Source organism: Snodgrassella sp. W8158 (assembly GCF_016100435.1).
Lineage (GTDB): Bacteria > Pseudomonadota > Gammaproteobacteria > Burkholderiales > Neisseriaceae > Snodgrassella > Snodgrassella alvi.
Genome location: NZ_JACFSM010000001.1, coordinates 230,687 through 288,357, shown reverse-complemented (window position 1 = coordinate 288,357; position 57,671 = coordinate 230,687). Strand labels below are relative to the sequence as shown.

Sequence of the window (57,671 nt, the reverse complement as noted above, 5' to 3'; positions counted from 1 at the left end):
TATGGTTATTCAGTAATATTAGTAAGGATAGGGCATGTATTTTGTTGATCGCAGTGCTGTTGTGCTGAAACCTGCTCAGGCTTTTCTCGACTGGCTGAAAAGTACCAGTGATGATTTGCCTGAGTTAACTTTGTCACAACTCCAGAGTAATTGTACTACATTGCTGGTACCGGAATTTGAAACCCCGGAACAGGTCATTGGTTATATTGGTGAACGTTTTAATCTGATTTTTGAGGCAGAGCTGTCTGCATGGGAAGTTGAGCGTAAGCTGTGGCCGGTATTGGATATTGATCAGTTCTGGAATTTTTTTACAGTAGAAGTGCATGATATGGTACTGGATCTGGTAGATACAGATATACATATATCTCCGGTATATGGTGAAGAACAGGTTTAGTATCTGATGATGGCATGTGTTGTGCGGCTGAAGCCATCCCGATGTGCTTTATATTTGGTTGTGATTATGCATGTACTGACACTAGTGGCTATTGTGTTCTACAGTACAGGCTGGTTATGTCTGATATGGCTGCTGGCATGGTTATTATCTGCACTATGGGCAGGTTATGGCTTGCGGCAAGGCAGAGTCAAAAAAATTGAAATCAGCTCACAGGGGCAGGCTTCACTGCTATTTGCACAGGGCAAAGCTGCTGTACCGGCTAAACTGTGTTGCAGAGGTATTGTTATCAGAGCAAATATGATGGCTTTACACTGGCAAACTTCGCGCGGCCGCGTATACCAGCTTTTGCTACCGGATATGACCGATGCGCAGGCATGGCGAAGATTACAAGTATGGGTACGCTGGTGTCAGCCAAACAATACACAATCGGTTTTGAGGCAATCAATCTTGAATAAGGTTATCCGCAGGCTCAGGCTGAAGGATAAAAATTAGGATAATGACAGAAAAATTTCATGCAACTGGTTTGTCCTCATGGCTGCAACATCTGGAAAATGGTGTGGCCGGCGGCGAAATTGAAATGGGGCTGGCTAGGGTAGGTGCTGTTCGTGACCGGATGGGTTTAAAGCCGGTATGTCCGCTGATTGTTGTTGGCGGAACCAATGGTAAGGGTTCGGTGTGCGCTTATCTGACACAGATTTATCATGAAGCCGGTTATCGGGTTGGTACCTTAACCAGTCCGCATTTGTTACGTTTTAATGAACGTATTGCAATTAATGGTGAAGCTGTTGCTGATGATCTGATTGTCAGTGCGTTTGAACATATACAGACAGCACGGGCTGAGATACCGTTAACCTATTTTGAGTTTAATACGCTGGCTGCCGTAGATGTATTTATACGTCAGCATGTAGACGTAATGATATTGGAAGTAGGGCTGGGCGGGCGGCTGGATGCTGTCAATATATTTGATGCCGATGTGGCAGTGATTACCAGTGTTGATTTGGATCATGAGGCATTTCTTGGTGATACAGTAGAAAAAGTGGCATTTGAAAAAGCAGGCATTATGCGTGCTGGAAAGCCTGTAATTTGTGCTCAGATTCCTGTACCGCACAGTCTGTCATCGCATGCGGCAGAGGTAGGAGCAGATTTACTTTTGTTTGGCCGAGATTTTGATTGCCATAAGATGGAAATGCAGCAGTGGTCGTATCGTTTTCATCCACAAGAAAGTAGTTTATATACAGGTGAACATGCCCGTCATGCTTTACCGATACCAGTATTGCGCGGTAATTTTCAGCTTAGTAACGCGGCTTGTGCATTAACTGTGCTGGAATGTTTGTCTGAACGTTTGCCTCTGGATATTGGTGCAATTAAACGCGGCTTGTTGCGCGTACGCCATCCGGGAAGATTTCAGGTGTTGCCCGGACGACCGGTTACGGTACTGGATGTGGGGCATAACCCTCATGCAGCAAGGGCATTGCGCAGCAGTTTAATTGCTTTACCCTATGCAGAAAAACGCATGGCTGTATTCAGTATGCTGGCTGATAAAGACATTGATGCGGTTTTGGAAATTATTAAAGATCAGTTTGATTGCTGGTTGATAGCTCCGCTTGCTTTGCCGCGTGGTATGACTGTACAGGCTTTACAAGAAAAATTTATTCAGCATAATATTACTGCTGTGACAGCTTATCCTGATGTTAAGAAAGCTTATCAGGCTGCTTTATCAGAGGCCGGTGAGAATGATAGAATTGTTGTATTTGGTTCGTTTCATACAGTAGCAGAAATAATAGATTTATCTTCAAGGTAAATTCTGAAAATAGAAACGATAAGGTCAGAGGAGTTAGTGATTAATGAATGCACAGGAAAATTATGAACAGCTGAAACGGCGCAACAGGCGCCGTTTGGTAGGTGCATTAATTATGGTAGTCATTGCTGCTATATTGCTGGTTATTATGCTGAGCCGTCGCACGCCTCAGTCTGTACCGGCACCACAGCTTGAAGTCAGAACTGCTTCGTCAGAAACAGCTTCCGGCACAGCAGGTATGGTGTCTCAGGCGAGTGTTGTGGCGCAGGCACAATCTGCTTCAGCTATAGTACTGGAACCGGTAACGGCGGCAAGGTCATCTTCGGTGAATACAACTGTCGGTTCGGGTAATGCATCTGCGGTATCTGAACATAAACAGGAAAACAGTATATCTAGACCTGTAATGCGTGAAGAAACAACACATCCTAAACCTGTCTTGCCAGCTAAAATAAATAATACACCAGTACCGCCAGAGCGGCGGCCAAATGATACTGATTCAGCAGGTATCAAACCGTCTTCTGAAAGAAAGTTTGTTGAAAAAAATAACAGACAACAAGTACATAGTGAAGCAGTACCAGTTGTTAAACCAAAACCGGTTATTAACAGAACTCCGGTAGAAACAACAGAAAAAACTAAACAGGTTCCTGTTAATACGGCAAGCAGTAACCGCCCTAAAACTGAACCTGTAACAGTAAAGCCGGCAAATAAAACACCAGCCAGTACAGTTGATACTACACCTGTAGTAAAAAACAGAAGTGAAGTTGCTAATACAGACAAAAAACCTGTGTCTGCAACACCTAAACCAATAAATAAAAATCCAGTACCCGTAAAACCGGCGGCGACAGCAAAACCGGCAAATAATACGGCAGGCGGTAAACTGACACCGCAGCAGATATTGGAAAATAAAGCAGCCGGTACGGTGTCTAAAAATTCTGCTTCCGGTCAGAATCGAGGCAATGCTACCAGTAGCAATAATAAACCGTCTGTGGAACGGACTGTAATTCAGATTGGTGCCTATACCACTGAGGCGCAGGCTAATCTGGTACAGCAAAGGCTGGCTGTTGCCGGTGTCACTACCAGTATCAGTAAAAGTCAGACTAGTAAAGGCACACTGTATCGGGTACGCAGCCAGGTTTATAATAATCGCAGTCAGGCTTTGCAAAATCTGGATAAAGTGCATGCTGCAGGACTGGACGGACTGGTAATTGGTTTATAGGAAGTTGGTATTGCATGACCCTTTTTGATGTGCTGGCTCTCGGTCTGATATTGTTAACAACCCTGGTTGCTATGATGCGCGGGCTGGTGGGCGAAATAGCTTCACTGTTATGCTGGGTGGTTGCATTTGTCGGAGCCAAGTTGCTGGCCGCACCTGTGGCTGATATGGCTTTTACGACTATGCAGCCACGGGCACTGGCTGTTTCATTATCATATGTGATGGTATTCGGTGTGTTATGGATTATTCAGCGTCTGATGCGCACAGTGATTACTTCAGCATTGAAATCGATCGGGCTTGGCGGAGTTAATCGTATGCTGGGCGCCTGTTTCGGTGCGATTAAAGGAATTATTATTGTCACTTTAGTGGTGCTGATATGTTCTTTTACTGATTTGCCGAAATCTCCTGTGTGGCGGGATTCATTTACAGCAGGCATGTTTGAAAGGCTGGCGATGGTGGCGGTGCCTTATCTGCCGTCTTTTCTTGCTGATAAGCTGAATTCATCATCGGTATAACAGCATGAACATAAGTAACCGAATACAACGCGCGTTTTTAATAACAAAAAACGCGCGTATTTATTTGTCTTGAATGGAGAAAGTAATGTGTGGTGTATTGGGTATTGTGGCACATGAACCGGTAAATCAACTTTTATATGATGGTTTACAGATGCTGCAACATCGCGGACAGGATGCTGCCGGAATTGTTACCGCTGAGGGTAATATGTTTCACATGCATAAAGGTCGCGGTATGGTACGTGATGTATTCCGTACCCGTAATATGCGTGAACTGATAGGTAATGTTGGTATTGCTCATGTCCGTTACCCGACAGCCGGAAATGCCAATTGCAGTGCTGAAGCGCAACCTTTTTATGTAAATTCCCCTTTCGGAATTGTGCTGGCACATAATGGTAATCTGACCAATACCGAGGAGTTATTTAAAAATGTCTGTTTTACTGAATTACGCCATGTAAATACCCGCTCTGATTCTGAAGTGCTACTTAATGTATTGGCACGAGAGCTGGAAAACCAGGTTGGGAATCGTACTGCACTGGCTTTATCGGATATTTTTGCTGCTGTGGCCGCACTGCATAAACGGGTACATGGTGCGTATGGTGTGGTGGCATTAATTGCCGGTTATGGTTTACTGGCTTTTCGTGATCCGCTTGGTATCCGGCCTCTGTGTCTGGGTAAAAGGGAAGAGAACGGTCATACAGATTATGTCGTTGCTTCTGAATCTGTGGTTTTCCCTAGTCTGGATTATGAGCTGGTAAAAGATGTGGCACCCGGTGAAGCTATTTTTATCAGTAATGAAGGCCAGTTATTTTCACAGCAGTGCGCACAGGAACCTCATTTGATGCCTTGTCTGTTTGAATATGTATACTTTGCCCGCCCGGACTCTGTGATCGATGGAGTATCGGTATATCAGGCTCGCCTGAATATGGGGGTAACTCTGGCAGAAAAGGTAAAACGGACACTGGATTTAGCAGACATTGATGTAATTATGCCTGTACCGGACACCAGCCGTCCCAGTGCTATGGAGCTGGCTTTGCATTTGAATAAGCCTTACCGGGAAGGACTATTTAAAAATCGTTATATCGGCCGGACATTTATTATGCCCGGGCAGGCTGTGCGTAAAAAATCTGTGCGGCAAAAGCTTAATCCGATGAATTATGAGTTTAGCGGTAAAAAAGTTCTGTTGGTAGATGATTCTATTGTACGTGGTACAACCAGCCGGGAAATTGTGGATATGGTGCGTGAAGCAGGAGCGATAAAAGTTTACTTTGCTTCCGCCGCACCGGCTGTATTGTTTCCGAATGTTTATGGTATCGATATGCCAACCCGGGAAGAATTGATTTCATACCGGCGTAATGCAGAGCAGGTGGCTGCGGAAATTGGTGCCGATGGTGTTGTATTTCAGGATTTGGATGATTTGAAAGAGGTAGTTTTAAAGCTGAATCCGCAAATTGAAGGTTTTGACAGTTCTTGCTTTGACGGCCGTTATATTACGGGTGATGTTGATGAAGCTTATCTGCAACATCTTTCTGAGAATAAAAATGCATTAGCCACTTCTTTTGTGGTTCCCAGTTTGATTGAACACAGTGTTAGCGTGCAGGAAGATGAGGATGAAGAAGAATAAATTGATATTTTAAATTCTACGGCGAATCGGATAAATAACAGAATTGCTGAATATTCGATTTTTCAGCGGATTTAAAGAGATAATCATTTTGTAAACAGACAGTAATCAATAAAGCAGCCTTAATGGCTGCTTTATTTAGTAGGGCTGATTTCATTAAAGCTTTTATCTGCTCGGCAGTATTTAATAATCAATAATAACTTTCATGGCTTTTTCATCTGCAGCATGCTTAAAGACATCATAAGCTTTTTCCAGTTCATTAAAGTGGAAGTGGTGAGTAGCCAGCTTTTCCATCGGCAGTTTGCCTGAGCAACAGGTTTTTAGCAACATGCCGGTAGTGTTGGCATTAACCAGACCTGTGGTAATGGTAAGATTTTTAATCCAGAGTTTTTCCAGCTCAAAGTTGACTGATTGCCCATGTACACCTACGTTAGCCAAGTGTCCCCCTTCTTTTACCACACGCTGACAGATATTCCATGTGGCTTCAAGCCCTACAGCTTCCATAGCGCAGTCTACTCCGCGGCCGCCGGTGTACTCCAGAACACGCGCCACCGCGTCTTCACTGGCAGAATTAATGATTTGCGTGGCACCCAGCTCTTTTGCCATATGCAGGCGGTTATCATCCATATCAATCATGATAATCTGGGAGGGAGAATATAATTGTGCGGTTAATAGGCAACTCATTCCTACCGGGCCGGCACCAACAATGGCTACTGTATCGCCGGGTTTAACATCACCATATTGCACGCCGATTTCATGTGCAGTAGGTAAGGCATCTGACAACAAAACGGCCACATCTTCATTTAAATTTGCCGGTAATCGGTAAAGTGAATTATCTGCAAAGGGAGTACGTACGTATTCAGCCTGAGTACCATCAATCATGTAGCCCATAATCCAGCCGCCACCACTCTGGCAATGTGCATAAAGCTGTTTCTGACAGTTTTCACAAGTACCGCAGCGGCTGACACAGGAAATAATGACTTTATCGCCTTTTTTAAAGTTTTTAACCGCACTGCCTGTTTCTTCAATAATACCAATCCCTTCATGCCCGAGAATGCGACCGTTGAATTGACCGTCTTTTTGAATGGCGGTTTGTTCAATTTCCGGATTTTTTCCTTTCCAGATACCCAGATCGGTACCGCAAATAGTTGTCCGGGTTAAACGAATGATTGCATCAGTTGGTTCGATAATAACTGGTTTAGCCCGTTCTTCAAAACGAATATCACCTGCTCCGTAGTACACCATTGCTTTCATGTTGTTTACTCCATAAACTATTGAAAAATAATCCAGATATCTTTCTGGAAACCTCTTGATATGATTGTAGTGCAAAGAGATTCATACCACAATTTACCTGAGTATTTTCTTTAAAAGGTTTGTCGGAATATTAATTTGCCTCAAGTTTGAGCGATTTATTGCTATAAAGATAAATAGAATTATGTCATAATAGATAGTTTGAAATAATAATAAATATAAAGTTCAAACATACACTACTGGCTGGAAAAGCAGTCTGAAAAAATCCGCAGACTAACTACGGATTTTTATGTTAAATCACTAAATTATTAAATTATTTTTTTCGATACGGGTTTGCCATCCAAACCTTCCATCATGTCGGATAATTCGTCTGCATGATCTTCTTCTTCAGCAAGAATATGTTCGAGTATGCGTTTAGTAGTGGTGTCATAATCGCTGACATACATAATGGCCTGCCGGTAAAGATCAATCACAATACGTTCTGCAATCAAATCTGACTCTACCATATCCCGTAAAGTTTCTCCCTCAATATATTCTGTCGGTGAACGCTGAATAAACACATCCGGATTCAAATCCGGTTCACCGCCAAGCTGGGTGATACGTTCAGCCAGCATAGCTGCATGTTTTTGTTCCTGCTCTGCATGTTCCATAAATTCTTCTTTAACAGCATCCATAAACAGGCCGGTTGCCATGTAGTAATGTCGCAGATAACGCAGTACACATACCCATTCTGAAGCCAAAGCTATATTAAGCAGTTCGATTACCCGTTCTACATCCAGCTCATAAGTAGAAGTAATCGGTCCGTCTTCATAATTTTTGCGTGCATTTTCCCTTAATTCTTCAGTGGTGCTGAATTTAATATCTCTTTTTAGCGGTTTGCGTTTGTTCATGCTTATCTCCTTATTTATCTAAACAAGTTACGGTTTGTTGCCTTGTGTTCCTTTTATAACGGTAACTGATTGTATAAGTTGTTGTCTATGAAAGTATTTTTAATATAAGTAATAATTAGCTGAATTTAATCGCATATTGTTTATTTAAATGTTTTCTTCTAAATATTTAATATATCAAGTCAAATATAATTAATTTATAAAGCATATATTTATGTTTTATGAGTAAAAAATTTAAAAAATATTATTCTTTATGCGTAAAAATTTTATTTTTTTTAATGAGATACTGCATTAATGCCTTTTAGTACCTATATTTCGCCGGTTTAAATCCATATTGTAAATAAAGCTATAAATTATTTATTTGGTATATTTATTTATAATTTACCAATCTGAAATTAAATACATAATAGTACGGAATATTAAAATAGATAAAAAAAATCTTATTTGGTTAATAAATATATAGACAAGTAAATCAGTAATTTAGACCATGTATCATGCCTGAATGCTAAACCCGAACTGAATAAGCAAATCAATGTTCATTAAGGTTATCAAGAAATATTAATAAAAATGAAATTTAAATTTTTATATTTATTTTTCAAATTAAGATAAAGGAACAGCCAGTATGAAACATTCAGCTTTAATGCTTAAATCAATAGTGATTGCTGTTTCATTTGCTTTAACGGCATGTGGTGGCGGTGGCAGTGGTGTTCATTCTAATTCTACGGAAACTGGCGGTAAACCGGGTGGAACCGATCCCGGTACCGGAAACCAGACACCGGGAGACGGAGAAAATACACCGAATGTGCCTTCACCAGTTACTCCTCCTCCGATTAATCCTCCTCCGGTGAATCCTTCACCAGTTAATCCTCCTCCAGTTAATCCAGATCCAGACAAACATGAGCCGGTTGATCCGACTCCGATAGATCCGGCTGATAATATTCCTGTTCCTTCATCCAATCCGTCGAGAATGGACAGTACCGAATCAGCAATAAAAGTTCCGTTGAGTAAAAACCAGTATCCTCGCAGTGTATACGGTGAGGATAATACACAAGCTAACCTACTAAATCTGAAAGATGCACGGGATCAGGGGCTGGATGGTAAGGGGGTGAAGGTCGGTATTGTTGATTTGCCAGTCGATGTTAATCATCCGGCTTTACCTGACAATGTTGTTGATTTGGGACAGTTCGGGACACCTTATAATGGTAAAGCTTACCCGCATGGTGATGCAGTAGCTTTAAATATCGCCGGTAAAGATGTCAGGGGTAAAAAAATTGGAATTGCTCCGGAGGTGCAAATTTATTCAGCCAGTGCAACAGATAGCCGCGGGCCGGGATTAATCAATTTACTGGCTACCATAGATTCGTTTAACGCGCTTGATAAGGCTGGCGTGAAAATCGTCAATAACAGTTATGGCGCTAATTATTATAGTAATAAGCAATGGTACACTAATGTAGCTAAAGCTTATTTAAATGCAAATAATCCTGCTGATAAATCTGCATCCTATATCGGTCGTTTTGTTTCTCTGCTTCGGGATGATATGCTGTTTATCTGGGCAGCTGCCAATGATGGGCAAAGTCAGCCCAGTATTGAATCGTTATTTCCTTTAATTGAACCTGAATTGCAGAAAGGCTGGATCGTTGTTGCTGGTGTAAATAGCGATAATACAATTCAAAAGTCTTCCAACAGATGCGGCGATACTAAAAATTGGTGTATGGTGGCTTATTATCAGTATGAGATTGCTAATTTATACGCAAAGCCCGGCGATGATATTAATGCATTGCCACTAACCTATATCACGGGCACTTCATTTTCTGCTCCGCAGGTTACTGCTGCTGCGGCACTGGTTAAACAAAAATATCCCTGGATGACCAATAATAATTTACGAACCACATTACTGACGACGGCCACTGACCTGGGCGCTAAAGGTGTAGATTCGGTATATGGCTGGGGACTGCTGAATATTGGTAAGGCGGTTAACGGACCGGCACAATTTGCCTTCGGTGATTTCTCAGCAAATGTAACCGACGGCAGCTATGTATTCAGTAATGATATCAGCGGGCAAGGCGGGCTAATCAAAGATGGTACCGGAACACTGATATTGCAGGGTAATCATACTTATCAGGGTAAAACGCAGATTAATTCCGGTACGCTGGCCGTAAATGGCAGTAGCCAGTCTGCAACGCAAATTGGTAAAGATGCTGCTTATCTGGTTAAAGGCTTCACTGGTTCAGTAGATAATTCAGGTACATTTATTAGTCGGGATGCCACTGTTAATGGTAGTTTTAACCAGACGAGGGCGGGTACTTTTCAGACCAGCCTTGGTAGTCGAACTACTGTCAATGGTACTGCCAGTCTAGCCGGTAGATTATATTTCGATGCGCTTAAAGCCGGTTTTGTGCCTCAGACAGGGATAAAAGTAGCTGTTATTAATGCACAGAAACGCTTGGGTGAATTTGACTCAACTGAATTTTCCGGTGGAATTCTGCTAGATGGTAAAACGGTTTACGATGACAATAATGTAGATTTTGATATTACCCGCATTTCTACACAAAAAGCTGTTATGGATAATGGTCTGTTAACCCGCAGTATTGCCGATCCGGCAATAGAGTCCGCTGCCAGAGCTGTGGATACGGCTTTCAGCCAGCTGGATGGTATACCCGCTGCAGACCAATATAGTGAACAGGATAAAGAATTATTCGATGGTGCGGCCAGAATTCAGAATGTACAGTCCGCTCAGCGTTTAAGGCGGTCGTTATATTCTTTATCCGGTGCGGTTTACAGTAACGCTAATATGGTCAGCACTCTGACATTAGGAAAACTGAATAGTGACTTTATGTCATCAATTCAGAATAACTCTGATGAGGTTAATGTGATTATGGAATTTAATCATTCACAGAATCGCTGGAATCCCACTGTTGTCAGAGGAAAACAGAATACTAATAGCGGTATATTCGGTATCAGTAAAAAATTTGGTAACGGATTATCTGCAGCGATGGCTTATACTTTTCAAAATACCGGCTGGAATGAACAATATGGCAATGCTGATATTAAAACCAATGGTTTAATTGCTGGTTCATTTTATGCGCCAAATCGATGGAACGGTGCCTACATATCCGGCAGCTTTGGATACAACCGTTTTTCCAATGATGTCAACCGGCGAATATGGCTGGGTGAGTCGTCAGAAGCAACAGGAGCAAAAGCCAAAGGTAACGTATGGCAACTGGCTTTTAAAGGAGGTAAAGCGTTTTATCTGAATCAATTGATTCTGACACCGCAGCTAGGTCTGAGATATGATTATTTGCAACAGAATCATTTTAGTGAAGACGGGGCAAACGGTTATGGTTTATATGCCCGAAAGCTTAATAAAGGTGTTGTAGCCGGTTCGGCCAGTATTCTTACTCAATATCGTTTTGGTATACGGGATACTGTGTTTGATATTTTCGGACTGCTGGGTATTGAGCATGATTTTCGCGACAGAGAATATGCAATGAGCGGAGGTTTTGCCGGAATACACGGAAATGAACGTTCCGGTAAATGGGCTTCAGCAAAAACACGCTGGAATGCTGCTGTAGGTGGAAATGTACAGATCAGCCATAATCTGAAAGCAGGTATTCAGTATCAGTATGAAAATGGCAGCCACTGGCACAGTAATTCAGGAATGGCAAACTTAAAAATCACTTTTTGATTATGATAAATGATAATGATAAGTAGTAAAACGGATAATTAACCGGATTTCAGGTTAACTAAAATTCTTTTTTTGAGAAATTAAAATTTTAATTTAACAGAATGCTGTCTGAATTGAGGATTTATTGTCGATGTTAAGTTAACAAATAAATGTATAATGCAATGGCTAAAATGAAAAAATCAGACGTTAAAAAAAATTTATATACTGGTATGTAAAAACATCAGTAATTATAAATTTATTTTTACCGGATTAATCCTATGATTATTAAAATAAATACTAAAGCCTTTTATGCTTTTATTATGACACTTCCAATATTGATTATAGTAATTGGTATTGATGCTTATAATATTTATATAAATAGAATAACAATTTCTCTGATAATTCTGAATATTATAACTATTTTCTATCCGATATTTAAAATCAAGGATGAATTTGAAAAAATAGGAGGATTTGGCAATTATATTATTGAAATTACTTCTGAGTGCCTGACAAAAGAAAAAAAAGGAAATAAGACATACTTTGAGTGGCAGGATTTTTATTCAGTGATTAAATTTCACAATAGAATTTATTTGTATTTAAAGAGAAAAAACTCTATCAGATCATATAGACGTTTAATATATTTGGATAGAAAAGACTTTAGCAGTAAAGATGAATTTGATGCCTGCTTCGAAAATTGTAATACCTATATAAAAAAGCAAAAGTATAAAAATTTGATTAATTTGTAAAAAAACCACAAATAATTTACTTAAAATTAACAGTTATTTATGAGGAAATTTTTTTATTCTGTTTTTTAATGAATTGAGAAGAATAGAATAGATAGAAAAAGAATAAAATTTTAGTAATGTAAAATAGATTTATGAATTTATATAAAAAAAGAACCCGTCATTAAAAATTTATAAGCCGGAATGTAGGAGAAAAGCTTATAAACAAAATGACCGGGTCAGGGAAATAAATAGCTTAGATATTCAGGTATTAATGATATCAGTCATATTAATCTATGTCTACAAATATTTTCTTATTATTACTGAAATATACAAAATATTTTAAATATGGTTTTGATATTTATATAAATATTTTTAAATCTGGGTTATGAATGATGTTAAATCAAAAATTAATGTAATGTTTAATATTGTAAATTACTGATTTTTAATTTAATTTTTTTATATAAGTTGACTTATCAATATGTGCTAGGAAATAGCTTTTAGTGTCAAGAAGCAGGTTGAAGCCGGAATCGAAAACTTTACCAGATATATCATTAGGTATTTATTTGCATAATAAGCTGAATGCCAGACATAAATTTATTTAAATAAGGTTGGCTATGCTTTTTTATTGCTGTTTTAATGAGTATGCAGCTATTTTTTATATTTTTTAATAGCTTAGGGTAATTGCAGCATATTGAGCATCTAAATTTATTTTGGCTATACTAATTGAGTTATGCAGTGTTGGTTTATAAGGGAATTTTGCGAATATGGCTATTTTATCTGGGGCCAGAACAGTCCGGAAGATGGCCTGTGATCATCGTCAGAGTATTCTGGCATTTAGCACAGGTAAGAATGCTGTTGCTGCGTATCTGGCAATTAGGGATAGTTTTACTGAGATTTATCCCTATTATTTGTATCTGGTGCCCGAGCTGGAATTTGTAGAAGAACAGCTTGATTTATATGAACGCCAGTTTAATTTCAAAATTACCCGTTTGCCGCATCCAGCACTGTATCAGATGCTCAGTGCACATGTTTTTCAGCCACCATCTAATATATCTGTGATTGATAAGGCAAATTTGGTGAATTTTGATTTTGCTGATATCCGCCGGATGATGTGCAGAAAATTTAATTTACCGTCCAATACCCCGGTAGCGAACGGTACCAGAGTGGAACATAGTTCCAAACAGCGCCTGAGTATGCAGAGACACGGATCGATTGTGAAGAGTCAGTGTCAGTATTATCCAGTATGGGACTGGAAAAAAGGGGATTTGCTCCGCTGTTTTAAGCAGCATAACATCAGGCTGGGAAGTGATTACAGGGTGTTTGGCTGCTCATTTGATAGTCTGGATTTACGTTTTTTGTTACCTGTTAAAGAACTCTATCCGAAGGATTACCGAAAAATTCTGGAGTATTTTCCGCTGTGTGATTTAGAAATTTATCGCTGGGAATGTGCTAATGGAAAAAGATAAAATAATGAAAATTAAAGTATCTGCACAATCTGTTTATAACAGGGGAAGGCAGAGAGGTAAATCCGAACCGGTTTCATGTTCAAAGCATGCTGACAGGAATACAGATGCAGATGCATTAGAGCAGATGAGAGGGCTGAAAGAAGAGTTTCAACAGGTTAAAAAAATGCCTGCGCAGCTCAGACAAAGAGTGACTGACAGTGAATATTGGTGTGCTGTCTGTTTTCAGTCCTATGAACAGTTGATGGTTTTTCTCGGTGAATTAACTGTACCGGTTTTTGAAAATAAGTATATTGACGGTCAGTTACTGGCACAGAAAATGAGTATTGATCTGCCCCCGGTCAAAGTGAGATTTCGTTTGCCTGGTTATATAGATAAAGATTTCCAGGAGTTAGCAGATGAAAAGTAATAGAAATCTGTGTCATAACTGCCGGTAAAACGGACGGGATAACAGCTCTGTTTTTCTGAACAGAGCTATTTTATTGAGTACATTTATAAAATAGCCGTGCGTTTATCCCATTCTTTGCTCAGGCGTTTTGCTGAAACCGGATAGGGTGTTTTCTGCTCCTGAGCAAACAGGGAGACGCGCAGTTCTTCCAGCATCCACCGGAATTCGGCAATGGCAGCAGGTACCGGCTGATTTTGTTGCCGGTATTGCTGTACTTTTTTTTGCCAGGTATCAGTAAGTTCCTGAATGTCGTTTTCCCGCGCATTATCACGTGCCGGATTACTGCCGTATTTATCCATACGCCTGAGCATGGCTTGCAGATAAACCGGCAGACGCGGCCACTGCTGCCATGGTGTAGCACTAGCAAAACCCGGATAAACCAGACTGTTCAGATGCTCACGCAGAAGCGGGGTTAACGGGTGTTTACCCAGATGGCTGCTGACTTCAGTATAAGCCTGCGCTGTTTGCAGGGCATATTGATTAACAGCTTCTTTAACTGCTGGTAAACGGCTGCGGGCACGTTTTATCTGTTCTTTAAAAGCTTTTTCATCACGCGGCAGTTCATCTTCACCTATCAGAGCCCGATCCAGAACGGCATGAGTCAGGTCTTCACGCAAAGTATCAGTACCCAGATGTTTAAGCAGCATGGCGATTTGGGTGAAGTCGGGCAGACCTTTATTCAGGTCTTTAACCTGTTCTTTCAGTTGCAGACTCATCAGAGCAAGTACGCCGCTGCGGTGTGCCTGTTCGGCAGCTGCCGCTGTATCAAACAGCCTCAGGGCAATACTACCGTTTTTTTGCAGTTGCAGACCGAGATAGCCGGTAAGCTGTTGCTGAGCACGGGCAAATTTGATGCTTTCCGGTAGTTTACCTATATCCCAGCTGGTAATGTTATCTCGCTCAAACTCATTGCTGTTGTCACGGAAAGTAACCGCAGCCGCCTGTCCGAGCTGTTGTTGCAGGCTGATAAGATCACGACCGCTGGCCAGTTCTGTGCCGCTGTCATCAATCACCTGAATATTGAAATAACAATGTGCCGGCAGTTGCTGGGTTTGCCAGTGTTCGACGTCTATCTGGTTAAGCAGACGCATGTCTCCGGCCTGACGGGCAATGGCCTGTGCCAGCTGAGGCAGTAAAGGCGCATTGATATCAGGATGACTGCTGAGAAATGTAGTGATGAAATCAGGTACCGGCACGCAGATACGGCGAATTTGTTTGGGTAAAGCTTTTATCAGTAACTGCAGCTTTTCTCGAATCATGCCGGGAACCAGCCATTCCAGTCTGGATGCATTGATGCGGTTAAGCAGTGGCAAAGGCACAGCTATAGTGACACCGTCAAACGGATGATGGGGTTCGAAACGGTAGCTGAGTGCACAGCGACCATCTTTAGTATCAAGATATTCCGGAAACTGGCTTTCAGTAACATTACTGGCTGCATGTTGCATCAGGTCGTCACGGCTCAGATACAATAGTTTCGGATTTTCTGCCTCAGCCTGTTTACGCCACATTTCAAAGGTACGGATATCGGCCAGCGGCAGAATACGGCCTTTGTTTTCTACATTTGCCGGCAGACGCTGGTCGTAGAAACTGAACAGTGCTTCTTCATCTACCAGTACATCCTGCCGGCGTGATTTATGTTCCAGTTCGGTGATTTCTTCGATCAGTTGATGGTTATGCCGGAAAAAAGCTGCTTTAAGATCGCATTCCTGCGCTACCAGTGCACTGCGAATAAAGATTTCGCGTGCTTCTTTGGCATTGATGCGCCCATAGGCGACCGGGCGGCGGGGCAAAACAGTGAGGCCGTAAAGAGTAATGCGTTCACTGGCCACCACTTCACCGCGTTTCTGTTCCCAGTGGGGTTCAAAATAATGATAGCGCAGAAGATGAGGTACTTCGCTTTCAATCCATTCCGGTTCAATCTTGCCGACATCACGGGCATAAAGTCGTGAGGTTTCGGTTAGCTCAGCAGCAATAATCCATTTAGGCTTACTTTTAAACAGAGCTGATGCCGGAAAAAGGTGAAAATGAATTCCTCGTGCACCGGTATAGTCGTGGCCTTCGGGGCTTTTCAGTCCGACATTGGCTATTAGTCCGGTTAGCAGGGCACGGTGAATTTGTTCGTAGCTGGCTTCTTTTACCTGTTGCCGTTGCTGACGCTGCTGCCGGCGGACGATTTGCTGCTGTTTGAGTTTTGCGGATAAGTCCTGATCACTGCTGTCAGTTATGGCTGGACGGGGATGATTGTCTGGTAATTGCCGGTAAGCACCGGCCTTATCGGTAAGTTCCATATCTATGGCAATCTGTGCCAGCTGGTGATGCAGCTCGCGCCATTCGCGCATACGCAGATGAGAAAGAAAATATTGATGACACCACTGCACCATCTGACGATTGGATAATCCTTTGTTACGTTCGCGCTGATAGGAGTCCCAGATATTCAGATAGGCGAGAAAATCCGACTGCTTATCGTTAAAACGTTCATGTGCTTTGGCAGCAGCTTCGCGAGCTTCGAGTGGTCGTTCACGCGGATCCTGAATCGACAGCGCAGCCACAATAACCAGCATTTCGGCAACGCACTGCAAGCGTTTCCCCGCCAGCAGCATGCGGCTGATACGCGGGTCTACCGGCAGACGTGCCATTTGTTCGCCAAGTTTGCTTAGCTGATTATGTTCATTTACTGCGCCCAGTTCGAGCAATACCTGATAGCCGTCATTGATATAGCGCTGGTCAGGTGCTTCGAGAAAGGGGAATGCACTAACATCGCCGAGTTTCAGGCTGATCATGCGCAGGATTACAGCCGCCAGATTACTGCGGATAATTTCCGGATCTGTAAAGGCAGGGCGCTGATTAAAATCCTGCTCGCTGTAGAGGCGTATACAGATACCGGCGGCAACGCGACCGCAACGGCCAGCGCGCTGACGTGCCGCAGCCTGACTGATAGGTTCGATATGCAGTTGTTCGACTTTAGCACGGGCTGAATAGCGTTTTACCCGCGCCAGTCCGGTATCGATAACATAACGGATACCGGGTACGGTGAGTGAGGTTTCGGCAACATTGGTAGCCAGTACGATACGCCGCTGACGACCATTGGGATGAAAGATTTTATGCTGTTCGGCTGCTGACAGGCGTGCAAATAGAGGCAGAATCTCATCATTGCGACGCAAAGGTGATTGCTGTAATGCATGTGCTGCTTCGCGAATTTCTCTTTCACCCGGCAGAAAAATCAGAATATCACCTTCACCTTCTCGTGCCAGTTCATCTGCGGCATCGACGATGGCATCATTGATTTCTATTTCAGCTTCGTCTGCATCTGTGGTGTGCAACGGACGGTAACGTACTTCTACCGGATAGGTACGTCCGGATACTTCAATCACCGGTGCTGCTACACCGTTCTGTGTGAAATGTTTACTAAAACGTTCGGCATCAATCGTAGCTGAGGTAATGATGACTTTCAGGTCCGGGCGCCGTGGCAGCAGTTGTTTGAGATAACCAAGCAGAAAATCAATGTTCAGGCTGCGTTCATGCGCTTCATCAATGATGATGGTATCGTAAGCACTGAGAAAGCGATCAGTCTGGCTTTCTGCCAGCAAAATGCCGTCAGTCATCAGCTTGATGTAGCTTTCGGGCGCAGTTTTGTCATTGAAGCGCACTTTATAGCCGACATGCTGTCCGATCCGGCTATGCAGTTCTTCAGCAATTCGTTCGGCTACTGAGCGTGCGGCTAGCCGCCTTGGCTGAGTGTGACCAATCAGTCCGGCTACACCACGGCCTAGCTCAAGACAGATTTTCGGTAACTGGGTGGTTTTACCGGAACCGGTTTCACCACAAACGATAACAACCTGATGCTGACTGATTGCCTGCTTGATTTCTTCGCGTCTTTCATGCACTGGCAAAGTGTTATCGTATTCGGGTACAGGCAGTCCGGCCAGACGTTGCAGATAAGCCTGATGAGAACGCTGGTAACGGCTGTTTACTTTTTCCTCGCCACCGAAACGGGCAGGATTTTTACAGGCTCGATACAGGTAATAGCGGTCTTTACTCAGGATTTGGTTAAGTTCGTATACAGACATGGCACAGAGATTGCCGGAAAATTAGTAGTATGTGTATTATACCAAATCTGCCAAAACTGCTTTTTTACAGGCATTCCATGGCAGATTTATTTCTTAGAATCAGATAAAGATATAGATGAACAACAAGATAATAAGAATACAGATTTTTAATTGTTATGCGGAATAATTATTAAGTCTGAGCCGGAAAGCAGCAGAAAAATTATTTTAATAAACACACTGGTACTAAGTTATGCGGATTAGCATAACTTTCAGTTTGGCTTTTGGCCTTGAATCTATGCTTTTTTAGTGATGCGGGTGTTGCCGGCGCCAGATTTTCGCGCCAATCATAATAAATACGCCAAACAGAAAAGTACACACCAGTCCCATAAAAATGAGCATAATCCGTGCCATTGACATTCGTACGGCTGCATCATCTCCCAAAAACAGCCAGATAAACCATGCAGCCAGTACGACAAACAAAGCAATCATGGCAGTAATCAGCCCCGTCATTTTGCGTGAACCGGGGGTATTATTGTTTTGCATAATAAAGCCTGCTAGAAGTGATGGATAACAAGAGGTTTCCCTTTATGGCTGACAACTTCTGTATCCAGATTAAATATGGTTTGAATATGATCTGCAGTAATAATATCTTCTGGTGTACCTTGCATAACAATCTGCCCGTCTTTAAGAGCAACAATATGGTCAGCATAGGCTGCTGCCATGTTGATGTCGTGAACCACCATAATGGTAGCCAGCCCCTGTTCACTGGTCAGCTGGTGTAATAAACGCATCAGCTCACGTGCATGATACATATCCAGATTGTTAAGCGGTTCATCAAGAATAACATGTTTGGTTTGCTGGCAGAAAGTCATGGCTACTAGTGCGCGCTGGCGCTGTCCGCCGGAAAGTGCACTAAGATAACGCTGTTGCAATGGTTCCAGCTCAAAGCGCTGTAAAGCCTGATCAACAATTTGCTGATCTTCTGCTGTGATGCGTCCCTGATTATGCGGATAGCGGCCAAACAGTAATAAGTCACGTACGGTAATACGGCTCTGTATGTTGTTCTCTTGCGACAATATAGCCAGTTTTCTGGCTATGGCAGTTGATTTGCTGTGGCTGACTTCAAGTTCATCAATATGGATATTGCCTTCCTGTAAAGGTTGCAGGCGGGCAATCAGCGAGAACAATGTAGATTTACCTGCACCATTGGGACCAATCAGCGCAGTAATGCTTTTATCCGGAATATCAAGATTAATATCGCGGAGAATGGGTGTACCGTTGATGTGGTGGTTAACATTTTTTATGGTAATCATAATGCTGTCAGGTTAAATCGGTGCAAAAAATGGTGATGATAAAAAAGTTACTGTTGCAGCTTAGCTTTTGCGTTTTAATACCAGCCACAGAAACACAATGCCGCCGCAAAATTCAATAACCGCACTCAGTACGCCCTGCATACCAAGCAGCTGCTCAAATATCAGCTGGCCGCTGACCAGTACCAGTGCTGCAACCAGAAATGCTGCCGGCAGCCGCAGCTGATGTTTCATATCGGGGGTGCAGGTATTAACCAGTGCACATATCAGTAAACCGAAAAAACTGACCGGACCGACCAGTGCAGTGGAAACCGAAACCAGCAGAGCAATCCATAACAAAATGCTGTGGCTCAGCCGTACATAGTTAATACCCAGTGCAATAGAGGCATTGCGTCCGAGCATTAGAACATCGAGCTGATAGCGCATCCGCCAGATCCAGACTGTACTGAACAGCATGATACTCATGCCGATAATCAGCATGGTGACATTGACGGAGGTAAACTGGGCAAAATAACTGGTTTGAGCAACCGTAAACAGAGTAGGGTCAATCAGGCGTTGCAACAGACTATTGAAACTGCGAAACATGACTCCGAAAATCATACCGGTAAGTATCAGTCGAGCCAAGTCACCGTTACTGTTCCGGGTTAAAGTGCGAAACAGCAGGAGCGAGGCAACCATCATTATGGGTGCTTCGATAACAAATTTGCTCAGCACACTCATACTGGTGAATCCTACTGCACCGAATACAAACAAAGTAATGGTTTGCAGCAACAGATAAAGCGAATCGTAGCCAAGTAATCCCGGTGTAAGAATAGGGTTATGGGTCAATGTCTGGAAAAGTAAAGTGGATACACCAACTGCGTAGGCAACAGTAAGCAGCATCAGCAGCTTTTTACCGCGCAGTTGCAACACAAAATCCCAGCTTCCTTTAACGCCATATGTCATAAACAGAATACTGGCAATAATTAACAGAATACCGAGCACACCGAAAAAACGTGCACCGGAGCGGTGTGACGGCATGGTGGAATTAAACTGCATGTACAGAAGGCTTTCTAAACAGCAAATACAGGAAAATCACAGTTCCGACGATACCGAAAATCAGAGACACCGGTATTTCATAAGGCGGGTCGATAGTGCGGCCGATAATGTCACAGATCAGCAGAGCGTTGGCACCCAGTAGTGCAACTGCGGGCAGATTCTGACGTAAACGGTCACCTGCCAGCCGGGAAATAATATTAGGCACTACCAGCCCGATAAAAGGAATCTGTCCGACTGTGACCACGACAATAGCAGTAATCATGGCCACGGTAATCAGGGAAATCCACATCATTTGTGCATAATTGATACCGAGGCTGGTGCTGATATTCTGTCCCAGTCCGGCAATGGTAAGCCGGTCAGCCAGAAAATAAATAACTAATGTCATCAGACCGGTAATCCACAGCAATTCGTAACGTCCGGCGAGTACTGCAGAAAAATCACCGGCAAACCACACCGCCAGCAATTGCAGGGTATTGGTTTCCACACCGATAAAATTCACCAGTGCTTCAATAATACTGCCATAGATTATGCCGATTAGCGGAATCATCAGTTGCCGGTGTGCAGGCAGACGCCGAAATAAAAATAAAAACAGCGTCATCCCCAGCAAAGCAGCCAGACTGGCGCAGCTCATTTTGGTCAGCTGACTGGCCTGCGGCAACCAGATGGAGACCAGTAATACCCCAAGTGCTGCACTTTGGGTAGCACCAACCATACTCGGTTCCAGAAAACGATTGCGCAATACTATCTGTAACACCATACCCGCTACGGCCAGTGTGGCACCGGTGAGAATAATCGCCAGAGATCGGGGTAAACGGCTATACAAGAGCAAAGAACGGGTATCACTACTGATAAATAGATCACCCCAATGAAAAGAAGCTGCACCAATACTAATGCTGATAATCAGTAAAATAGGTAACAGCAAAAAATTGATTGCATTAATCTGAGAGGAACGAAGCATATGACAGAAAAAAATACAGACAACAGGTTTACGCTAATACTGCATATTTATGCAGCATAGCGAAACCTGATTATCGTGAATAAAACTCCGGCTTAGTGTGACATTGCCGCTTTAATATTGGTCAGATCAGTTTTCATTTGCTGTACACCGCCTGCGGCCAGATAAGATGCGCTGCTCAGATAAATAACGTGACCTTCTTTCCATGCTTTAGACTGACGTACCAGATCATTATTCAGTACAGCCTGAGCGGTTTTACCTTCTTCGCCGATAGCAGCAGTACGGTCAATAACGAATAACCAGTCCGGATTGATTTTTTGCACGTATTCGAAAGAGACAGACTGACCGTGCGGAGAAGCCGGAATGCTGGTATCTGCAGCCGGTACGCCAACCTGAGTATGAATCCAGCCAAAGCGAGAGGAAGAACCAAATGCTGAAAGTTTGCCGGCATTAACCATCAGTATCAGACCAGTGCCTTTTCCTTTGGCTGCCTGCTGGGTTTCATTAAGCAGATTCTGGATATCATCATGCAATTTTTTCGCTTCAGCTTCTTTCTTAAACAGCTTACCGTAGCTATCAAGCATTTTCATGCCATCGCCAATTAAATCCTGTCCGCTGTCAGACATATCGATAGTGGGAGCAAGAGCCGCGAGTTCATCATATTTCGGAGCGGTACGACCGGCGATAATAATAAGCTGTGGTTTCAGCGCATTAAGTGCTTCCATATCCGGTTCAAATAAAGTACCGGTATTGTTTACCGTTTCCAGAGTTTGCTGCAGATACGGTACCAGCACTTTTTTCGGGGCACCGATAACCGGCACCTTCAATGCCTGTAAATCATCCAGTGTAGCCATATCAAATACCACGACTTTAGACGGATTCTCCGGTACGGTTATTTCTCCGCGGGCAGTATTTATTGTCACTGTTGGTCCGTTAACAGCAGTTGCAGCAGCAGACGAAGCATTACTGGCAGTGTGATTCTCATTGGTTTTTTCGCCACAGGCAGAAAGCAGAGACAAAGTTAAAACAGACAAAGCAAGAGGTTTCCAGCAAGATTTAATCATTTTTCAGTATTTCCTATCATTATCGTTTGCATTAATTATACCGCCTGAACAAGGCTAAAGTTAATTTTCTTGAGCAGGTATCTATTTATCAATAAATCTGTGCCGTGCTTCATGATAACTTTCTTCATTTTCTCCCTGACGCCAGTAGGGGACGGCATAATGGCGCTGAGGCGGTAATTGCCACTGTGTACGCAGCAATTCACGTAGTGGCTTAACCAGTGCCGCTTCGCCGGCAACCCAGGCAAAGTCATCATCATTCAACGGGGCAAAACTGCTTATATGCTCTACTACAGCAGGAATCTGGCTCAAATCACCAAAAAAGGTATGCAGATGCATTTTTTCAGGTAACGGGAGTGATGCAGGCAGATCTTCTGCCTGCGGTAATAACAGCACAACGTCACCGCTCGCATCTGCGGCAATATCTGCCAGCAGAGATTCAATTGCCGGCAGAGCTGTAATATCACCGGCAAATAAATAGCGTGACGCTGTTTTCAGCATCGGATTCGGCCCGCCGGGGGAAGAGATTCCAAGAATATCTCCTGTCTGAGCATGCTCGGCAAAAGATGAAGCAGGTCCGATGTCTCCGTGTTTGACAAAATCAATACTTACCGTACACGACTGTGCATCATAATTGCGAATGGTATAGGTACGCACAATCGGTTTATTATCCGGCTCAGTCCAGTTAAAACCATGACCGGAAAACTGGGGTAATTGCGGTGTTATCTGACCATCCGGTGCCAGAAATATTTTGATATGGGCACCATTGTACTGATGCGGATAATCGGTCAGCTCCGGACTATGCAAAACCAGCCGGCGTAAATTCGGGCTCAGATCGATAATATCCTGAACGCGTGTCAGATAAGCCTGATGTGGTGAACGTTTATTCATTTTATTGCCTGATTACTGGATAAAATAATGCCTGCTGCAGGCTTTTGCCAAACAGGCTGCCATGATTTTCCTGCGGATAATGCTCATATCTGATAGTTAAATCACTTTTTTGCTCTAATTCGTTAATGAGTTTGTTAATCAGACCGGCATATTTGGCTGTATGCTCATTGCGTATGCGGATACGTGCTGCCGCCTGAGGATTTTTCGGTAATTTACCGGCTTTGAGTTTGCTGCTTAAAACCCACAGACTGCTGCCAGAAAAAGCCACCTGACGTTTAAGCATGGTTTTAGCTTCCTGCTGTAACAGATCGCCGTGTAACCAGACGGACGGATCGGCAGCAATATAGTGCTGAAAAAGATTAGGCTGAGTAAACAAAGTATGCATAACCATCAGCCCGCCGTATGAATGCCCCCACAGAGTTTGTGCATTGGGATTAATCCGAACCTGTTGATTTACTGTCGGCATAATTTCATTCTGAATTAAATCTAGAAATATATCAGCCCCGCCGTTTATTCTGGTTGAATCAAGTGGATCGGTAGTGTCATTATCCGGCGCAATGGTGTAATCGTAGGCGCGTGCCTGCGCATCAAAGCGTTTATCTGTGGTATAGCCAATTAATACCAGCACCGGAGGCTGAGACTGTGCAGACAGTACCCGAATATTTTCCGGCGTAAGAAAATCCAGTGCAGCATTTCCGTCCAGAATATAGAAAGCAGGAAAACCCCCTGCAGGAACTTTACGGTCGGGAGCTGCTATATAAACCCGGTAATGACGCTGTCCGTCTGTAGAAGTAAACGCAAGCGTATTAAACAGATAGCTGCTGTCTGATTGCTTTAATGCAGCAAAATTAGCTGGTTCATTCAGATTAGGCTGAGCTTTGGCTGTGTTGTGCAAGATTAAGGCCGTAAAAAACAATAAAAGAAAAATAATAATCTGGCGCATATTTAATCTTTCCGTCAGTTGATTGGTGTTACAGAACATATGGAGACAACAGGACGGGTGTGCGGTAAGATTTTGTTGCTGCATGGTAAAATTAATCGAATACCAGTTAAAATATTGCCGGATCAGGTGGTTTGGTTAAAGTACAGTCAGATTGAATAACTTATGTTTGTTTACTTAATAAAGTTGCTCATTATGTGTAAACAATAATCATTACTATTTATGATAGTAACTGAAATTGAGGGATAAGTCACGGTGAAAAATAATTTGCTTGTAAAAAAACAGGCTGCCTGAATGGCAGCCTGTTTGCAGAAAGCATCAGAAAGAAACTTTCATACTGCCCCATACTGCTCTGCCGCGTTCATTGTATGTATATGCAGTGCCGCGCAGTGTAGAGGCGTAGATACGTTTATTGAATATATTTGACATTCCGGCTCTGATATTAATATTTTTATTTACAGCGTAGCCGGCGGAAATACCCCAGATACCATAACTGCCGATTTCTTCTCCGCTCAAACCGGTAGTTCCTTTTCCTCCGTTACCGATACCTGCCTCAACAGGATTTACCGGTACTGTACGCGGTTTCTGGCGGCCATAATAAGTATAGGTAAGTAATGTGTCCCATTTTTCAGCAGGATTCCAGGCCAGAGACGAATTAATCGTATATTTAGGGATGACAGATAAAGGATTGCCGGTTTCCTTATTTTTGGAGTTAAACATATAAGTAAAATTGTTTACCCATTTCCATTTACTTGAAAAAGGCAGGGTTAAATTGCCTTCCAGTCCTTCTACCAGCGCTTTGCGGGTATTGGTCCATTGAAAATAATCATATCCGCCTGAGTGTGAATTTGTATCAGCACTATCTGTGAATATAATCTGCCGGCCGGCTTCAATCTTATTTTTGTAATCATTGCGGAAATAAGCCAGAGAAGCCAGATAACCGTTTTTATTAAATTCAAAACCCAATTCTTTATTAATACTGGTTTCCGGTTTGAGATTACTGTTACCTATCAGATAGCAGCCACGGCCGCTTCCGGAAGAGGTGGCACAACCATTGCCTTTGCTGTACAGCATATAACTGTCTGTACTCTGGTACAGATTCGGAACTTTGTAGGCACGTGCTATTCCGCCTTTAATCAGCCAGTTCGGATGAAGCTGCCATGACAGATTAACTCCGGGGCTGACATTGCCGCCCGTTTTATTATTGTGATCATAGCGCAGCATTGGTACCAGTTTTAAATAGTCGGTCAGGCTGATATTGTCTTCCACATAGCCGGCCCAGCTGCTTAGTGGCGATGTGTGGTTAGCCGGAGCCGGATAAACTGCCCCGGGAAGAGGTATACGGCGCAGACCATCCGGATCATCCAGTTTATCGTGCTGATATTCTGCACCCATAGTCAGCACGTGGGACACACCTAATGTAAACGGAAAGTGTATTTCACCCGTCAGACGTTTTGTTGTCAGTGTACTGTCTTTATAAGTAATATCTTTGCTGCCCAAATCCTGACACAAGCCTTCAGGACCACCTGACAGCGCTTCAGAGCAGTGGCTGTTGGTAGTTTTATCGTATTGTGCTACCAGCTTGCTGTCGCCCTAGTCCCATACACCTTCATGAGTCAGCGCAAAACTCTGGCGGTATACTCTGCGGGTTTCCTTACCATATAAACTTTGGGTGTAATCAGTCTGTACATTATTGGGACCATCACCGTTATAACGATTGCCCTGCCGGCTGTAGGTAGTATCCAGTGTCAGAGTTTGTGCCGGAGACAGGCACCATGCCAGCCGTCCGCCAATATCTTTATTAATCAGACCTTCCTGTCCGGCAGCCAGCGGTTTACTGCCTTTATCATTCGAACGCTGATTAATGAATGGTGAATCTGCATCAGTACTATTCAGATTGCCATATATCCGAAAGCCGATACGATGTGTATCGCCTTCTTCTTTATCTGCCGGCAAATTCATAAACGCATTGATAGAACCGTGAAACTCATTACTGACTTTTTTTGTCACAATGTTCACTACACCGCCAGCTGCACCAGAACCATAGCGTGCGGCAGCCGATCCGCGAATAACTTCAATTGATTGAATTTCTGCTGCCGATACCCAATTGCTGTCACCAATGGTGTCACGTTCACCGCGCCAGCTCATGCGTGTACTGTTGCGCGAAGTAACCGGCCGGCCGTCAATCAGTATTAAGGTGTTTTCCGGACCCATTCCGCGAATATCAATCTGGCGTTTATTGCCATGCTGACCGGAAGCAGTATTACCGGTCAGGTTAACGCAGGACATCGTACGCACCAGCTCAGAAATATCATTGACCGGTGTTTTGCGTTCAATATCCTGACTATCAAGTTCAGAAACGCCAAGAGACTGTTTAACCTGCTGTTCGGCGGTGACGTAAATATCGTCCAGCTTTGCTGAATTATCCTGAGCATAAACAGTACTGCCGGTAAAAATAATGAACGGAATTAATCCCAGTTTAAAAGAAGGAAAAGGGTGATCAGATATATTATTGAGTTACGAAAAGAGAAAAATTGATAAATCCGCGAATAGGTAATGAATACCATTATTATTTTTAACTAAAACCATACTGATTAATCAAAAAATACAAATTCATACTTAATCAGTATAATAACTATCGATACTTACATAATTCAGTTTAATGTGACAAAATTTGACACATTTGGCAAATAATCTATTCAGTGAGATGACGAGAAATGTATATTGATAAATTAAAAAATTGATTTATTTAAAAAAATTAACGGAGAATTTTGTTTTCAGACTGGATATTCAGCAGAAAATGTAATTCTGACAGATATATAGTTATCAAAATCAAAATATACAAAAAATTGAAATTAAAACAGAAAATAATCAGCCAAATGAAAAAATCAGCTTTTAATATTTGTCAGTATATTTTTTTATTGTTATTGATTATAGGTGTCTTACCTGCGTATGCAGAAGATTTTGTTTCAAATTCCTTTAATACAACCGGACAAGTAAAAATATTGCCGGTGACTCAGACTTGTACGGGTACACCATGGCAACATATTGTATGGGTGCATGTACATGATAATGAAGAAACTGCACGTCAGACCGCATTAATGGCATTAAACCAGATTCAGCAGGGCTGTTTGCTGGATTTTCGCCATGGTGGCAGCCGGGAAATCAGGATACAAACAAATGAAGTAAATTATCACTTTGATCCAAACAGAATTTTTACTGAAACCGGCCGGAAGAACGCATTGAAATGTCTGCGCGGTAATTGTGCTCAGGCAAGAGAAGAGTTAACTCAAGAGGTCGACAGTTTTCTGAATCAGTATATGATTCACGCCAAATTGATTGTTGCTTTGCATAACAATCATCCGAGTGGATTATCCATACGAAACTATGTGCCTGGTGGTTCAATGGCGCAAGGGATGAGCCAGGTAGCGGTCAGCCCCGATAAAGATCCTCATGATTTTTTCTATGTTACCAGCCAACGAGCTTTTGAGTTTTTGTCTAGACGGAATTTCAATGTCGTTTTACAGAATAATCAAACTGTTCGTGATGATGGTTCATTATCAGTATGGGCAGCCCGGCAAGAGATTGATTATATTAATTCTGAAGCCGGTACAGGAAATCTGGCCAGTCAGATGGTTATGCTTGCAGCAGTATGGGCGTATATGCAGGAATATTACCTGTAATTTTCTAGATTAAGTAAGTCTAGACAAAGTTATCTGATTTACAATTATATACGTCGGATATTATTGTCTGACTATTAATAATAAAAAACTTAATTTATAAATTTTGTCAAAAATTTTATTAAAAATAATTAAATCAATCAATTATTTATAAAATAAAAGTACATATCTGATTTTTTAATTAAAATAAATAAATTTTTGTATTGAATAATCAAATATAATAACAAATATTACATTTGCAAGTTAGTCGGAAAATCAATCAAATTTAAACATATAAAAACATCATGAGTTTACATCACCAGGGTTTTACATTAATTGAAATAATAATTGCGATAGCAATAATAGGGATACTGACTGCCATTGCCGTGCCTACTTATATGGATTACAGTGCAAAAGCTCAGCTTGCTGAAGCAGCAGATCTGGCAGGAAACCTGAAAGCACAGGTTTTAGATAGTTTACAGAACCAAAAATGCCGGGCACAAAATCCATCAGAGTATAGTTATAAAGGAAAATACGGAATTGCAGAGATCACGACAGAATTTCCTGTCGTGAATGCTCAGCATTCTGCTACTGCCAGAACAGGCTGTTCTATTCGATATACGGTTTATTCGCAGAATGCTTCATTTGTTCTGGTGAATAAATATCTCGAATTGGATGTACTGAGGAACGGAACATTAAAACTTAATAACGGTACTATAGAACAGAAATACCTGCCTAAAGCTTTGGTTATTTAATCAGCCGCAGCATCATTGTTGAATTTAAATGAATCTGTATACAAAATTTTGGATAATTCAGATTTAATATTCTTTCGAAAATACATGTTATTTTAAGAAAATGGTATGTGTTTTGCTTTCATTTCTTTAAATATCTGATTTGGTCGGACAATGAAAAAATATTTATTAGAAAAAGGCTTTACTTTAATTGAATTAATGATCGTTATTGCTGTAATCGGGGTACTGGCGGCTATAGCTCTTCCTGCTTATAATGATTATATAGCTCGGACGCAAGCTAGTGAGGCTTCGAGTATGGCAGGGGTATTGAAATTACAAATTTTTGAAAACCTGCAAAATAATACATGCTTTGATTCGGGAACCAATTCTGTTGTGAGTCAGACCGGTAAATACGGTACGGCTATTATTGGTGGTAATGCATCAATATTATCAGGGGCTTCGGCTAATTCGGTTACGGGATGTACAATTACTTATAAAGTAAAAAGTACAGAAGTCTCTGCTGCTATTGCAAATAAAATACTGGTAGTGGATGTTTTGAAAAACGGATCCTTACGTAAAAATAATGCTTCAACCATAAATAGTAAATATATTCCCAGAGCATTACTAAATATTTAAAATTTAAAAAATCAAAATATTATCTTGCAGATGCATTTTTGTATTTAAAAAAATAATTAAATTTTAAAACTTGGCATGAAATTTGCTCCAGTTTTATACAAATCGATGTATTAATGAATTTTCAACCGTTTTGTAAGATGGAGAATAATATGAAAGCATTCCAAAAAGGTTTTACTTTAATTGAATTGATGATTGTAATTGCAATTATCGGTATCCTTGCTGCAATTGCCGTACCTGCTTACTCTGATTATATTGCCCGTTCTCAGGCTTCAGAAGCTTCCAGTCTGGCTGCTGGTCTGAAAACTCAGATTATTGATAACTTGCAGAATAATAATTGTAAGTCAGGTCCCAATAATACAGTTGATAACGCCATTGATAAGCAGACTGGTAAATACGGTGTGGCAGAAATCGGTGGTACTGCCGCTACCGGCAGTATTTCTGCTAACGGTGCAACAGGCTGTACAATTACATATACAGTAAACGGTCAAAAAGTATCTGCTTCTATTGCTGGTAAGACTTTGATATTGGATGTATTAAAAAATGGTTCACTGAAGAAAAATGGTGGGACTATGCCTGATAAATATGTACCTAAAGCATTCACAATCTAAATATTCAGGAAATCTATACATACAAAGCCGCGGTAGCGGCTTTTTTTTCATTAAGCATATGTACATATGAAACGAATTAAGTATGAGTTTTGATAAGAATTTTCCAACAATTATTAAAATAGCAAATCTGTTAAAGTATTATTTTCCATTACGATTCTGGATTTTTTTATTACTTTATTTATTAATAACCAATGGTTTGTTCTGGCTGGCTCATATTTTTGTTTACTCTGAAAGATATATTATTGTTTTAGAGTATATATGGATTTTGCCATTATTATTCCTGCGCAGACGCTGGTCATTAGTATTGTTTGCTCTGGTATACACGGTAGTATATATATTTGATATTCTGTACTGGATTAAACAATTTTATCATTATGATAATATTGTCGAGTTTATTGAGATTTTACGTTTTATTCCTCATGCCCCGAAATTATACTGGTTATTTTCAGCAATATTTGTTCTGTATTTAGCAATAAGTCTGTTTCTCATACTTAAATATATTGTTCGGCTATGTTCTGGCAGAATGATATGGTCATTGGGCTTACTGTATCTGATTTTTTCAGTTTTCTTCTTTGATTACCGCGGGGTCAATCTATCCAATCGTTATCAGACATCCGGCTGGTGGGGAAGTTATTATGAAACGATTCAAAATCTGAAATTTAATCATGAATTTTTCTGGCGAGGTACGGTTAAACCGGAATTTTATGATTGGCCACACGGCGGAGTATTGCAAAAGCAGATTGATATGCAGAATCCGCCCAAAAAAATACTGTTCATTCTGAATGAATCGTGGGGAACGTTTATACCTGAACACGGAGCAGTTAATCCGTCTGTTGATGCTCCGTTAATAAATATCCCAAATGTGCAGTTAATTGCACAGGGAGAAAATCCCGCACTGCACAGTACTATTATGGGAGAACTGCGTGAGTTATGTGATTTAAAAGCTAAAAGTTCTAATTTTATTCTGGGTCCGTTTGATAAATTCAAACAATGTGTTCCTGTACACCTGCAAAAAGAAGGTTATCTGGTTCAGGCTTTTCATGGTTCATATTCTAAAATGTATGACCGTAAAGACTGGTATCCGCATATGGGTCTGCAAAACGCCCGTTTTTTCCCGCAATTCAGTAATATCAAACAATGCCATTCATTTCCCGGCGCTTGTGATTATAATATTGTGCATGATGTGTCTGCCGCAAATAAAGCTGCGCAAGGCAAATCATTTATCTATTGGCTGACACTCGACACTCATCATCCGTATTCTGAAAAGGATATACTTGGTAATTATACTTATGATTGTAAACAGCCGATATTTGACGGCCGGCAGGAGGCATGCCGGAATCTGAACTTACAGCATCAGTTTTTTACTGTGCTTGCCAATGAAATTAAGGCCAGAGGTTTTAAAGACACAGACATAGTGATTGTTGGTGATCATAGCCCGCCAATTATCCTGGATAAATATAAGGACAGTTTTAAGGAAGATTCTGTGCCATTTATTCATGTACGTGTACATTAATGTAGCTTAGCATTAAAAAAGCCGGACAAATTTCTATTGTCCGGCCTTTTTTATTTGCTTAGAAAATTCAGTATGCAGTTTATCGGCCAAATATAAAAGTTGTTAATTAATATTAATAGAAATCAGTATTTATCTAAGATTTTTTATGATCTCAGTTTAATTTTAAATCTCTGATTTTTTAAAATTCAATCAGCTGATTGTTCATTGGTATGACTACTCAGACAATCATAAATGGTTTGTGCCATGCGCTCACTTGCTCCCTGATGCTGCCGGATAAAGGCTTGCGCACTGGCAGACATCTGTTTTCTTTGCTGTGAATCATCCAGCAAAGCCAGGGTTGTTGCTGCCCAGTCTTCTGCAGACTGAATTTGCCTGGCTGCGCCGGCGGCAATTGCTTTGGGCGCGGCGTCGGCAAAATTATAGGTAGAAGGACCAAACAGAGTAGGGAGCTTGCACACAATTGGTTCGATAATATTATGGCAGCCGCTGTCGACCAGACTTCCGCCTACAAAGGCAATATCGGCACATTCATAGTAGGCAAACAGTTCGCCGATACTATCACCTATCCAGACCTGAGTTTGTTCGGCGATATTCTGGTTATCACTGCGTTTTTGGGTAATAAAATTCAGTTTTTCGGCATATTCGTAAGTTGGCTCAAAGCGCTCAGTATGACGCGGAACGATAACCAGCAGGATATTGCCGGTTTTTTGTTTTGCCCATGCATCAAGCAGTAACTGTGCTTCGTCTGTGCCGTGGTAAAAGCGGGTACTGCTGCACACAACTACCGGCCTGTTGCCAATACGCTGTCTGAATGTTTGTGCCAGTTCAGCCATTTCTGCCGGCGGAGTAATATCATATTTGGTATTACCACAGACCTGAATATTGGCAGCACCGATTTGTTTAAGCCGCTGAGCATCCGCCTCAGTCTGGGCGTAACAGCCGGTTAACGTGGCCAGAGCCGGTGCAACCAGTGAGCGTACTCTCAGATAACCATGCAGAGACTTTTCGGATAAGCGCGCATTAGCCATAAACAGCGGAATCTGATTGTCAGCGCAGACATTAATCAGATTCGGCCAGATTTCTGTTTCCATTAATACGCCGAATACAGGCTGGTGATCCCGGATAAATTGTTTAACCCAGGATTTTTTATCATAAGGCAGATAGCGGCATTGTGCTTCAGGAAAAAAATGCTGTACTGTGGCACGACCGGTAGGTGTGGTTTGCGTCATCAGCAATGGTTTATCCGGAAAATGCTTTTGCAGCGCACGGATAAATTGTAATGAAGCGCGTGTTTCACCAACAGAAACCACATGAACCCAGATGCCGTGTTTTACCGGATCGGGATAAGGTTTACCAAAACGTTCAGACCAGTTAAGCGCATATGCCGGTGCCAGCGCTGCACGCCGGCGTAAATACCTGCGTAAAAAGGGGGGTGCTATCTGCCATAAGATTTGGTATAAAAAATTCAGTAGCATAGGTATTGCTTGTAATGGTCTGTTGCAGAGAATTATAAATTAAAAAAAGACTGATTATCAGGAATGATTCAGCAGCCATGAATCGAAAAAGCAGAAGCTGTATTGTGCAGTTAGTGCCATTCTGTTAACTGCGCAGTTAAGCTTCAGCCATATCCAGTGCCTGACGGATATTGACTTCAACAATACGCGAAACACCTTTTTCCTGCATGGTTACCCCTACCAGCTGCTCGGCCATTTCCATCGTCAGCCGGTTATGGGAAATATACACGAACTGAGTCTGTGCCGACATTTGCTGAACCAGATTGCAAAAACGGCTGGTATTGGCATCATCCAGCGGGGCATCTACTTCATCCAGCAGACAGAACGGAGCGGGGTTAAGGCTGAACAGGGCAAAGACCAGACTCATGGCAGTTAAGGCTTTTTCTCCGCCGGAAAGCAGATGAATAGTGCTGTTTTTCTTGCCCGGCGGGCGTGCCATAATGGATACGCCGGCGCTGAGTAAATCATCACCGACTATATCCAGTCTGGCCTCACCACCACCAAATAAGGTAGGAAAGTAGCTTTGTACTTTTTCGTTTACCGCATCAAAAGTAGTTTTAAAGCGGGTTTTGGTTTCTTCATCAATTGTACTGATGGCTTCTTCCAGTAAGGCAATAGCCGCCTGTACATCTGCTGTTTGTGTCTGATAATACTCAGCGCGCTCATGTGCTTCTTCCAGCTCCTGTAATGCTGCCAGATTAACCGCACCCAATGCATTGATTTTCTGTGCCAGTACCGCAATTTCCTGATTTAATTCCGGTACAGCCTGCTGTGACTGATTAAACAGTTCGGCTAATGTCTCCAGATCAGCCTGATTCTGCTCAAGGCTTTGATGAAAACGTCTGGCATTCAGCAAGGCTTCCTGTTGCTGCAACAAGGCAGTCTGAGTATCGGCCTGTAACTGCGGAAGCTGGCTGTTGAGATTGTGCTGCTGTTGCTGTATGTGCTGTAATTGTTGCTGGAGCTGTTCAAGCACTTGCTGTGCAGTTGTACACTGTTCAGTAGCTGCATCGATTTGGGTATTCAGTTCTTCGGTTTGCAGGGTTTGTTCGTCTTCCATTTCCTGCTCGGCAATCCCGAGTGCAAGCTCGCTCTGACGTTCCTGCCAGCGTTCCGTTTCGCGTGCAATACGCTGCTGTTCCTGTGTGGCAGTCTGAATCCGCTGTTGCAGGCGTACTATAGCCATTTCTACCAAACCCTGCTGCCGTCGCGCTTCCAGCAATGCCAGCTGGCTCTGTTTCAAAGTTTGCTGCTGGTTTTGCTGGCTGGCAGTATGATTTTGTAATTGCGGACGCAATTGTTCTACCGCGAGTGTAAGATTTTCAGTATCAGCCAGCGTTTGCTGCTGCACATGTTGCTGTTGCGCCAGCTCACTGATGATTTGTGCGCTTTCCTGCTGAATATGTTCCTGCCGCAGTTGCCCCTGGCTAGTGCGTGCCAGTAATTCAGTAGCCTGAGCAGAGGCTGTTTGCCAGCGCTGTTGCTGCTGTTTAAGCTGTTGCTGACACTGATTCAGCCGTTCTTCTGTGTTCTCAAGGTTGCGCTGTGCCAGCTGCATGGTTTCTGTAGCCTGCTGTAAAGGTTGCTCCAGTGCAAGCAGTGCCTGTTGCTGTTCGCGCAATTGCTGCTGCTGTTGCAGCAGACTGGTACCATTATCTTCAGCATACAATGTCACACTGATGGCATCTATGCAGTGGCCTTCAGGAGTAATAATAAGCTGTTGTGTCTGTAAATCAGCCTGTCCGAGCAAAGCCTCTTCCAGTGTTTCTGCACAAAATACCTGTCCGAGCCAGTATTGAATGGCTTCGGAAAATGGAGCCTGAACTTCTATATGCTGTAAAAAGGCATTTGTTGCCCATTTTTGCCGGTTGGTTTCAGCCGTCTGATTAACCCAGACGGTTGTGTGTTCTGGCAGAGTATCTCCAGGTTGCAGCTGTTCGGTATACTGTGCCTGTAGTCTGTGTCCGAGGACAACGGTTGTCGCATGCTGCCATTTTTTGGCAACCTGCAAATGTTGCCATAATAAGGGAATATTACTATCGGTTTCTTTTTCAGTACTGCTGCGCTCAGGTTGCGGAAGCATGGCTGTTAACGCTTCTACCTGCGCGTTAAGGGTAAGCTGCTGTTTTTCCAGCTGCCGGTATTGTTGCTGAGCCAGAAGCAGTACTTCCCGTGCGCTTTCACGCTGCTGTTCATATTGCAGCAGGTTCTCTTCCAGCGTAGTTACAATCTGTTCCAGCTCTGCCGCTGTCTCACGGGCGGTTTCCAGTTCTTCGTTTTGCGGTAAGGCCAGTTGCGTCAATTCTTCTTCCAGACGCTGTCGGCGCTGCTGTAATTGAGCAATGGCCGCTGTCGCATGCTGGTGCTGCTGCTGTCTGATGGCCAGTTCACGTTCCAGACGTGCCAGCTCATTTTGCTGGTTCTGACGGGTGCGCTCGCCCTGGTGAGCCAGTTCTTCCAGTTCCGGCATGCGCGCTTCATGTTCCGCGGCCTGTAAAGCCCATTCTTCACGCTGTAATTGCTGTTCTTCCAGTTCTGAACTGGCCGATTCCAGCTGTTGCTGTTGCTGAATATTTTCATTGTGCAGGCGTTGCAGCTCAGTTTGTGCCTGAGTCTGTTCACGAGCAATACGCTGCTGCCAGTCACGCCGGTGGCGAATCTGTTCTTCCAGCCGTGCCCATTGTTCGCGCAGGCCAGCACGCTGCATCTCAGCTTCGCGTACTCGCTGTTGCTGTTGCTGTTCCTGTTCGCGCAGCTGCTGTAATTGCTGTTCCAGTGTTTCCAGTTGCAGCTTCAGTGATTCCTGTGCATTACCATACTGCTGGTAAAGTGCTGTGGCACTGTCTGCCTGATGCAGAGCCTGCTGCCACTGGCTGTAATCAAATAAATTCTGTTTATCGGCTATCTGAGTTTTCAGCTCCTGATAGCGCTGTGCGGTATTTGCCTGTCGCCGGAGTTTTTCTACCTGACGATCCAGCTCGCTTTGTAAATCGGCCAGTCGCTGTAAATGTTCACGGGTATCGGCAAGACGATTTTCGGTTTCACGGCGGCGTTCCTTGTATTTAGACACGCCGGCGGCTTCTTCGATATGGGCACGCAGCTCTTCCGGCCGTGCTTCAATGATGCGGGAAATCATTCCCTGCTCAATAACGGCGTAACCGCGGGCACCGACGCCAGTTCCGAGAAACAAATCGGTAATATCACGGCGGCGCACAACCTGATTATTAATGAAATAAGTAGAATCGCCCTGACGGGTCAGCTGGCGCTTTATCGCCACTTCGGCATATTGTCCCCATGCTCCCTGAAGCTGACCGTCACTATTGTCAAATACCAGTTCGACACTGGCACGCGGTGCCGGCCGGCGGGTATTGGCACCGTTAAAAATTACGTCCTGCATGCTTTCGCCGCGCAACTGCCGGGCAGAAGCCTCTCCCAGCACCCAGCGCACAGCATCAATCACATTGCTTTTGCCACAGCCGTTTGGTCCGATTACCGCTACCAGTCTGCCCGGTACAGCAATCGTGGTGGGATCTACAAAGGATTTAAAGCCGGAAAGCTTGATATGGGTAAGACGCATAGCAACAATAAAGCCCGGGAAAAGTGCCGAAAAGCGACTATTTTAGCCTGTTTTAAGTAAAAAGACAGTTTTAGTTACCATGAATAACAGCCAGTCCTGAACGGATCACACAAACCGGAGCCGGCTTAACTGTGATTACCGGCATAAGCATGCTTATCCAGCCCGTCGATAATCGCACAGTGTGGTGAAGCATCACCGCCACAGCGGTTGTACCAGTTTTCCAGTGTCTCTTTCATGCTGGATAAATCATTAATTTTCTGGTTAAGACGCTGTATGTGCTCGCCTGCCAGTGCTTTGACATCAGCACTGGTGCGCTGCGGATTGTTGCGTAATGCAAGCAGCTGGGCAATCTGCGCCAGCGAAAAATCCACTTCGCGGGCATGTCTGATAAAGCACAGTGTGGCAATATCGGCTTCACTGTAATCGCGGTAGCCATTACTCTGGCGCACAGGCTGAATCAGTCCGGCAGCCTCATAATCACGGATGGTTTTACTGGATAAACCGGTTAATTTTTCTGCGGCACTGATATTCATAAGATTAAAATCTGAATTTGCATATGTAAAGCTTGACTCTATCACAGTGTTAAGGTTTAAGCTGTACTTTATCTACTTTTTATTAAACCCGAATCCATAAGGAGACAGAAATGCAAATGGTTCAGTTTAAAATTGACGGCATGACCTGCGAAGGTTGTGCCAAAAGTGTGACATCAGCACTACAGGGCAGCCCGGGTGTGGAAACTGTGGCAGTTAATTTTGCAACCGGTATTGCCGATATCGGCTTTGACGACAGCCTTACTAACGTAGATACCCTCAAAGCCGCGGTTGAAGCTGCCGGTTTTGATGTAGTTTAATCTTGAGATATGCGGCTGGAAAACAGAAGGACAGAACCATGGAACAAACTCAGCACACTAACGGCAAAACAGCCGAAACAGCGCGCTTTGCCATTGAGGGCATGGACTGTCAGGCCTGTGCCAACCGCATAGAAAAAGTATTGCGCCGGCAGCAGGGTATTATTGCTGCCGATGTAAACTTTGCCAGTGATGAATTACAAACCTGTTTTGACAGTAAGCTGCTGAGTACAGACGATATAGTTCAGATAGTGGCAAAAACCGGATTTAAAGCCACAGCCGTAACCAGCGCCAGTATAGAAGCACTGGCTGAAATGCAGAATGAGGAGCATAAAACGACAGCGATACCGTGGCGTCTGGCAGTTATCTGGATCATTGCTCTGCCTTTTGTAATCGGTATGCTGGGCATGCTGCTGGGACAGCACTGGATGCTGCCGCCATGGTGGCAGTTTGTTCTCGCTTCGATTATCCAGCTTGGTCTGGCGTGGCCGTTTTACAATAGTGCGATTAAATCCCTGCAAGGCGGCGTAGCCAATATGGATGTACTCGTGTCTCTGGGCACGGTCGCTATCTGGCTCTATTCTAGTATCATGCTGTTTAATCATCAGCATGATGCGCATCAGTATATCTATTTCGAAGCCAGCGTGATGGTAATTGCCTTTGTTTCGCTGGGCAAATATCTGGAACAGCGGACTAAAAAGCAAAGCCTCAACAGCATGAGCATGCTACTGCAACTAACTCCGAAAATGGTACGCAGACAAACAGACAACGGCTGGCAGGAAGTACCGCTCAGCCAGATACAGAAAGGTGACATCCTGCAAACCAATGCCGGCAACCGCATCGCTGCCGATGGCATCGTGCATAGTGGTGAAGCATGGTGTGATGAAAGCTATCTCACCGGTGAATCTAAACCATTACTGAAACAGGCTGGTGATAAAGTACTTGCCGGTGCATTACTGAGCAACGGCAGTATCACCTATCAGGCACAGACCCTCGGCAGCCAGACTCTGCTGGGTGACATGATGCAGGCACTGGCGCAGGCACAGGGCAGTAAAGCGCCGATTGCACGGCTGGCTGATAAAGTATCCATGGTATTTGTGCCTGCCGTAGTTGCCATAGCCGTATTAACTTTTATTCTAAACTGGTGGTTTGGTGGTGATTTTAACGAAGCAGTGACCCGCGGCGTAGCCGTACTGGTAATTGCCTGTCCGTGTGCGCTGGGTTTGGCCACACCGGCCGCGATGATGGTGGGTATGGGGCGCTCGGCGCGGTACGGAGTATGGTTTAAAGATGCGGCTTCACTTGAGCGTACCAGTCAGGTCAATACGGTTGTACTGGATAAAACTGGCACTCTTACTCAGGGTAAACCCCAGATTGTTGCCCAGTGGCGAAATCCCGATTGTCAGTATGATGCGCAAACCATTCTGCAACTGGCTGCTGCCGCTGAACAGCTCACCACTCATCCGCTGGCACAGGCGGTGATTCAGGCTGCTGAACAGCAAAACCTGCCGGTACTGACCGCCAGCAATAGCCACAGCGAAATCGGGCAGGGTACACAGGCGCAGGTAGACGGTTATGGCGCGGTAAAAGTCGGCAATCCTGCATGGTGCGGTTTCAGCATACCCGGGCCATTTCAGCAGCAGAAAATCTGGCAGATTGCTAGTATTGTGGTTGTCGCTATTAATAATGAAATAGCAGGTGCATTTGCTATTGCTGATGCTTTAAAAGAAGACACTGCCAGTGCAATTAAACGCTTACAGCAGCAAAATATTGATATTCATATTATGAGTGGTGACCAGCACAGTGTAGTTGAATACATTGCCAAACAACTGGGTATCAGCTATTATCAGGCAGAAATGAATCCGCGTGCCAAGGCCGAAGCGGTGAGAGCGCTGATGCAGCAAGGCAAGGTGGTAGCGATGGTCGGCGATGGTATCAATGATGCGCCGGCACTGGCCGCGGCGGATGTCAGCTTTGCCATGTATGGCGGGGCAGATGTGGCCACCAATACTGCTTCAGCTACGCTGATGCGCCATTCGGTGACTCAGGTAGCCGATGCCCTGGCTCTGGCTCACGCTACTGTACGCGTTGTTAAACAAAACCTGTTTTTTGCTTTTTTCTATAATATTCTCGGTATCCCGCTGGCTGCAATTGGCTGGCTCAGCCCGGTAATCGCCGGCGCGGCAATGGCGATGAGCTCGATTTCAGTATTGCTTAATGCTTTGCGACTGCGAAAAAGCAGGCTGGACTGAATAATAAATTTTCTGTGCAGGCAGATAAATCTCTGCTTGCATAACAATAAAAATAAAAATATCAGTTTCTTAACCCTACCAATAAATCTGCAACTAAAGTAGTAGTACTCTACTTTGGCAATGTATTTTTTTATCTGTCTGATTGTAAATAATTTATCAGATGATAATCAATTGCCGGATATATGATTTAAAAGAATCATAACTTAACGAATAATCAGAAAAAAAACAGCTTTTTTTCTATTCGGATTTTCTTATTGCATGATAGATATGGGCTAAGGAGAAACTTTATTATGAATCATACGGATATATTTCTGCCAGTAAAGAATAAAGTATCTTATTCTATATTTTTGGCATCAATTGCTCAGGTGCTTAAACTGAGTATCTGGCTAATGTTGATCTGGGTCCTGTACCAATTAATGTTGGATGCCAGTGTCTTCCCGGGACTGCCCATTCTCTCTCTGCTTGTGCTGAGCATTCTTTTTTATACGCTGAGAACTTATGCCCACGATAAATCTCACTATGCGGCATTTGAACTAGAAGAAATATTACGAACCAGGCTTATCAAAAAAATCAATCAATTGCCGATTGAAACGGTTAGAAACATGGGCAGCGGGAATCTTGTTAAAACATTAATTGATGATATTAAAGAATTACATGCTTTTGTGGCAGATGCTCCCCCTTTAAAAGCTGAGGCATTCGTTACCCCAATTTTTACCTTACTCGTTTTATTTATCTTTAATTGGGTCTTTGCAAGCATTGTATTTGCAATCACTTTAGTTACTTTTCTGCTGCTGAGTTTTATCATGAAAAAAGCTAAGCTTTTAAAGGAAAGCTATAACAATGCAACTATTCAAATCAACGGTAAAATCATTGAATATATTCAGGGAATGAGTGCAGTAAGAACATTTGATGCCGGGGAGGGGGCATTCGGTCAATATCAAAAAGCGCTGGAAAATTATAGTCAGGTGGTCTTTCATTGGTTGCAATCTATGCGATTGTCTACAAAAATTGCCCGCAGCCTTTTCTCTGCTATGCCGATGAGTATCATATTAGTTGTTGGATTGAGCATAGCCCAGCTAAATGACCAAATCTCTTTTATCACGACGTTCTGTTTTTTATTGCTGGCGATCGGTATTGCAGAAAGTGTTTATCCTGTGATGAGCCTGTTTCAGATATTACAAAAGTCAAAGGCAGCAATAGAAAGGATATTTGAAGTTGAAAATCTGCCAATTTTAAAGGCTCCCTCCAACCCGCTATTACCTGACAATAATGAGATTATTTTTAAAAACGTTGGGTTTTCTTACCAGAATGCTGGCACTGTTTTATCCAATATCAATATCAAAATTCCTGAAAATTCATTTACTGTTCTTATTGGTACATCTGGTTCTGGCAAGACAACGCTGGCTAATCTCATTCCTCGCTTTCTTGATACAACCTCTGGAATGATAACTTTAGGTGGCGTGAATATAAAAGATATTGAATACGCTGAACTTATGTCGAGAATCTCATTTGTCTTTCAGGATAACTTTTTATTCTCGTGTTCGATCGCAGATAACATACGCTATGGGTTAAACGGTATCTCTGACGATGACGTTATTGAAGCCGCCAAAAAAGCTGAAATTCATGACTTCATTCTGACACTTCCTGAACAGTATAACACTCTGGCAGGAGAAAGAGGGCAGCTATTATCAGGTGGTCAGAAACAGAGAATCACCATTGCCCGGGTTTTTCTGCAAAATCGACCAATCATTATTTTAGATGAACCGACGGCTTTTTCTGATGCCCGAAATGAATCTTTGTTGTTAAAAGCCTTTAACCGTTTAATTGATAGAAATAAAACTGTCATTATGGTAACTCACCGCTTATCGACGATTGTCAATGCCGACCAAATAATATTATTGGATAAAGGGATGATTAAAACTCATGGGACACATAATGATTTAATCGAAAATTCTAGTGACTATAAATTGTTGTGGCAAGAGTATAACAAAGCAAAAAGTTGGTCGATTCCAGTCAATAATTTGGCTGATGGAGAAATGTGATGAAAGAGTATATTAATACACACACACGCACAACAAAATCATTGCTGACAACGTATACTGGCTTAATCAATGCGGCAGGTAAGCAAAAGAAAATATTGATCCGCAGTCTGATTTATACTGTGATTTCCTCTTGTCTGTTTGGCGTTTCGTTGGTTTTACTATATCCCTTATTTGCTGCGCTAGAAGCCAAAAATATTACTGCAACACTCACTCATTTAATTATTGTCGTTGTTCTACTGGCGGGTAGTTTTATTTTTAAGGTGCTTTGTGAACGCTATGATGCGGATGGTTATTCGACCTTAGCCGTTACCGAGCTAAGGGAAAAATTAGGCAATAAGTTACGTAATATTTCCTTAGATTATTTAAGTCAGTTTAGATCTGGCGAAATAAATCACCTTATGATGCAAAGCGTAAATGAAGCGGCAGTATTTACATTTATGCTACTCAATATCATCATTACCGGCGTGGTTATACCACTGTCAGCTGCAATTGCCTTGTTATTTTTCAGTTGGCAACTTTCTTTGATGATGCTTTTGGTTTTTCCAATGGCAATTCCACTCTATCTGTGGCGCAGGAAGGCCTATCGCAGAGGTTTTAGCATTCTGGCAGAGGCCAATGCAAAATTAAAAGGTGAAGCTGTCGAGTTTGTACAAGGACTTGATGTATTAAAATCGACAGGCCAAACCGAAGAAAAGATGACAGAGTTTGTTAAGGTGACAACAGATGTAGCAAATATACTGAGCATTGGCACGAAAAAAGGGGAAAAACCTAATTTAATTATAACCATCGTGATTCAAGCTGGTTTAATCCTTATCATCTCGTTAGGTGCGTATTTGGTGAATGCTGCAACCATTTCCTACCTCTTGCTAGCCTGCGTGTTATTAATCGTTGCCCGTTCCACAGATGTATTAAACTTTTTTGTACAAATGTCATCGATGCTTGAATCATTGGTTATAGGGTATGAAAAATTGCAGGAACTGTTGAATGCACCGTCATTACCTGAAAAAAAGGCAGAGATTATGCCTGAGCACTATAATATTGAATTTGAACGAGTTAACTTTTCGTACCGGGGTCAGGACAAGTATGTACTTAAGAATATATCCCTTCATATTCCGGAAAAAGCATTAACCGCTCTGGTCGGTGCCAGTGGCTGCGGTAAAACTACAATAACCAAGCTTATTCTCCGGTTTGCTGATGTAATATCAGGCAGTATTAAAATCGGTGGTATTGATATACGAGATATGTCTCAGAGGCAGTTAATGAGTCTAGTCTCTGTCGTATTTCAGGATGTTTATTTGTTTCAGGATACCATTATTAATAACATCAGAATGGCAAAATTATCCGCTAGCGACGAGGAAGTCATCGAAGTTTGTAAACAGGCGAATTGCCACGAATTTATCCAGAATTTCCGCGACGGTTATCAAACACAACTGAATGATATTGGCAAAAGTCTCTCTGGTGGGGAAAGGCAGCGTATCTCTATTGCCAGAGCCATTTTGAAAAACGCGCCTATTCTTATCCTCGATGAGCCAACTGCCGCACTCGATACTCAGAATGAACTGGCAGTACAAAAGGTGATTAATAAGCTCGTACAAGGGAAAACAGTATTAGTTATTGCCCATCGGCTTTCAACTATCATCGGAGCTAAGCAAATTGTAGTTATTGATAAAGGCTCAATTGTAGAAAGTGGTACTCATCAGCAGTTATTGCAACAAGATGGGATTTATAATGAATTTTGGCATCTCCAGCAAAATTAACCTCATCTGCTACCTTCTGCAAATTATGAAGTTATACAACTTAATGTTTTGCAATATTCTTAGTCGTTTACTTATTGACTTTGAAATTGGGTAGTAAATTTTTAGAAAATTCCTTATTGTAAGTTTGATATGCAAAAGAGGATATTGTCTTTATCGTTTATTTGTTTGTTGATAATGGTTTTTCAGACCAGATTGGTTTATTTCTTATCTATCCGAGTATTCCTTCTTTTATTAACGTCTAGGTAAGAGCTCACAACGATCAAAAAACTATCTACGGTTAAAATTCCATGCGCATATTGAATTGATGATGAGTTTACCTTATCCATTCGCAGAGTAACTGAAGGCACTATGGTAGTGAAGATTTAAATATGACATGCTTTAAGGAAATATCAACGGAATATCGATGCTCTTTTAGTGTCTATATTAGAGAGTTTTAATAGCATATTTTTCTTTTTCGATTAGTGAGTAAAGTACATGCTTAATTTGCTCACCAGGATTGCTGGCATTTTGTAAGATCAGTCCTTCGGTGAGGGCTATAAATATTTGAGCTAAAGATTCATTAGGTAAAGAGGGTTGTACTCCTTCTGATTTGAAAACAGCGCATATGATTTCACCTAGCGATTTATTGTTTTCCCGTTGCAGTTGGTTGTAGTACTGTTTGAAGTTTTGATCTCTGCTGGCAATAAGCTGCATTTCTATGTCTAAAATAACACAAATGGTGTTATTTTTTATTTGATCAACATAGCTGTTTAATCCATTTATCGAGATGGTATTATTTTCATTATCAATAGCAAGCGCTGATTTTAAGCTTAACCTTTCTTCTGATTTAAGTTTTTCTGTGAGTTGTAGTAATAAATCGTATTTATTTTTAAAATTTGAGAAGAAAGCACCTTTTGAAAAACCTGCGCCTTCACTTATCGAGTTAATGCTTGTTTTATCAAAACCAAATTTAATAATTTGTTCTATTGCAGCTGCAAATAACATTTCTTTAGTTTCTTGCTGTTGCTGTGCTCTCGTTTTTCTTTGCATACTTTATATACTTCGCTACTTCATGTATTCCAAATATTTATACACTTTAAAACTGTTTTAAAAACGATAAATTATTTGATTAATAAATATTGCCATTTCTAAAAGATTAGAATAACATATATTTTTTGAGATACCAATTGGTATTTGAATTCTGTCTGGTATTTTACTTGTGCCGAACTAGGGCTATTTAATAAGGATTTTAGAAATGAACGTAGTGTTTGTAACAGGTGCAACAGGATTATTAGGCAGTAGTATTGTAAGAATTTTGATTGATCGCAATATTAAAGTAAAAGTATTGGCAAGGTCGGTAGAAAAAGCTAAAAAGCAATTTCATAGTCCTTTAGTTGAGATAATTGAGGGAGATATGTTAAACATAAAAGGCTTTACTGCGCATTTAAAAGGATGTGATGCTTTATTTCATTGTGCGGCTTTTTTTAGAGATAATTATAAAGGTGGCAAGCATTGGGATGAACTTTTTAATACGAACGTAAAGGGTACAGAACAAATATTAGAAGCAGCCTATGCAGCAGGAATCCGTAAGGCAGTTTATACCTCATCTATTGCAACTTTGTGTGGTAAAGAAGAGGAGTTAATTGATGAAACCATGCAACGCCCTGTAGAGGGTAGTGATAATTATTATAAAAGTAAAATTTTAGCAGAAGAAAAAGTTAAAGAGTTTTTAAGTAATCATCCTGATATGTTTATAACCATTGTATTACCTGGTTGGATGTACGGTCCTTTTGATATGGGACCAACTTCATCTGGGCAATTAGTATTAGATTATGTTGCTGGAAAAATGCCAGGTGTATTACCTGCAAGTTTTTCAGTCGTTGATGCTAGGGATGTTGCAGAACATCATATTGCTTCTTTAGAAAAAGGTAGAAGTGGTGAAAAGTATCTTGCAGCAGGGTGTTATATGGAAATGAAGGATATTTTTAAATTACTTGAAAAAAGCACGGGTGTAAAAATGCCAACTAAGCTTATCCCTTTATGGTTATTAAAGGCTATTGCAATGGGGCAGGAAATTTATCACGTATTTACACGTAAACCTATTTTATTAAGTTATTCGTCCGTGAATTTGATCGGAAATGAATACAAGCGCACACATTTTAGTCATGAAAAGAGCGCTAAGGAATTAGGCTGTCAATTTAGACCTTTAGATGAAACGTTTACAGATGTTGTCACTTGGTACAAAGAAAATAATTACATTTCTTAATAAATTATTAGGTACTATATTATTTCTGTTGGGTTCATCTCTCGTCTATTACCAATTTTGGGGCTGTATTAGGACCAGTTTGTACAAACCGTATGTCTTGCTTCACGGTTAATCAACCCTTACCAAATAGCGATGGTTACCCATTTACTTTTTCAGCAATCCTGGTATTGATATGCTTAATCCCGCTCTCTACAGGATTAAAAATAGCAATCGCTGGACATAATTAATCTTTGTCACGTTGAGGTTTGTAATAAAATGTCCCATAAAGAGATCAAAAACATCCCCAAACAGATTCAGAAATTATTTTTTACTTTTTTTAGTGTTTATTTATAAAATATACGTATAACCATTGGTATGCAACGCAAGTAGAAAAATATTGATAAAGCTTGCATCAGTAGATAACTGAGTTTTCAAACAGTCTGTGCCAAAAGCTGATTTTGTTGCAGTTGGGAAGAGTGTTAGATTTTTGTTACCAGTACTGTATCAGTGAAGCGCCTATCTCTGCTATCTGTTTATTTCGCTCATCCATAGTTGCACTGCTTCCAGTTAAGTAGATAATGACGATACGAGAAGGTTTTCCATCAGGTCCCAATACTGCGACAATACCACGAGAGCCCTGTTCACCTGCTCCCGTTTTATCAGCAATAAACCAACCCTTAGGAAGTACAGAGCGTAAAAGAGGATCGCCTACTTTATCTGCTTCCATCCAATTGATTAATTGCTGTTGAGAGCTTGCCGTAAGCGCCTTTCCTGTTAATAATGTAAATAATGTTTTTGACATCGCTTCAGGAGTGGTCGTATCACGTTCGTCTTCAGGTAAGGATTCATTCAACATTGGTTCCCAGCGATCGAGGCGGGTAGTCTGGTCATTTACTTTGCGCAAAAACTTGGTTAATTCTTTTGGCCCACCAATTGAAGACAATAGTAAGTTAGCAGCGGTATTATCACTCATTGTTATGGTAGCATTGCATAACTCAGCTACGGTCATACCCTCAGAGAGATGTTCTTTAGTAATCGGTGAGTATTCAATCAGGTCACTCTGGCGATAGCGTATGCGGCGATCAAGTTGCTCTAATCCTGAGTCAACACGTGACAACACTGCACTACAGAGTAAAACTTTAAAAGTACTCATCATCGGAAACCGTTCTTGGGATCGATAACCTTCAATGAGTAAACCATTACTGAAATCAAGTTGCGCATAGCCGACACGTGCATTAAGTTGACTCTCAATTTCTTTAATTTTATCTAGGGTCGTTGGTACAGCAAATGCTGGCAAACAAAGTGTAGAAAGTAAAAGAATAAGAAATATACGAAAATGTCGCATATAGACGCCCTGTTAAAGTTTGATTTTTATAGCTATATAATAGCATATTGAATGATGAACAACAAAAAAATAAACTAATAGTGATAACTGATTATTTTTAGCTATACTTGAATTTATAGTTCAATTAATGACATCTTAATTTTTGCTTCAAGTATGAAGGCAGCCTTAGGGCTGCTTTAGTATTTTAATGATATATTGGTGGTAAAATACAATGTATTTATTATTCACAAAATTTTAGCAACTCAACACTGTTTTTGCCTGATTAAGTCCTTTGAGAGATCATTAACAAAAAAAATTATACAAAATATTTTTATTTAAAAAGCAGAGGTTTGTTTAGCTCATGTAAATGATATTTAGTCTAAATAATATAAATTTGATAAGGATATACGAAATTCTTACGACAATGAAAATGTAACATTTACTAATGCGCTTCTGGATCGACTGGTTCATCATTGTGATATGGCTGAAACAGGCAATGATTCTTATCGGTTTAAAAATACTTCATAAATTAAAGATAGATAATATATTTATATGCCATTAAAAGTGGTTTATTTTCGCTCTAGCACTTTGGTATATTTTTACATTAACATTGATAACTACTCAGATTTTGCACACTTTAATCTACGTTTTATTTTGAACCGCACATGTATTTATGCTCAGGCTGGATGAAAACTAATAAATACTTTCGACTTAATGGGTATTTTATATGATCAACCATGTCATGACGTAGCAAGCAAATATGGCTTAATCCTTTGAAAATAAGTGATCGTAGAGCTTTTTAATTATTGTTAGCAATCGTAAAGTATCTATACAGAAAATTAAAAGCACTTTATATTACACGAGGTATATTGGCTCTGGATTTTTGGCTGGTGGTTTGTTTTTAATTTTACGCAATAAAGGTATTGCGCTGGATAAATTAAGCCTTATTCCACTCATGTCTTTGCCACTTAGCTTTAAAGTGTTATGGGCGCCGTTTATTGATAAATATTTAAAAACATCTTCAGGCCATTATCGGAACTGGCTGTTGATTGCGCAATTTTTGATGATATTGGGTTTATTTGCGATTGCTTTTATTGATCCGGTTAATAATTATTTATTAGTTTTGTTGGCCATTTTATTTTTTTCATTTATTATCCTCACGCAAGATTTGGCGTTGGCAAACTTAACCAGCAACATTTCTGAAGAGCATGAGAGAGGTCTTATTGCTAGTCTAGATGTTAGCGGTTTTATGTACGGCAATATTATCGGTGGGGCCATTGTGTTGGTGCTATATTCTTACACAAGCTGGAGTGTCTGTATAATTTTTCTCTCTGGGTTTTTGGCATTTTTATTTCCATGGAGGCAAATATGGTTTTTTAATGAGTATAAGTTCAGTAAAAACAGTCGTATTTCTGAGACTACTGACAAAAATTATTGGAAGAATATTGTTTCAGTCTGGGAGGGAAAGAAAAGCTGGTGTGCTTTGCTGGTTATTATCTCTTTTGGCAGTTCTCCCTCTTATAATCTGATGCCTCTAGCGCTGCTTGATAGCGGCTGGTCGTTAGCTAATACTGCCCTTTTGCTAAAATTATTCGGTACGATGATTTTGGTGATAACTATTTACGTTGGTATTCGTCAGCTTAGAAAATTGACCCGGAAACAAAGCTTGTCGTTTTCTATTATATTCCATGCTTGCTGTTTATTGTCATTTATCCCTATCTCGCTTGGTCATAATAATGCCTTGTTAGTTTATTTTTCATTTTTCCCGTACTTTGTTAGTTTGCAGTTTGTTCGTACCTGCCTATATACCATTATTTTGGATAATGCTGCCAGTAGTGTAGCACCGACTACAGCCGCCAATGCTCAGATGGCAATTTTGGGGGGGTTTGATTTAATCGTTACATCCTTAAGTTTTTATTTTGCTCAAAAGTGGGGATATTTTGTCATAATCACTGGTTCTGTTGCGATTGCTTTTTTTGCCGCATTTTTGGCAACCAGAGTCGTCCAAAATCAGTCCGATTAGCATTAACGCTATAGCTATTAAAACATTAAGTAACACGATGACATTCAATCAACAAAATTTTTCTATCAAAAAAATTATTTGAACCGTCCGTTACTTATTTGCAGCAATAAATTATTTAGCGTATTAGGAAATTTACTGAGCAAAAAGATGTGGCTAACTCTTATAACAAAAAAGAAGAGTCAGATAATATCTTTTCGACTTTAATCATTCCTGAAACGCCCGCAAGTATCGAATCCTATATTGATAATGTAAAAAATACTATCATTCCTATTTGGTCTCATTGAGCAAACCCAACGTATCCAGGGCATATGACCAGCCCCATGCCATCGTTAATTCCAGAAATGGGTCGATTAATTCAGACATTAAATCAAATTATAGTTAAGCTGGAAACCAGCAGAGGATTAACACTGCCAGAGCATCAGTTGCTTAAATTATTGCATAAGGCAGTATTTAACTATAATGATGATTTTTAAGCGGATATTAATCAGGGTTTTAGTATAACACCGAGGATTTTTACTAATAACCAGTTTGATTGCGATGCTTAATTTTTTTAAAACTAAGCTTGTTTATGCAAGCTCGAAATTATTTCTTAGCTTCTGCTAACCCATGTTAAATTCAAGCAGCCGGAATAGGGATATTGACAGCTATAACAGTGTTTTTTAGAGTAAAATTACACTTTATTGATGCTGATTACACTATAGATAAGCCGTGTTTGTTTGATTAAGTCAGTTTTGAAATTTACAGCAGCTATTTTGCTGAACTAGCAGTAAATTCACTTAACAGAAAATGTCCAACATGGTTTCTCAATGTATTAATTGATTTCTCAGGGGGAAGCAGACTATGACTAAAACAGAAATAACCAAAATAACAGAAATAACTGATTATCCCTTAATTCAAAAGCTGGCACAGGCATTGTGGCAGAGTGAAGATTATGGTCATGGGGTAGCCATTATGGTTGGGGCGGGCTTTAGCCGCAGTGCAGCTACAACACAGGATATCAATAAGAAAATGCCAGTTTGGGCAAATTTGGCTGAAAAAATTGTTCAAGAACTTGGAGAGGAGGAGCATACAGATGCTTTACGTCTGGCACAGATATATCAGGATTACTTTGGTAAGCAGACGCTATATGATTTATTGAAAAATGAAATTGATGATGAGATATGGCAGCCGGCAGAGCTTTATCAGCAGTTATTAACCTTACCCTGGACTGAAGTATTAACCACAAACTGGGATACATTGCTGGAGCGTGCGGCTAGAGATATACATGAACCTATCTATGATATTGTCAATAAACAGGAGGATTTAGCCTGTTGTCATTCTCCCCGGATTGTAAAATTACATGGCACAATTAATCTCAGTAGCGATTTGATTTTTACCCAGGAAGATTACCGTCATTATCCGCAGAAATACGGCATTTTTGTTAATTTTGTCCGGCAGGTGTTTTTAGAAAACGAATTATGTCTGATAGGCTTTTCTGGAGATGATCCGAATTTTCTCCAATGGATAGGCTGGGTAAGGGATAATCTTCAAAGCAATGCACGACGTATTTATCTGGTAGGAGCATTGAATTTATCTTTTGCTAAACGGAAGTATCTGGAAAGTTTAAATGTAGCTCCTATTGATTTATCTGAGCTTGTTGCCGATATCGATGATAGAGATTTAAAACATAAAACGGCAATTGAATTGTTTTTAACACAACTGTCAAACTTAGAGGTAAAGAAAGTCTGGGATTGGTTTCCTAAACAATTCGATGAAATTATTAAGCTTTATTCACGTAACCAAGGAGAAATAAAATTAGATGAAGCTCTTTCCGCTTTAAGAAAGGATAGAGAATCATATCCAGAATGGATTATTTGTCCTAATTTTTTAAGATTAAGTTTAATAGTACAAATATATAGATTCTGGTTTTTAATCCCTGATATTTATAGACAATGAGTAATCATTTTGTTACAGCTTGGTGAAAATTTTAAATATATGTTGAAATTAGACCATAAATATTTTGATCATGATAAATTCCATTTAAGTATTCAGCCTGTTTTAGAGTTCCTTCATAACTAAAACCGCATCGTTTAGCAACCGCATTACTTTTAGGATTATCCACTGAGCATTTAATAACAAATCGTTTAATTATTTTTTGTGATGCATAGTAATGAGTAAGTGCTTGAATTGCTTGTGTCATAACACCTTTACCTTCTGCTTGGCTATTGAGCCAATAACCAATATAGGCTGTCTTATTGTTTTTATCTATTCGATTGAAAGACAGTAAGCCGACAGGGTTATTATTTAGTAAAATTACATAAGTTTTGGTAATATCTTTTTGATGCTCGACTGAACAATTATCTAAAAAATTTGATGTGTCTGCTTCATTATTAACAAACTTAGGCCAAGCCATAAATTGACTAAAACTATCACGATTAACATCAATAATATTGTATAACTTAGTTGAGTATTGTCGATCTGATGGCACTAAATGAATATGTTCATTGACAAAGATACTTTGTTGATTGGTATTTGTCATTAATTATTCCTTTAAGAGAGTATAACCAATTCTGAGTTAATATAAATTGAAGTATATGTTAGAAACAAGTTACTTTATGAATTAGTGTGGAGATATGGAATAATTTTTTATTATGATATTCGTAAAAATATTCAAACCATGTTACTGGAAATATGTGACCCTGCTATGGATATTCTGAATCGAAGCCAGCAACCGATTACAGAGTTACAAAATATTCTGGAAGAAGCTAAAAATGATGCATTGCCAGAGGTACGTTTTGCCGAAACTGATGAATTTTATAAATTACGAATAAATTAATCTGCTAAACCATATTAATTAAAGTGCCAATGAATAAAATATTTAAATTTTAGTGCTTTATTTTCAGCTATAGAAATCAGACTTAATAAAAAAGGTTGCTATTTAGTAAAGTAGCAACCTTTTTTTAATCCTATTTACAGTAACACCCGCTCAATCCCTCCGTTACTGGCTTTCTGCACAAATTCATCCTGCCAGTTTTCGCCCAGTATATGTTTGGCCATTTCAATCACTACATAATCGGCCTTGATATTTGCATCATCAGTATAGCGACTCAAGCCTTGCAGGCAGGCGGGGCAGCTGGTAAGGATTTTTACCGGTTCGCCCTTAGGCAGCTTGGCTTTGCCTTTTTCGATTTCTTCCTGTTTGCGGAAGCGTACCTGTGTGGCGATATCCGGCCGGCTGACGGCAAACATGCCGGATTCACCGCAGCAGCGGTCTGACAGAGGTACGTTCTGCCCCATCAGCTCATTCACAACTTTTATCGGCTGTGTGGTTTTAATCGGGGTATGGCAGGGGTCGTGATACAGGTATTGCCGGCCTTTTACGCCGTTCAGTTTCAGGCCTTTTTCCAGCAGGTATTCATGAATATCGAGTATGCGGCAGCCGGGGAAAATTTTATCGAAGTGATAATCTTTGAGCTGGTCGTAACAGGTTCCGCAGCTTACGACCACGGTTTTGATATCCAGATAGTTCAGGGTATTGGCTACACGATGGAACAGTACGCGGTTGTCCATGGTGATTTTATCGCCTTTGTCTTTATTACCGTCGGCAGTTTGCGGGTAGCCGCAGCACAGATAGCCCGGCGGTAAGACGGTTTGGACGCCCACATGCCAGAGCATGGCCTGAGTAGCGAGACCTATCTGGCTGAACAGTCGCTCGGAGCCGCAGCCGGGAAAGTAGAAAACAGCTTCGGCTTCATCGCTGATCTGCGGATTGCGGATAATCGGTACGGTGGTGCTGTCTTCGATATTCAGCAGGGCACGGGCTGTTTTAATCGGTACGTGGCGCGGTAAAGGGCGGTTGATAAAATGTATTACCTGTTCGCGGATTTCCGGCTTGGCGGTGGTGGCACGCGGTGCGGTTTTCTGGCGCTTCAGCCAGCCAAGGCTAAAGTGCTTACCCATTTCATAGCCCCAGTTTTGCAGTCTGAAGCCGGCCTTAACGACGCCTGTACGCAGGGCTTTGATGGTTCTGGGGTCGGTGGCGTTAAGAAAGGCCATGCCCATGTAGACGGTAGGATTGAATTTCTTTTTACCGGCTTTGCGCAGGTAGTTGCGCATGGCTACGGTGACGTCGCCAAAGTCGATTTTTACCGGACAGGGTTTTATGCAGCGGTGGCACACGGTACAGTGATCGGCCACGCTGTTCAGTTCATCAAAATGTTTCAGGGAAACGCCGCGGCGGGTTTGCTCTTCGTACAGGAAGGCTTCGGTAAGCAGACCGACACCCAGAATTTTATTGCGCGGTGAGTACAGTAGGTTAGCGCGCGGTACATGGGTACTGCACACGGGTTTACATTTGCCGCAGCGCAGACAGTCTTTGATGGAGTGGGCAATTTTACCCAGCTCGGACTGTTCCATAATCAGCGACTCTACGCCCAGCAGCTCAAATGAAGGAGTATAGGCTTTGTCGAGGTTGGCACCGGGCATCAGTTTGCCGCGGTTAAAATGGCCGTGCGGGTCTACCTGCTGTTTGTAATCCCAGTAGGGCTGCATTTCTGCCTGTGTCAGGTAGTCGATTTTGGTAATGCCGATGCCGTGCTCACCGGAAATAACGCCGTTAAGGCTGCGTGCCAGTGCCATGATGCGGTCTACGGCATGATGGGCAGTTTGCAGCATGTCGTAGTCGTCGGAATTAACCGGTATGTTGGTATGGACATTGCCGTCACCGGCATGCATATGCAGGGCAACGAAGACACGGCCGCGGATGATATGGCGATGAATTTCGTCGAGCTTTTCCAGTATCAGGGTATCGGTTTTGCCGCTGAATATTTCGGCCAGTGGCTGCATGATGTCGCGTTTGATGGATACGCGCATATGAAAATCACGCATGGCGATAAAGCAGCTCTGGTCGCCAGCCGGTTCGTTGTCTTCGAGTTTTTGCGGAAACTGCTGCAGATAGTCGGCCAGTGGTGTGTCGAGATGGTTGAGCAGCCATGTCCAGCGGGTCTGAATACCGGTGATGTAATCAAGGGCATGCTGTTTGCGAGAGCCGAGCAGCTCGGCGCTGGAAAGGTCGGTATCGAGTTTATCTACCGGCAGTTTGGTTTGCAGATATTCGATGATGGCCGCGCACAGGGCAAGTTTGTTCTGAATCGACAGCTCAATGTTGATGCGTTCGATACCGTCGGAATAGCTGCCAAGCTGTTCAAGAGGGATAACAACGTCTTCATTGATTTTAAACGCGTTGGTATGGCGGGCGATGGCGGCCGTACGTGAGCGGTCGAGCCAGAAAGTTTTGCGTGCTTCAGGGGTAACGGCGATAAAGCCTTCGCCGCAGCGGGCGTTGGCCAGCCGCACGATATGAGCTGCTGCTGCCTGTACTTCATTTTCATCATCTGAAACGATGTCGGCCAGTAATACCATTTTCGGGCGGCCTTTGCCTGCTGCCTTGGTGGCGTAGCCTACGGCGCGCACGTAGCGCCAGTCGAGATGCTCCAGCCCCGCCAGTTTGACGGTTTTATGGTTAAGCATGTAGTTGCGCACTTCGACGATAGACGGGGTGGCATTGGCTACGGTGCCGAAAAACTCCATACAGATGGTACGGGTGTATTTAGGCATGTGGTGCAAAACAAAAGCAGCAGAGGTGATGATGCCATCCGTGCCTTCTTTTTGCACACCCGGTACGCCGGCAAGGAATTTATCGGTAACGTCTTTACCCAGACCTACTTTGCGGAAACGCTGCCCGGGTACTTCGAGACGCTCGGTTTTAAGGATGCTGTAGCCGTCGTTATCAAGGGTATGTATGTCAAATATGGCGGTGGTTTCGTCGTGGATTTTGCCGAAATTATGGCGTACACGTTCTATTTTCAGCCATTGCCCCTGCGGGTTGACCATTTTCCACCACGCCAGATTATCCAGAGTGGTACCCCATAATACGGCTTTTTTACCACCGGCATTCATGGCTACGTTGCCGCCGATACAGCAGGCATCGGCAGATGTCGGGTCTACGGCAAAAACCCAGCCGGCAGCACTGGCCGCTTCTTCTACACGGCGGGTAACCACTCCGGCACCGCAGGTAATTACCGGATGAGTGCCTTCCAGCCCGGGCAGCGGCTGTAAGGCAACCGGGCTGTACTGGTCGAGTTTTTCGGTATTAATCACGGCGCTCATGGCGTCCATCGGAATGGCACCACCGGTATAGCCGGTACCGCCGCCGCGCGGAATGATGGTGAGCTCCAGCTCAATTAAAGCGCGTACAAGCGGTGCAACTTCTTTTTCGTGATCCGGGTTGATAACTACAAAAGGGTATTCAACACGCCAGTCGGTAGCATCGGTAACGTGGCTAACGCGCGCCAGCCCATCGAACATAATGTTGTCTTTGTGGGTGATTTTACGCAGGCGGTTGAATACCTGTTCGCGTTTGCTGCGGGTTTTACCAAAGCTGCTGTCAAAATCGCTGATGGCCTGCTCTGTGCTTTTTATCAGTTGCTCGACCATCTGGTTGTTGTCACGCCGTTTCTGAATTTCGCTGAGGCGATGGCGCATTTCTTTAACCAGCGCCTGCTGGCGATGCTGGTGTTCGAGCAGGTCGTCAATCAGGTAAGGATTGCGGATAACTGCCCAGATATCTCCGAGTATTTCAAACAGCATTCGTGCTGAGCGGCCGGTTCGTCTTTGCTCGCGTAGCTGTTGCAATAAATCCCATGAATGGCTGCCGAGCAGGCGAATGACTATTTCTCTGTCGGAATAAGAGGTGTAGTTATAGGGGATTTCGCGTATACGCTGACTGGCTTGTGTGCTCATTAAACGTGTTCCGTTCCGCTCTGCTGGCGTTAAATTGGTAAGGCTGTAAATTCGTTATTTTAACTGTTTACTTTACTTTTCGCAGTTTTGTCTGATAACAATTTAGGTGAAAACAGTGGTAATGGCAATGGAAAAATCTGCCTGTTTGATGGTATTTTGTTTCATATATCCGTTTTTAAAGGTGTATTTTGTTATTTGGCCGGATGCTTTCCGGCTTTTGGGTACTTACAGTTTAAGTGCAGAATGATTGATTGGCATGTAAGTCTGTAAAGATGCTTTTATTGAGAGAGGTAAGTTAATTTACAGATTCAACGGGGATAACCGGTTTTTTATATCCGGGGTTGTAAGGTCCGAAGAGTATGCCATTAGTTTCCTCAGCTGACAGTAAACCGGTATCTACTGCACCGGCAACGATATAAGCTTTATCGGAGACTTTATTTGAAATCTGTGTAATCACGGCATTGACCATCAGTGAAAAAATATCATTGTTGCTATTATTACTGGAATCTATGGTGATATTTTTTTCTCCACTCCAGATAATTGAACCGTTTTTAGCATCTATCAGTTTGGCTTCTACGGTAACTGTGGTAACGCTGCTGATTACTTTGTATTTTGTGCCATAGTCTTTTACGTTTAAGTACAGGATGGCATCAGGATTGTAAATCTGTCTGATTTTGTTTATGTCTATTGCCTGAATTTCAGCTCCATCATTCAGGCCATTGTCTTTAAATGTTTCATTAACCAGAGCTACAGGAAAAACATAATAACCTGATTCAGCTAATGGTTGTGCTGTCTGAGCCAATACAGCATATGGTGCTTTTGTATCAACTGAGGAGCTGGTGGGCAGTAATACCAGAATAGAATGCGGATCACTTTGCCGGAATTTGCTGTAATCATGCGGCTGTGGCTGGTAATGAGAGGTGGAACAGGCGAAAAGTAAAGTAGTAACCGCCAGAGAAAGCAGTAATTTGAAAAAGCGCATTATGATTTATCTTTGTCAATATTTTTTAACAGGAAGTTCATATAAGTTGCTGATTCGGGAAAAGCGGCTTTTTCTTTTTCAAACTGAGCTTTAGCACCGGCGCGGTTGCCGGCCTGTGCATAGAGCATCCCCAGATGTGCATGGGCTCCCGGTGCCGGCTTACTGTGATGATTGGCGGCATCAATAAAATATTTTTCCATACCGGCAATCTGTTCTTCCAGTGAGGTTTTACCGTCCAGTGCCTGATATTGCAGTTTGTGATAATCACCCCAGTAGTAAAGTGTGGCAGACTGACTCTGATGAGCGCATACAGCCAGTATCAGGGTCGCGATGGCGGTTGTTATTATTTTTTTCATTTCGGATTTGATGTGTGCAGAAAGGTTTTATGTTAAGGCTGAGGATTCCATTGTCCTGATTCAATGCCATTAACCAGATTGTTTACTGCTTCTCGAATGGCTAAATCAAGCACTTTTCCGTTAAGGGTTCCGTCATAGCTGGCATAGCCGCCGGTACCGAGTATTTCGCGTGTGGAAAGTTTGAATTCTCCGGCACCCTGACTTGAATAAACGATTTCTGCTGTTTGCACATCAATGATGTTAAGGGTAACTTTGGCATAGGCTACCTGAGTTTTTCCCTGACCAAGAATGCCGAATAACTGTTCATCACCTATAGTTTTACGTCCGAATTCTGAAATATCACCAGTTACAATGTAGCGCGCGCCCTTGAGCTTTTGTTGCATACCGTTGATATTGGCTTCATTACGGATTTCATCCAGATTAGTACGATCCAGAACAATAAAACGACCTGTTTGCTGTAAATCAGTCATCAGAATGGTTTTCGCCTGACTGGTAAGCTGATTATTGCTGTTGCTGAAAATACCGCCGCCCAGATTACCACGGCTGTCAAACTTCCCTACAGCCAGCTGAGTTTTTATGCCGTTGTATGCTTGCTGATAAGTGGCTACTTTGGGAGTGTTGATTACTTG

45 protein-coding genes and 1 pseudogene (1 of these 46 cut by a window edge) are annotated in these 57,671 nt (G+C 42.1%); 24 read left to right on the top strand and 22 right to left on the bottom strand.

Annotation, left to right across the window (positions count from 1 at the left end; translation table 11 throughout):
• Window positions 1-34 precede the first annotated feature (34 nt).
• From H3V11_RS01145 to purF, 6 genes are all read left to right on the top strand, one after another.
• The gene (locus H3V11_RS01145; protein ID WP_078475149.1) at window positions 35-394 is read left to right on the top strand and encodes a hypothetical protein; all 360 of its coding nucleotides are present in this window, start codon (window positions 35-37) and stop codon (window positions 392-394) included.
• A gap of 6 nt (window positions 395-400) precedes the next feature.
• Window positions 401-886 (top strand): protein YgfX, encoded by a 486-nt coding sequence (locus H3V11_RS01140; protein WP_198223427.1) that lies wholly within the window; start codon window positions 401-403, stop codon window positions 884-886.
• 4 nt (window positions 887-890) lie between these two features.
• Window positions 891-2,195 (top strand): bifunctional tetrahydrofolate synthase/dihydrofolate synthase, encoded by a 1,305-nt coding sequence (gene folC, locus H3V11_RS01135; RefSeq protein WP_198223426.1) that lies wholly within the window; start codon window positions 891-893, stop codon window positions 2,193-2,195.
• A 43-nt stretch (window positions 2,196-2,238) separates the two neighbouring features.
• Entirely contained in the window at window positions 2,239-3,408 is a 1,170-nt protein-coding gene (locus tag H3V11_RS01130) for an SPOR domain-containing protein (protein ID WP_198223425.1), read from the top strand.
• Between the two features lie 14 nt (window positions 3,409-3,422).
• Window positions 3,423-3,920, top strand: coding sequence for a CvpA family protein (locus H3V11_RS01125; protein WP_198223424.1), 498 nt, complete (start codon window positions 3,423-3,425; stop codon window positions 3,918-3,920).
• Between the two features lie 85 nt (window positions 3,921-4,005).
• A complete protein-coding gene (gene purF, locus H3V11_RS01120; RefSeq protein ID WP_198223423.1) occupies window positions 4,006-5,541 on the top strand; it encodes an amidophosphoribosyltransferase in 1,536 nt (511 codons plus the stop codon).
• A 180-nt stretch (window positions 5,542-5,721) separates the two neighbouring features.
• On the opposite strand, the gene H3V11_RS01115 is transcribed toward purF, so the two are convergent.
• Window positions 5,722-6,792, bottom strand: coding sequence for a zinc-dependent alcohol dehydrogenase family protein (locus H3V11_RS01115; protein WP_084552987.1), 1,071 nt, complete (start codon window positions 6,790-6,792; stop codon window positions 5,722-5,724).
• 305 nt (window positions 6,793-7,097) lie between these two features.
• Complete coding sequence (locus tag H3V11_RS01110; protein ID WP_025331132.1) at window positions 7,098-7,679, bottom strand: bacterioferritin; 582 nt, start codon at window positions 7,677-7,679, stop codon at window positions 7,098-7,100.
• Window positions 7,680-8,298: 619 nt separating this feature from the next.
• Between H3V11_RS01110 and H3V11_RS01105 the strand changes: the two genes are divergently transcribed.
• The 4 genes from H3V11_RS01105 (at window position 8,299) to H3V11_RS01090 (ending at window position 13,937) form a co-directional block, all read left to right on the top strand.
• Window positions 8,299-11,361, top strand: coding sequence for a S8 family serine peptidase (locus tag H3V11_RS01105; protein WP_198223422.1), 3,063 nt, complete (start codon window positions 8,299-8,301; stop codon window positions 11,359-11,361).
• 257 nt (window positions 11,362-11,618) lie between these two features.
• On the top strand, window positions 11,619-12,086 hold the full coding sequence (locus tag H3V11_RS01100) for a YcxB family protein (RefSeq protein WP_198223421.1): 468 nt from the start codon (window positions 11,619-11,621) through the stop codon (window positions 12,084-12,086).
• 743 nt (window positions 12,087-12,829) lie between these two features.
• Window positions 12,830-13,531 (top strand): phosphoadenosine phosphosulfate reductase, encoded by a 702-nt coding sequence (locus H3V11_RS01095; RefSeq protein ID WP_078475158.1) that lies wholly within the window; start codon window positions 12,830-12,832, stop codon window positions 13,529-13,531.
• Window positions 13,518-13,937: a hypothetical protein gene (locus H3V11_RS01090; protein WP_198223420.1), complete on the top strand. Its 420-nt coding sequence runs from the start codon at window positions 13,518-13,520 to the stop codon at window positions 13,935-13,937. The genes H3V11_RS01095 and H3V11_RS01090 overlap by 14 nt, the downstream gene beginning before the upstream one ends.
• Window positions 13,938-14,020: 83 nt before the next feature.
• Here H3V11_RS01090 and hrpA read toward each other — a convergent pair whose 3' ends face one another.
• The 10 genes from hrpA to H3V11_RS11780 all read right to left on the bottom strand — a co-directional run bounded on the left by hrpA (window position 14,021) and on the right by H3V11_RS11780 (window position 26,620).
• Window positions 14,021-18,043, bottom strand: coding sequence for an ATP-dependent RNA helicase HrpA (hrpA, locus tag H3V11_RS01085; protein WP_198223419.1), 4,023 nt, complete (start codon window positions 18,041-18,043; stop codon window positions 14,021-14,023).
• Between the two features lie 282 nt (window positions 18,044-18,325).
• A complete protein-coding gene (locus H3V11_RS01080; RefSeq protein WP_037475112.1) occupies window positions 18,326-18,565 on the bottom strand; it encodes a hypothetical protein in 240 nt (79 codons plus the stop codon).
• 11 nt (window positions 18,566-18,576) lie between these two features.
• Window positions 18,577-19,335, bottom strand: coding sequence for an ABC transporter ATP-binding protein (locus H3V11_RS01075; protein WP_084565380.1), 759 nt, complete (start codon window positions 19,333-19,335; stop codon window positions 18,577-18,579).
• Window positions 19,336-19,395: 60 nt separating this feature from the next.
• The gene (locus H3V11_RS01070) at window positions 19,396-20,352 is read right to left on the bottom strand and encodes an iron chelate uptake ABC transporter family permease subunit (protein WP_110414517.1); all 957 of its coding nucleotides are present in this window, start codon (window positions 20,350-20,352) and stop codon (window positions 19,396-19,398) included.
• A gap of 7 nt (window positions 20,353-20,359) precedes the next feature.
• Window positions 20,360-21,328, bottom strand: a complete 969-nt coding sequence (locus H3V11_RS01065) for an ABC transporter permease (protein WP_100116765.1) — start codon at window positions 21,326-21,328, stop codon at window positions 20,360-20,362.
• A 92-nt stretch (window positions 21,329-21,420) separates the two neighbouring features.
• A complete protein-coding gene (locus tag H3V11_RS01060; protein ID WP_025331122.1) occupies window positions 21,421-22,389 on the bottom strand; it encodes a siderophore ABC transporter substrate-binding protein in 969 nt (322 codons plus the stop codon).
• Between the two features lie 81 nt (window positions 22,390-22,470).
• Window positions 22,471-23,277, bottom strand: coding sequence for a siderophore-interacting protein (locus H3V11_RS01055; RefSeq protein WP_198223418.1), 807 nt, complete (start codon window positions 23,275-23,277; stop codon window positions 22,471-22,473).
• 1 nt (window position 23,278) lies between these two features.
• Complete coding sequence (locus H3V11_RS01050) at window positions 23,279-24,220, bottom strand: alpha/beta hydrolase (protein WP_198223417.1); 942 nt, start codon at window positions 24,218-24,220, stop codon at window positions 23,279-23,281.
• A 315-nt stretch (window positions 24,221-24,535) separates the two neighbouring features.
• Window positions 24,536-25,729, bottom strand: a complete 1,194-nt coding sequence (locus tag H3V11_RS11785; protein WP_232335730.1) for a TonB-dependent receptor domain-containing protein — start codon at window positions 25,727-25,729, stop codon at window positions 24,536-24,538.
• Window positions 25,730-25,810: 81 nt separating this feature from the next.
• Window positions 25,811-26,620 carry a TonB-dependent receptor plug domain-containing protein gene (locus tag H3V11_RS11780; protein ID WP_370570169.1) on the bottom strand — a complete coding sequence of 270 codons (810 nt, stop codon included), beginning with the start codon at window positions 26,618-26,620 and terminating at the stop codon, window positions 25,811-25,813.
• 476 nt (window positions 26,621-27,096) lie between these two features.
• Here H3V11_RS11780 and H3V11_RS01040 point away from each other — a divergent pair, with 476 nt between their 5' ends.
• From H3V11_RS01040 to H3V11_RS01020, 5 genes are all read left to right on the top strand, one after another.
• Window positions 27,097-27,900, top strand: coding sequence for a hypothetical protein (locus H3V11_RS01040; RefSeq protein ID WP_198223416.1), 804 nt, complete (start codon window positions 27,097-27,099; stop codon window positions 27,898-27,900).
• A gap of 281 nt (window positions 27,901-28,181) precedes the next feature.
• On the top strand, window positions 28,182-28,631 hold the full coding sequence (locus H3V11_RS01035; RefSeq protein WP_084585931.1) for a pilin: 450 nt from the start codon (window positions 28,182-28,184) through the stop codon (window positions 28,629-28,631).
• A 150-nt stretch (window positions 28,632-28,781) separates the two neighbouring features.
• Window positions 28,782-29,243, top strand: coding sequence for a pilin (locus H3V11_RS01030; protein ID WP_084585930.1), 462 nt, complete (start codon window positions 28,782-28,784; stop codon window positions 29,241-29,243).
• Window positions 29,244-29,392: 149 nt separating this feature from the next.
• A complete protein-coding gene (locus H3V11_RS01025; RefSeq protein ID WP_084585929.1) occupies window positions 29,393-29,851 on the top strand; it encodes a pilin in 459 nt (152 codons plus the stop codon).
• 523 nt (window positions 29,852-30,374) lie between these two features.
• Complete coding sequence (locus H3V11_RS01020; protein WP_198223415.1) at window positions 30,375-31,364, top strand: sulfatase-like hydrolase/transferase; 990 nt, start codon at window positions 30,375-30,377, stop codon at window positions 31,362-31,364.
• Between the two features lie 185 nt (window positions 31,365-31,549).
• Here H3V11_RS01020 and waaA read toward each other — a convergent pair whose 3' ends face one another.
• The 3 genes from waaA to H3V11_RS01005 all read right to left on the bottom strand — a co-directional run bounded on the left by waaA (window position 31,550) and on the right by H3V11_RS01005 (window position 36,988).
• Window positions 31,550-32,839 (bottom strand): lipid IV(A) 3-deoxy-D-manno-octulosonic acid transferase, encoded by a 1,290-nt coding sequence (gene waaA, locus H3V11_RS01015; RefSeq protein ID WP_198223414.1) that lies wholly within the window; start codon window positions 32,837-32,839, stop codon window positions 31,550-31,552.
• A gap of 136 nt (window positions 32,840-32,975) precedes the next feature.
• Complete coding sequence (gene smc / locus H3V11_RS01010) at window positions 32,976-36,455, bottom strand: chromosome segregation protein SMC (protein WP_198223413.1); 3,480 nt, start codon at window positions 36,453-36,455, stop codon at window positions 32,976-32,978.
• Between the two features lie 125 nt (window positions 36,456-36,580).
• Window positions 36,581-36,988, bottom strand: a complete 408-nt coding sequence (locus tag H3V11_RS01005) for a MerR family DNA-binding protein (protein ID WP_198223412.1) — start codon at window positions 36,986-36,988, stop codon at window positions 36,581-36,583.
• 110 nt (window positions 36,989-37,098) lie between these two features.
• Between H3V11_RS01005 and H3V11_RS01000 the strand changes: the two genes are divergently transcribed.
• The 4 genes from H3V11_RS01000 to H3V11_RS00985 all read left to right on the top strand — a co-directional run bounded on the left by H3V11_RS01000 (window position 37,099) and on the right by H3V11_RS00985 (window position 43,353).
• Entirely contained in the window at window positions 37,099-37,305 is a 207-nt protein-coding gene (locus H3V11_RS01000) for a heavy-metal-associated domain-containing protein (protein ID WP_025331110.1), read from the top strand.
• A 38-nt stretch (window positions 37,306-37,343) separates the two neighbouring features.
• A complete protein-coding gene (locus tag H3V11_RS00995) occupies window positions 37,344-39,554 on the top strand; it encodes a cation-translocating P-type ATPase (RefSeq protein WP_198223411.1) in 2,211 nt (736 codons plus the stop codon).
• A gap of 290 nt (window positions 39,555-39,844) precedes the next feature.
• Window positions 39,845-41,596 carry an ABC transporter ATP-binding protein gene (locus H3V11_RS00990; RefSeq protein ID WP_198223410.1) on the top strand — a complete coding sequence of 584 codons (1,752 nt, stop codon included), beginning with the start codon at window positions 39,845-39,847 and terminating at the stop codon, window positions 41,594-41,596.
• A complete protein-coding gene (locus tag H3V11_RS00985) occupies window positions 41,596-43,353 on the top strand; it encodes an ABC transporter ATP-binding protein (protein WP_198223409.1) in 1,758 nt (585 codons plus the stop codon). Before H3V11_RS00990 ends, H3V11_RS00985 begins: the two co-directional genes overlap by 1 nt.
• A 423-nt stretch (window positions 43,354-43,776) precedes the next feature.
• Here the strand turns inward: H3V11_RS00985 and H3V11_RS00980 are convergent, their stop codons facing one another.
• Complete coding sequence (locus H3V11_RS00980) at window positions 43,777-44,382, bottom strand: TetR/AcrR family transcriptional regulator (protein WP_025331106.1); 606 nt, start codon at window positions 44,380-44,382, stop codon at window positions 43,777-43,779.
• Window positions 44,383-44,587: 205 nt separating this feature from the next.
• Here H3V11_RS00980 and H3V11_RS00975 point away from each other — a divergent pair, with 205 nt between their 5' ends.
• Window positions 44,588-45,598, top strand: coding sequence for an SDR family oxidoreductase (locus H3V11_RS00975; protein ID WP_100126227.1), 1,011 nt, complete (start codon window positions 44,588-44,590; stop codon window positions 45,596-45,598).
• Between the two features lie 469 nt (window positions 45,599-46,067).
• Here H3V11_RS00975 and bla read toward each other — a convergent pair whose 3' ends face one another.
• Window positions 46,068-46,922 carry a class A beta-lactamase gene (gene bla, locus H3V11_RS00970; RefSeq protein WP_198186259.1) on the bottom strand — a complete coding sequence of 285 codons (855 nt, stop codon included), beginning with the start codon at window positions 46,920-46,922 and terminating at the stop codon, window positions 46,068-46,070.
• Between the two features lie 420 nt (window positions 46,923-47,342).
• On the opposite strand from bla, the pseudogene H3V11_RS00965 reads away from it, so the two are divergent.
• The 3 genes and pseudogenes from H3V11_RS00965 to H3V11_RS00955 all read left to right on the top strand — a co-directional run.
• Window positions 47,343-47,429: pseudogene (locus tag H3V11_RS00965) on the top strand (ATP-binding protein); the annotation flags it as partial.
• A 355-nt stretch (window positions 47,430-47,784) separates the two neighbouring features.
• Window positions 47,785-48,924: an MFS transporter gene (locus tag H3V11_RS00960; RefSeq protein ID WP_198186258.1), complete on the top strand. Its 1,140-nt coding sequence runs from the start codon at window positions 47,785-47,787 to the stop codon at window positions 48,922-48,924.
• Between the two features lie 840 nt (window positions 48,925-49,764).
• Window positions 49,765-50,859, top strand: a complete 1,095-nt coding sequence (locus H3V11_RS00955) for an SIR2 family protein (protein WP_198223408.1) — start codon at window positions 49,765-49,767, stop codon at window positions 50,857-50,859.
• Window positions 50,860-50,890: 31 nt separating this feature from the next.
• Here the strand turns inward: H3V11_RS00955 and rimL are convergent, their stop codons facing one another.
• The gene (rimL, locus tag H3V11_RS00950; protein ID WP_086309040.1) at window positions 50,891-51,442 is read right to left on the bottom strand and encodes a 50S ribosomal protein L7/L12-serine acetyltransferase; all 552 of its coding nucleotides are present in this window, start codon (window positions 51,440-51,442) and stop codon (window positions 50,891-50,893) included.
• 138 nt (window positions 51,443-51,580) lie between these two features.
• Between rimL and H3V11_RS00945 the strand changes: the two genes are divergently transcribed.
• Entirely contained in the window at window positions 51,581-51,739 is a 159-nt protein-coding gene (locus H3V11_RS00945; protein WP_174833757.1) for a hypothetical protein, read from the top strand.
• Window positions 51,740-51,873: 134 nt separating this feature from the next.
• On the opposite strand, the gene H3V11_RS00940 is transcribed toward H3V11_RS00945, so the two are convergent.
• The 4 genes from H3V11_RS00940 to H3V11_RS00925 form a co-directional block, all read right to left on the bottom strand.
• The gene (locus tag H3V11_RS00940; RefSeq protein ID WP_198223407.1) at window positions 51,874-55,704 is read right to left on the bottom strand and encodes a DUF3683 domain-containing protein; all 3,831 of its coding nucleotides are present in this window, start codon (window positions 55,702-55,704) and stop codon (window positions 51,874-51,876) included.
• A 295-nt stretch (window positions 55,705-55,999) separates the two neighbouring features.
• Window positions 56,000-56,686 (bottom strand): GNA1162 family protein, encoded by a 687-nt coding sequence (locus H3V11_RS00935; RefSeq protein WP_100125863.1) that lies wholly within the window; start codon window positions 56,684-56,686, stop codon window positions 56,000-56,002.
• Window positions 56,686-57,042 carry a DUF4810 domain-containing protein gene (locus H3V11_RS00930; protein ID WP_037390975.1) on the bottom strand — a complete coding sequence of 119 codons (357 nt, stop codon included), beginning with the start codon at window positions 57,040-57,042 and terminating at the stop codon, window positions 56,686-56,688. The genes H3V11_RS00935 and H3V11_RS00930 overlap by 1 nt, the downstream gene beginning before the upstream one ends.
• Window positions 57,043-57,074: 32 nt before the next feature.
• On the bottom strand, window positions 57,075-57,671 hold the 3' portion of the coding sequence (locus H3V11_RS00925) for a CsgG/HfaB family protein (RefSeq protein ID WP_025331098.1). 66 nt of this gene lie beyond the right edge of the window; only the last 597 of its 663 coding nucleotides appear in the window; the start codon falls outside the window, past its right edge; its stop codon occupies window positions 57,075-57,077.

Coding starts and splice junctions, on each gene's coding strand:
- H3V11_RS01145 (WP_078475149.1), top strand. CDS start 35: ATGTATTTTGTTGATCGCAGTGCTGTTGTGCTGAAACCTGCTCAGGCT.
- H3V11_RS01140 (WP_198223427.1), top strand. CDS start 401: ATGATGGCATGTGTTGTGCGGCTGAAGCCATCCCGATGTGCTTTATAT.
- folC (WP_198223426.1), top strand. CDS start 891: ATGACAGAAAAATTTCATGCAACTGGTTTGTCCTCATGGCTGCAACAT.
- H3V11_RS01130 (WP_198223425.1), top strand. CDS start 2,239: ATGAATGCACAGGAAAATTATGAACAGCTGAAACGGCGCAACAGGCGC.
- H3V11_RS01125 (WP_198223424.1), top strand. CDS start 3,423: ATGACCCTTTTTGATGTGCTGGCTCTCGGTCTGATATTGTTAACAACC.
- purF (WP_198223423.1), top strand. CDS start 4,006: ATGTGTGGTGTATTGGGTATTGTGGCACATGAACCGGTAAATCAACTT.
- H3V11_RS01115 (WP_084552987.1), bottom strand. CDS start 6,792: ATGAAAGCAATGGTGTACTACGGAGCAGGTGATATTCGTTTTGAAGAA.
- H3V11_RS01110 (WP_025331132.1), bottom strand. CDS start 7,679: ATGAACAAACGCAAACCGCTAAAAAGAGATATTAAATTCAGCACCACT.
- H3V11_RS01105 (WP_198223422.1), top strand. CDS start 8,299: ATGAAACATTCAGCTTTAATGCTTAAATCAATAGTGATTGCTGTTTCA.
- H3V11_RS01100 (WP_198223421.1), top strand. CDS start 11,619: ATGATTATTAAAATAAATACTAAAGCCTTTTATGCTTTTATTATGACA.
- H3V11_RS01095 (WP_078475158.1), top strand. CDS start 12,830: ATGGCTATTTTATCTGGGGCCAGAACAGTCCGGAAGATGGCCTGTGAT.
- H3V11_RS01090 (WP_198223420.1), top strand. CDS start 13,518: ATGGAAAAAGATAAAATAATGAAAATTAAAGTATCTGCACAATCTGTT.
- hrpA (WP_198223419.1), bottom strand. CDS start 18,043: ATGTCTGTATACGAACTTAACCAAATCCTGAGTAAAGACCGCTATTAC.
- H3V11_RS01080 (WP_037475112.1), bottom strand. CDS start 18,565: ATGCAAAACAATAATACCCCCGGTTCACGCAAAATGACGGGGCTGATT.
- H3V11_RS01075 (WP_084565380.1), bottom strand. CDS start 19,335: ATGATTACCATAAAAAATGTTAACCACCACATCAACGGTACACCCATT.
- H3V11_RS01070 (WP_110414517.1), bottom strand. CDS start 20,352: ATGCCGTCACACCGCTCCGGTGCACGTTTTTTCGGTGTGCTCGGTATT.
- H3V11_RS01065 (WP_100116765.1), bottom strand. CDS start 21,328: ATGCTTCGTTCCTCTCAGATTAATGCAATCAATTTTTTGCTGTTACCT.
- H3V11_RS01060 (WP_025331122.1), bottom strand. CDS start 22,389: ATGATTAAATCTTGCTGGAAACCTCTTGCTTTGTCTGTTTTAACTTTG.
- H3V11_RS01055 (WP_198223418.1), bottom strand. CDS start 23,277: ATGAATAAACGTTCACCACATCAGGCTTATCTGACACGCGTTCAGGAT.
- H3V11_RS01050 (WP_198223417.1), bottom strand. CDS start 24,220: ATGCGCCAGATTATTATTTTTCTTTTATTGTTTTTTACGGCCTTAATC.
- H3V11_RS01040 (WP_198223416.1), top strand. CDS start 27,097: ATGAAAAAATCAGCTTTTAATATTTGTCAGTATATTTTTTTATTGTTA.
- H3V11_RS01035 (WP_084585931.1), top strand. CDS start 28,182: ATGAGTTTACATCACCAGGGTTTTACATTAATTGAAATAATAATTGCG.
- H3V11_RS01030 (WP_084585930.1), top strand. CDS start 28,782: ATGAAAAAATATTTATTAGAAAAAGGCTTTACTTTAATTGAATTAATG.
- H3V11_RS01025 (WP_084585929.1), top strand. CDS start 29,393: ATGAAAGCATTCCAAAAAGGTTTTACTTTAATTGAATTGATGATTGTA.
- H3V11_RS01020 (WP_198223415.1), top strand. CDS start 30,375: ATGATATGGTCATTGGGCTTACTGTATCTGATTTTTTCAGTTTTCTTC.
- waaA (WP_198223414.1), bottom strand. CDS start 32,839: ATGCTACTGAATTTTTTATACCAAATCTTATGGCAGATAGCACCCCCC.
- smc (WP_198223413.1), bottom strand. CDS start 36,455: ATGCGTCTTACCCATATCAAGCTTTCCGGCTTTAAATCCTTTGTAGAT.
- H3V11_RS01005 (WP_198223412.1), bottom strand. CDS start 36,988: ATGAATATCAGTGCCGCAGAAAAATTAACCGGTTTATCCAGTAAAACC.
- H3V11_RS01000 (WP_025331110.1), top strand. CDS start 37,099: ATGCAAATGGTTCAGTTTAAAATTGACGGCATGACCTGCGAAGGTTGT.
- H3V11_RS00995 (WP_198223411.1), top strand. CDS start 37,344: ATGGAACAAACTCAGCACACTAACGGCAAAACAGCCGAAACAGCGCGC.
- H3V11_RS00990 (WP_198223410.1), top strand. CDS start 39,845: ATGAATCATACGGATATATTTCTGCCAGTAAAGAATAAAGTATCTTAT.
- H3V11_RS00985 (WP_198223409.1), top strand. CDS start 41,596: ATGAAAGAGTATATTAATACACACACACGCACAACAAAATCATTGCTG.
- H3V11_RS00980 (WP_025331106.1), bottom strand. CDS start 44,382: ATGCAAAGAAAAACGAGAGCACAGCAACAGCAAGAAACTAAAGAAATG.
- H3V11_RS00975 (WP_100126227.1), top strand. CDS start 44,588: ATGAACGTAGTGTTTGTAACAGGTGCAACAGGATTATTAGGCAGTAGT.
- bla (WP_198186259.1), bottom strand. CDS start 46,922: ATGCGACATTTTCGTATATTTCTTATTCTTTTACTTTCTACACTTTGT.
- H3V11_RS00955 (WP_198223408.1), top strand. CDS start 49,765: ATGACTAAAACAGAAATAACCAAAATAACAGAAATAACTGATTATCCC.
- rimL (WP_086309040.1), bottom strand. CDS start 51,442: ATGACAAATACCAATCAACAAAGTATCTTTGTCAATGAACATATTCAT.
- H3V11_RS00945 (WP_174833757.1), top strand. CDS start 51,581: ATGTTACTGGAAATATGTGACCCTGCTATGGATATTCTGAATCGAAGC.
- H3V11_RS00940 (WP_198223407.1), bottom strand. CDS start 55,704: ATGAGCACACAAGCCAGTCAGCGTATACGCGAAATCCCCTATAACTAC.
- H3V11_RS00935 (WP_100125863.1), bottom strand. CDS start 56,686: ATGCGCTTTTTCAAATTACTGCTTTCTCTGGCGGTTACTACTTTACTT.
- H3V11_RS00930 (WP_037390975.1), bottom strand. CDS start 57,042: ATGAAAAAAATAATAACAACCGCCATCGCGACCCTGATACTGGCTGTA.